The 56,044-nt window shown below is 59.8% G+C and carries 59 protein-coding genes and 1 pseudogene (1 of these 60 running past the window's edge); 27 read left to right on the top strand and 33 right to left on the bottom strand.

Translation table 11 applies throughout. The annotated features are described in order from the left end of the window. Positions 1-14: 14 nt before the first annotated feature. The 10 genes from JJQ51_RS24875 to JJQ51_RS24830 all read right to left on the bottom strand — a co-directional run bounded on the left by JJQ51_RS24875 (position 15) and on the right by JJQ51_RS24830 (position 10,377). Positions 15-1,016 carry an ABC transporter permease gene (locus JJQ51_RS24875; protein ID WP_113353421.1) on the bottom strand — a complete coding sequence of 334 codons (1,002 nt, stop codon included), beginning with the start codon at positions 1,014-1,016 and terminating at the stop codon, positions 15-17. Between the two features lie 2 nt (positions 1,017-1,018). Then, positions 1,019-2,038, bottom strand: coding sequence for an ABC transporter permease (locus JJQ51_RS24870; protein ID WP_269245449.1), 1,020 nt, complete (start codon positions 2,036-2,038; stop codon positions 1,019-1,021). After that, complete coding sequence (locus JJQ51_RS24865) at positions 2,028-3,578, bottom strand: sugar ABC transporter ATP-binding protein (RefSeq protein WP_113353423.1); 1,551 nt, start codon at positions 3,576-3,578, stop codon at positions 2,028-2,030. The genes JJQ51_RS24870 and JJQ51_RS24865 overlap by 11 nt, the downstream gene beginning before the upstream one ends. Before the next feature lie 63 nt (positions 3,579-3,641). After that, on the bottom strand, positions 3,642-4,655 hold the full coding sequence (locus tag JJQ51_RS24860) for a sugar ABC transporter substrate-binding protein (protein ID WP_269245448.1): 1,014 nt from the start codon (positions 4,653-4,655) through the stop codon (positions 3,642-3,644). A 195-nt stretch (positions 4,656-4,850) separates the two neighbouring features. Then, positions 4,851-5,543, bottom strand: a complete 693-nt coding sequence (locus tag JJQ51_RS24855; protein WP_113331713.1) for an amino acid ABC transporter permease — start codon at positions 5,541-5,543, stop codon at positions 4,851-4,853. Between the two features lie 16 nt (positions 5,544-5,559). Further along, on the bottom strand, positions 5,560-6,267 hold the full coding sequence (locus JJQ51_RS24850; protein ID WP_183809975.1) for an amino acid ABC transporter permease: 708 nt from the start codon (positions 6,265-6,267) through the stop codon (positions 5,560-5,562). A gap of 57 nt (positions 6,268-6,324) precedes the next feature. After that, positions 6,325-7,143, bottom strand: coding sequence for an amino acid ABC transporter substrate-binding protein (locus JJQ51_RS24845; protein WP_269245447.1), 819 nt, complete (start codon positions 7,141-7,143; stop codon positions 6,325-6,327). Between the two features lie 14 nt (positions 7,144-7,157). Further along, positions 7,158-7,898, bottom strand: coding sequence for an amino acid ABC transporter ATP-binding protein (locus tag JJQ51_RS24840; protein WP_269245446.1), 741 nt, complete (start codon positions 7,896-7,898; stop codon positions 7,158-7,160). Between the two features lie 8 nt (positions 7,899-7,906). Then, positions 7,907-9,382: an NAD(P)-binding domain-containing protein gene (locus tag JJQ51_RS24835; RefSeq protein ID WP_269245445.1), complete on the bottom strand. Its 1,476-nt coding sequence runs from the start codon at positions 9,380-9,382 to the stop codon at positions 7,907-7,909. Further along, positions 9,379-10,377 (bottom strand): LysR family transcriptional regulator, encoded by a 999-nt coding sequence (locus JJQ51_RS24830; RefSeq protein ID WP_269245444.1) that lies wholly within the window; start codon positions 10,375-10,377, stop codon positions 9,379-9,381. The genes JJQ51_RS24835 and JJQ51_RS24830 overlap by 4 nt, the downstream gene beginning before the upstream one ends. 162 nt (positions 10,378-10,539) lie before the next feature. Between JJQ51_RS24830 and JJQ51_RS24825 the strand changes: the two genes are divergently transcribed. Together JJQ51_RS24825 and JJQ51_RS24820 are read left to right on the top strand one after the other, a co-directional pair. Then, on the top strand, positions 10,540-11,022 hold the full coding sequence (locus JJQ51_RS24825) for a CMD domain-containing protein (RefSeq protein ID WP_183809972.1): 483 nt from the start codon (positions 10,540-10,542) through the stop codon (positions 11,020-11,022). After that, positions 11,019-11,594: a peroxidase-related enzyme gene (locus JJQ51_RS24820; protein WP_183809970.1), complete on the top strand. Its 576-nt coding sequence runs from the start codon at positions 11,019-11,021 to the stop codon at positions 11,592-11,594. Before JJQ51_RS24825 ends, JJQ51_RS24820 begins: the two co-directional genes overlap by 4 nt. A 327-nt stretch (positions 11,595-11,921) precedes the next feature. Here the strand turns inward: JJQ51_RS24820 and JJQ51_RS24815 are convergent, their stop codons facing one another. From JJQ51_RS24815 to JJQ51_RS24795, 5 genes and pseudogenes are all read right to left on the bottom strand, one after another. After that, a complete protein-coding gene (locus tag JJQ51_RS24815) occupies positions 11,922-12,899 on the bottom strand; it encodes an aliphatic sulfonate ABC transporter substrate-binding protein (protein WP_442967347.1) in 978 nt (325 codons plus the stop codon). Positions 12,900-12,917: 18 nt separating this feature from the next. After that, positions 12,918-13,701 (bottom strand): annotated as a pseudogene (locus JJQ51_RS24810) (ABC transporter ATP-binding protein); the annotation flags it as partial. Further along, the gene (locus JJQ51_RS24805; protein ID WP_113353587.1) at positions 13,698-14,432 is read right to left on the bottom strand and encodes an ABC transporter permease; all 735 of its coding nucleotides are present in this window, start codon (positions 14,430-14,432) and stop codon (positions 13,698-13,700) included. The gene JJQ51_RS24805 and the pseudogene JJQ51_RS24810, both read right to left, overlap by 4 nt. 68 nt (positions 14,433-14,500) lie before the next feature. After that, complete coding sequence (locus JJQ51_RS24800) at positions 14,501-15,460, bottom strand: formylglycine-generating enzyme family protein (RefSeq protein WP_145321214.1); 960 nt, start codon at positions 15,458-15,460, stop codon at positions 14,501-14,503. A gap of 53 nt (positions 15,461-15,513) precedes the next feature. Continuing rightward, entirely contained in the window at positions 15,514-16,950 is a 1,437-nt protein-coding gene (locus tag JJQ51_RS24795; RefSeq protein WP_269245443.1) for a sulfatase family protein, read from the bottom strand. Positions 16,951-17,107: 157 nt separating this feature from the next. On the opposite strand from JJQ51_RS24795, the gene JJQ51_RS24790 reads away from it, so the two are divergent. Beyond that, positions 17,108-18,148 (top strand): LacI family DNA-binding transcriptional regulator, encoded by a 1,041-nt coding sequence (locus JJQ51_RS24790; protein WP_113353435.1) that lies wholly within the window; start codon positions 17,108-17,110, stop codon positions 18,146-18,148. Between the two features lies 1 nt (position 18,149). Next, positions 18,150-19,589 (top strand): sulfatase family protein, encoded by a 1,440-nt coding sequence (locus tag JJQ51_RS24785; RefSeq protein ID WP_246661801.1) that lies wholly within the window; start codon positions 18,150-18,152, stop codon positions 19,587-19,589. A gap of 94 nt (positions 19,590-19,683) precedes the next feature. Here JJQ51_RS24785 and JJQ51_RS24780 read toward each other — a convergent pair whose 3' ends face one another. Next, positions 19,684-20,952: a D-tagatose-bisphosphate aldolase, class II, non-catalytic subunit gene (locus JJQ51_RS24780; RefSeq protein WP_183809966.1), complete on the bottom strand. Its 1,269-nt coding sequence runs from the start codon at positions 20,950-20,952 to the stop codon at positions 19,684-19,686. Positions 20,953-21,003: 51 nt separating this feature from the next. Between JJQ51_RS24780 and JJQ51_RS24775 the strand changes: the two genes are divergently transcribed. Together JJQ51_RS24775 and JJQ51_RS24770 are read left to right on the top strand one after the other, a co-directional pair. After that, the gene (locus JJQ51_RS24775; protein WP_183809964.1) at positions 21,004-21,291 is read left to right on the top strand and encodes a hypothetical protein; all 288 of its coding nucleotides are present in this window, start codon (positions 21,004-21,006) and stop codon (positions 21,289-21,291) included. Between the two features lie 111 nt (positions 21,292-21,402). Further along, positions 21,403-22,017, top strand: a complete 615-nt coding sequence (locus JJQ51_RS24770) for an outer membrane protein (RefSeq protein ID WP_183809962.1) — start codon at positions 21,403-21,405, stop codon at positions 22,015-22,017. Between the two features lie 207 nt (positions 22,018-22,224). On the opposite strand, the gene JJQ51_RS24765 is transcribed toward JJQ51_RS24770, so the two are convergent. Next, positions 22,225-22,518 carry a substrate-binding domain-containing protein gene (locus JJQ51_RS24765; RefSeq protein WP_113353440.1) on the bottom strand — a complete coding sequence of 98 codons (294 nt, stop codon included), beginning with the start codon at positions 22,516-22,518 and terminating at the stop codon, positions 22,225-22,227. 470 nt (positions 22,519-22,988) lie between these two features. On the opposite strand from JJQ51_RS24765, the gene JJQ51_RS24760 reads away from it, so the two are divergent. The 6 genes from JJQ51_RS24760 (at position 22,989) to rpsU (ending at position 26,133) form a co-directional block, all read left to right on the top strand. Further along, a complete protein-coding gene (locus JJQ51_RS24760) occupies positions 22,989-23,426 on the top strand; it encodes a curlin (protein ID WP_113353441.1) in 438 nt (145 codons plus the stop codon). Positions 23,427-23,490: 64 nt separating this feature from the next. Beyond that, positions 23,491-23,889 (top strand): curli-like amyloid fiber formation chaperone CsgH, encoded by a 399-nt coding sequence (gene csgH, locus JJQ51_RS24755; protein ID WP_113353442.1) that lies wholly within the window; start codon positions 23,491-23,493, stop codon positions 23,887-23,889. 237 nt (positions 23,890-24,126) lie between these two features. Beyond that, complete coding sequence (locus JJQ51_RS24750) at positions 24,127-24,540, top strand: curlin (protein WP_113353443.1); 414 nt, start codon at positions 24,127-24,129, stop codon at positions 24,538-24,540. 220 nt (positions 24,541-24,760) lie between these two features. Then, complete coding sequence (locus JJQ51_RS24745; protein WP_095438695.1) at positions 24,761-24,910, top strand: hypothetical protein; 150 nt, start codon at positions 24,761-24,763, stop codon at positions 24,908-24,910. A gap of 82 nt (positions 24,911-24,992) precedes the next feature. Further along, positions 24,993-25,490: a BON domain-containing protein gene (locus JJQ51_RS24740; protein ID WP_113388795.1), complete on the top strand. Its 498-nt coding sequence runs from the start codon at positions 24,993-24,995 to the stop codon at positions 25,488-25,490. A gap of 439 nt (positions 25,491-25,929) precedes the next feature. Next, positions 25,930-26,133: a 30S ribosomal protein S21 gene (gene rpsU, locus JJQ51_RS24735; RefSeq protein ID WP_095438691.1), complete on the top strand. Its 204-nt coding sequence runs from the start codon at positions 25,930-25,932 to the stop codon at positions 26,131-26,133. 185 nt (positions 26,134-26,318) lie between these two features. On the opposite strand, the gene JJQ51_RS24730 is transcribed toward rpsU, so the two are convergent. The 5 genes from JJQ51_RS24730 to JJQ51_RS24710 all read right to left on the bottom strand — a co-directional run bounded on the left by JJQ51_RS24730 (position 26,319) and on the right by JJQ51_RS24710 (position 29,683). Continuing rightward, positions 26,319-27,662 (bottom strand): PQQ-dependent sugar dehydrogenase, encoded by a 1,344-nt coding sequence (locus JJQ51_RS24730; protein ID WP_269245442.1) that lies wholly within the window; start codon positions 27,660-27,662, stop codon positions 26,319-26,321. Then, complete coding sequence (locus JJQ51_RS24725; protein ID WP_269245441.1) at positions 27,659-28,108, bottom strand: DUF2231 domain-containing protein; 450 nt, start codon at positions 28,106-28,108, stop codon at positions 27,659-27,661. Before JJQ51_RS24725 ends, JJQ51_RS24730 begins: the two co-directional genes overlap by 4 nt. Before the next feature lie 130 nt (positions 28,109-28,238). Continuing rightward, positions 28,239-28,445, bottom strand: a complete 207-nt coding sequence (locus JJQ51_RS24720) for a hypothetical protein (protein ID WP_269245440.1) — start codon at positions 28,443-28,445, stop codon at positions 28,239-28,241. A gap of 10 nt (positions 28,446-28,455) precedes the next feature. Then, on the bottom strand, positions 28,456-28,638 hold the full coding sequence (locus JJQ51_RS24715) for a hypothetical protein (RefSeq protein ID WP_083258237.1): 183 nt from the start codon (positions 28,636-28,638) through the stop codon (positions 28,456-28,458). Between the two features lie 190 nt (positions 28,639-28,828). Beyond that, positions 28,829-29,683: an SDR family oxidoreductase gene (locus tag JJQ51_RS24710; protein ID WP_173002519.1), complete on the bottom strand. Its 855-nt coding sequence runs from the start codon at positions 29,681-29,683 to the stop codon at positions 28,829-28,831. A 176-nt stretch (positions 29,684-29,859) separates the two neighbouring features. Between JJQ51_RS24710 and JJQ51_RS24705 the strand changes: the two genes are divergently transcribed. From JJQ51_RS24705 to JJQ51_RS24680, 6 genes are all read left to right on the top strand, one after another. Beyond that, positions 29,860-30,624 (top strand): SDR family NAD(P)-dependent oxidoreductase, encoded by a 765-nt coding sequence (locus tag JJQ51_RS24705; protein ID WP_113353450.1) that lies wholly within the window; start codon positions 29,860-29,862, stop codon positions 30,622-30,624. Positions 30,625-30,640: 16 nt separating this feature from the next. Next, entirely contained in the window at positions 30,641-31,078 is a 438-nt protein-coding gene (locus JJQ51_RS24700) for a PPC domain-containing DNA-binding protein (protein ID WP_113353451.1), read from the top strand. A gap of 88 nt (positions 31,079-31,166) precedes the next feature. Next, complete coding sequence (locus JJQ51_RS24695) at positions 31,167-33,260, top strand: catalase (RefSeq protein ID WP_269245439.1); 2,094 nt, start codon at positions 31,167-31,169, stop codon at positions 33,258-33,260. Between the two features lie 170 nt (positions 33,261-33,430). Next, complete coding sequence (locus JJQ51_RS24690) at positions 33,431-33,751, top strand: oxidoreductase (RefSeq protein WP_113353452.1); 321 nt, start codon at positions 33,431-33,433, stop codon at positions 33,749-33,751. A gap of 106 nt (positions 33,752-33,857) precedes the next feature. Next, entirely contained in the window at positions 33,858-34,067 is a 210-nt protein-coding gene (locus JJQ51_RS24685; RefSeq protein WP_113331686.1) for a hypothetical protein, read from the top strand. A gap of 71 nt (positions 34,068-34,138) precedes the next feature. Further along, positions 34,139-35,032, top strand: a complete 894-nt coding sequence (locus JJQ51_RS24680) for a DUF72 domain-containing protein (RefSeq protein ID WP_113353453.1) — start codon at positions 34,139-34,141, stop codon at positions 35,030-35,032. A 25-nt stretch (positions 35,033-35,057) separates the two neighbouring features. Here JJQ51_RS24680 and JJQ51_RS24675 read toward each other — a convergent pair whose 3' ends face one another. The 3 genes from JJQ51_RS24675 to JJQ51_RS24665 form a co-directional block, all read right to left on the bottom strand. Further along, positions 35,058-35,327 (bottom strand): hypothetical protein, encoded by a 270-nt coding sequence (locus tag JJQ51_RS24675; protein WP_069614031.1) that lies wholly within the window; start codon positions 35,325-35,327, stop codon positions 35,058-35,060. Positions 35,328-35,484: 157 nt separating this feature from the next. Continuing rightward, the gene (locus tag JJQ51_RS24670; RefSeq protein ID WP_113353454.1) at positions 35,485-37,278 is read right to left on the bottom strand and encodes a thiamine pyrophosphate-requiring protein; all 1,794 of its coding nucleotides are present in this window, start codon (positions 37,276-37,278) and stop codon (positions 35,485-35,487) included. A 232-nt stretch (positions 37,279-37,510) separates the two neighbouring features. Beyond that, entirely contained in the window at positions 37,511-37,759 is a 249-nt protein-coding gene (locus JJQ51_RS24665; protein WP_269245438.1) for a hypothetical protein, read from the bottom strand. Positions 37,760-38,092: 333 nt separating this feature from the next. On the opposite strand from JJQ51_RS24665, the gene JJQ51_RS24660 reads away from it, so the two are divergent. Beyond that, the gene (locus tag JJQ51_RS24660; RefSeq protein WP_113388799.1) at positions 38,093-40,087 is read left to right on the top strand and encodes an ABC transporter ATP-binding protein/permease; all 1,995 of its coding nucleotides are present in this window, start codon (positions 38,093-38,095) and stop codon (positions 40,085-40,087) included. Between the two features lie 140 nt (positions 40,088-40,227). Here JJQ51_RS24660 and JJQ51_RS24655 read toward each other — a convergent pair whose 3' ends face one another. Together JJQ51_RS24655 and JJQ51_RS24650 are read right to left on the bottom strand one after the other, a co-directional pair. After that, a complete protein-coding gene (locus JJQ51_RS24655; protein WP_113353456.1) occupies positions 40,228-40,482 on the bottom strand; it encodes a DUF982 domain-containing protein in 255 nt (84 codons plus the stop codon). A gap of 235 nt (positions 40,483-40,717) precedes the next feature. After that, on the bottom strand, positions 40,718-41,092 hold the full coding sequence (locus JJQ51_RS24650; RefSeq protein ID WP_112721678.1) for a hypothetical protein: 375 nt from the start codon (positions 41,090-41,092) through the stop codon (positions 40,718-40,720). 310 nt (positions 41,093-41,402) lie between these two features. Between JJQ51_RS24650 and JJQ51_RS24645 the strand changes: the two genes are divergently transcribed. Beyond that, positions 41,403-42,245 (top strand): DUF1236 domain-containing protein, encoded by an 843-nt coding sequence (locus tag JJQ51_RS24645; protein ID WP_269245437.1) that lies wholly within the window; start codon positions 41,403-41,405, stop codon positions 42,243-42,245. A 233-nt stretch (positions 42,246-42,478) separates the two neighbouring features. On the opposite strand, the gene JJQ51_RS24640 is transcribed toward JJQ51_RS24645, so the two are convergent. From JJQ51_RS24640 to JJQ51_RS24620, 5 genes are read right to left on the bottom strand one after another with little or no spacing between them, the layout of a single operon-like run. After that, a complete protein-coding gene (locus tag JJQ51_RS24640) occupies positions 42,479-43,255 on the bottom strand; it encodes an ABC transporter permease (RefSeq protein ID WP_113353459.1) in 777 nt (258 codons plus the stop codon). Positions 43,256-43,257: 2 nt separating this feature from the next. Beyond that, positions 43,258-44,076 (bottom strand): ABC transporter permease, encoded by an 819-nt coding sequence (locus JJQ51_RS24635; RefSeq protein ID WP_269245436.1) that lies wholly within the window; start codon positions 44,074-44,076, stop codon positions 43,258-43,260. A gap of 31 nt (positions 44,077-44,107) precedes the next feature. Next, positions 44,108-45,184, bottom strand: a complete 1,077-nt coding sequence (locus tag JJQ51_RS24630) for an ABC transporter substrate-binding protein (RefSeq protein WP_269245435.1) — start codon at positions 45,182-45,184, stop codon at positions 44,108-44,110. Positions 45,185-45,198: 14 nt separating this feature from the next. Then, positions 45,199-46,029, bottom strand: coding sequence for an ABC transporter ATP-binding protein (locus JJQ51_RS24625; RefSeq protein WP_269245434.1), 831 nt, complete (start codon positions 46,027-46,029; stop codon positions 45,199-45,201). Between the two features lie 6 nt (positions 46,030-46,035). Next, positions 46,036-47,391, bottom strand: a complete 1,356-nt coding sequence (locus tag JJQ51_RS24620) for an LLM class flavin-dependent oxidoreductase (protein WP_269245433.1) — start codon at positions 47,389-47,391, stop codon at positions 46,036-46,038. A 310-nt stretch (positions 47,392-47,701) separates the two neighbouring features. Between JJQ51_RS24620 and JJQ51_RS24615 the strand changes: the two genes are divergently transcribed. The 6 genes from JJQ51_RS24615 to JJQ51_RS24590 are packed head-to-tail and all read left to right on the top strand — an operon-like array spanning position 47,702 to position 54,017. Then, on the top strand, positions 47,702-48,880 hold the full coding sequence (locus JJQ51_RS24615) for an acyl-CoA dehydrogenase family protein (RefSeq protein ID WP_269245432.1): 1,179 nt from the start codon (positions 47,702-47,704) through the stop codon (positions 48,878-48,880). Between the two features lie 11 nt (positions 48,881-48,891). Further along, positions 48,892-50,247, top strand: a complete 1,356-nt coding sequence (locus tag JJQ51_RS24610; protein ID WP_269245431.1) for an LLM class flavin-dependent oxidoreductase — start codon at positions 48,892-48,894, stop codon at positions 50,245-50,247. Positions 50,248-50,258: 11 nt separating this feature from the next. Beyond that, positions 50,259-50,597: a DUF3088 domain-containing protein gene (locus tag JJQ51_RS24605; protein ID WP_269245430.1), complete on the top strand. Its 339-nt coding sequence runs from the start codon at positions 50,259-50,261 to the stop codon at positions 50,595-50,597. A gap of 13 nt (positions 50,598-50,610) precedes the next feature. After that, positions 50,611-51,831 (top strand): acyl-CoA dehydrogenase family protein, encoded by a 1,221-nt coding sequence (locus JJQ51_RS24600; RefSeq protein WP_269245429.1) that lies wholly within the window; start codon positions 50,611-50,613, stop codon positions 51,829-51,831. Next, positions 51,828-53,156, top strand: a complete 1,329-nt coding sequence (locus JJQ51_RS24595) for an LLM class flavin-dependent oxidoreductase (RefSeq protein ID WP_269245428.1) — start codon at positions 51,828-51,830, stop codon at positions 53,154-53,156. Before JJQ51_RS24600 ends, JJQ51_RS24595 begins: the two co-directional genes overlap by 4 nt. A gap of 12 nt (positions 53,157-53,168) precedes the next feature. After that, a complete protein-coding gene (locus JJQ51_RS24590; protein WP_269245427.1) occupies positions 53,169-54,017 on the top strand; it encodes an NADPH-dependent oxidoreductase in 849 nt (282 codons plus the stop codon). 8 nt (positions 54,018-54,025) lie between these two features. Here the strand turns inward: JJQ51_RS24590 and JJQ51_RS24585 are convergent, their stop codons facing one another. After that, on the bottom strand, positions 54,026-55,036 hold the full coding sequence (locus tag JJQ51_RS24585; RefSeq protein ID WP_269245426.1) for a LysR substrate-binding domain-containing protein: 1,011 nt from the start codon (positions 55,034-55,036) through the stop codon (positions 54,026-54,028). Positions 55,037-55,353: 317 nt separating this feature from the next. Between JJQ51_RS24585 and JJQ51_RS24580 the strand changes: the two genes are divergently transcribed. Then, positions 55,354-56,044 carry the 5' portion of an ABC transporter substrate-binding protein gene (locus tag JJQ51_RS24580; RefSeq protein WP_269245425.1) on the top strand. Its footprint extends 926 nt past the window's final position, so the window shows 691 of its 1,617 coding nt (coding positions 1-691); it begins with the start codon at positions 55,354-55,356; its stop codon lies off the right edge, out of view.

Raw genomic sequence — 56,044 nt, 5'->3', positions numbered from 1 at the left:
CTCTGCGGCTTGCCTCACGGGCGGCCAGCCGCTTTCCGGTTCATGAAGCTCAGGGCGAGCACGGTAAAGATCAGTGTTCCCGTACCGACCTGCTGCCAGTAGAAATTCAGATCGGTCAATAAAAGTCCATTGGCCACGATACTGAGCAGCAGCACACCCAGCACGGTACCAGTGACGTTCGGCCGCCCGAGCGGACTGAGCGTCGTGCCGATGAAGGTTGCGCCGATGGCATTCAGCAGGAATGCATTGCCGGAAGACGGGATGTAGACGGTGACGGTCGCGGTCAGAATCAGGCCAGCGACGGCCGCGATCAATCCGACCAATACGAAGGTGGGCGCTATATAGGCGGGAGCCACAATACCGGAATAGCGCACGACACCCGGCTGGATACCGATTGACAGCACGACGCGGCCGAAGCGCGTGCGGGCAAGAATGACCGCGGCGACCGCGATGAGGACGATGGCGATTGCGAGCGGCACAGGGAAACCCCAGATCGTACCGTGGCCAAGGAAACGGAAAGCCTCCGGCACGCCGTTCGGCGGCAGATAGACGGGATTGCCGCCATTGGTCAGCAGTTGCTGGATGCTGCGGCCGATGAACAGCGTGCCGAGCGTCGCAAGGAACGGCGAGACGCCGATCCCCGAGATCAATAGCGCATTAAAGGCGCCCACGAGCGCCCCGGCTCCCAATCCGGCAAACGCCGCAAGTGCCACCGGCTGCCCGGCAAGGACGAGCGAGACGAAGGCAAAGCTCGCGAAATCCATCGCCGTCCCCACCGAAAGATCGATGCCGCCAGAGGCGACCGCGAAGGTCATGGCGATGGAAACGATGGCAAGCAACGTGAAATTGTTAACCAGGATGCTCTGCAGGTTGGCAAGGGTCAGGAATGTCGGTGTGATCAGGGAAAAGACGGCGAAGACCGCAACCAGGGCGAGGATCAGCCCATAGCGCACGAGGCTGGCGGCGATCAGCCGCGTCAAGCCAACCGGGGCGTGTGCGGAACCATGAAGCGACATGTTCAGGCCTCCTGCCGACGCAACAGGGTGGTCGCGGAGACCACGATGAGAATGAGCAGGCCCTGCACGCCGCTGACCAGCGTGCTCGAAATATTGAGCAGCTGGAAACCGTTGGTGAGGAAGCCGACCAGCAGAGCTGAAAGCAACGTTCCAGTCACTGTTGGAACCAGCCTGCGTGAAAAGACCGAACCGAGCAAAGCGGTGACAACGACGGGCAACAGCATCTCGCCGGAACCCGTCGTGCTGCCGCTCAGGTAGGAAACCGAGAGGATGCCGGCGATGCCGCCAGATAGGCCGCTGGCGACGAATGCGCCGGCAAGCAGGCGACGAAGCGGAAGGCCAGCGGCGCGCGCGGCATCCGGAAACTCGCCGACAGCGTAAAGGCGCAGACCAAGCGGCGTATGTTGCACGATCGCCGTCGCAATCGCCGTGAAGCCGATGAGCACATAGGCGAGGATCGGCATGCCGAGGGAGTCCGAAGCAGAAAGCGCCGAGAGGAATGGCGTGGAAGCCGGAAGGACGGTATTTCCCGTCAGCACCAGTTCCAGGCCGGCAACGACGTTCATGACGGCAAGCGTGGCGAGTAGCGGCACGATACCGGCATAGACGACGGCGATAGCATTGACCGCGCCGATCAGTGTACCAGTCAGGATCGATGCCAGGATCGCCGTGACATCACCAAAGCCGAGTTGCGTGAGGCTGGCATAGACGGCGGCGCTGAGGCCCATATTGGCAGCAAGCGACAGGTCGATACCGCCGGTGACGACATTGGAGCCGCCAGCGATGAGGACGATCGTCAGTCCGATCGCGAGCACGCCGGAGATGGCTGATTGGCCGAGCACATTGCCGATATTGCCGATGCTGAGGAAGTAAGGCGCGGTCAGCGAAAAGACGATCAGGATGACCCCAAAGGCGATCAGCGACCCGAAGCGCAATGCCGTGGCCGCTATATTGCCGGCCGGCCGGGCAGGTTCTTCTAAGGTCGAAAATCCGGAAGGCGCGAATTCTACCTCAGCCGACATGGCGCTGTCCTTCCGACGATCCGGTGGCTTCGGCGAGCACGGCATCCGCCGTCGTCTCCGACGATATGAATTCCCGCACCACCCGGCCACGGAAGAGCACAAGGATGCGATCTGTGATGCCAAGGAGTTCCGGCAGGTCGGAAGACAGGACTATGACACCGGCGCCGCGCGCCGCGAGTTCGCCGATCAGCGTATAGATCTCGACCTTGGAGCCGATGTCGACGCCGACCGTCGGCTCGTCGAGGAGGTAGACCTCGGAATGGCGACTGAGCCATTTGGCTATCGCCACCTTCTGCTGATTGCCGCCCGAAAGCGTGCGCAGCAAGGCGTTACGCCCGTTGGTCTTTACCTGCAGGCGTTCAATCAGGGCATCGACTTCCCGCCTTTCGCCCTCGCGGTCGAGAAAGCCGAGGCGCGTGAAGCGATCGAGGCTGGAAAGACTGATATTTTCCGCGACGCTGAGGTCGAGCGCGATGCCATGGCGGCGCCTATCCTCGGGCACCAGGGCGATCCTGTTATCCGTCGCGTGACTGGGATTGGCGAAACGGACAGCCTTGCCGCCGATTTCGATGCGACCGAAGGCCGGCCTATCCAGACCGAAGAGAGAGCGGACCAGCTCCTTTGCCCCGGAACCGAGCAAACCAGTGAGGCCCAGCACCTCGCCGCGCCGAAGGGTGAAGCTGACATCCTCGTATCTTCCGGGCGCCGAAAGCCGTTCGACCTTGAGGATTTCATCGCCGGGCACAACAACCGGCTTCGGAAACATGTCCTTGATGTCGCGCTCGACCATCAGCCGCGCGATCGCCGCGGCCGATGTTTCCCGGATCGGCACCGAAGCGACGTCCAGCCCGTTGCGCAGCACGGTGACATGGTCGCAGAGTTCCTCGATTTCGTTCAGGTAATGCGAGATGTAAATGACGGTCACGCCTTCATCGCGCAGGCGACGGATCAGACGGAAGAGAATATCGGCCTCGCGACGCACCAATGCCGCCGTCGGTTCGTCGAAGACAAGCACCTTAGGCTGGTTGAGAAGCGCGCGGGTGATCTGGACGATCTGCTTTTCGGCCGTCGACAATTCACCGATCAGCGCGCTGTTCGGCAACCGCACACCGAAATAATCCTTGAGGATATCGGATGCACGGCGCTGCATCAGCCGGCGATCGAGAAATGGCGTGCCTGGTATGCGCGGCTCCCGGCCGAGAAACAGGGCTTCGCCGACCGTAAAAGTCGGCACGAGAAGCCGATCCTGATGAATGAAGTGAATGCCCAGCTCTTCCGCGAGATGCGGGGTCAGCCTATCGAAAGCTTGCCCTTCGATCTCGATCCTCCCGTCATCCGGCTGATGAAGACCGGCAAGCAGCTTGATCAATGTCGACTTGCCCGCGCCGTTCTGGCCGACGAGACCGTGGATGGTTCCACGCCTGACGCTCAGCGACGCACCCGCCAGTGCCTGCGCTCCGCCGAAGCGCTTGACGATGCCTTCAAAGCGGATGATGTCGTCTTTTGCCGTCACCGGCTGCTTGAAAGAAATGGCCGTCATCTCGGTCTCCAGCGGACATGTTCCGGGCGATCCAGCCATGGCGGCATCGCCCGGAGCGGACTATCAGCCGATGCCGAGCTTCTTGGTGACCTCGCCGACATTGGCCTTGTTGGCCAGAAGTGCTGGAACGTAGGTCTCGCGCGGCAACGTCTGCCCGGCGAGGAGCTTCGCGACATTGCGGATGGCGGTGCGGCCGATTTCCGCGGGCTGTTGAGCGACGTCGGCGCCAGCGGGCGATTTCGGATCGGCGATGAGCTGCAGCACTTCCGGGCTGCCATCGACGCCGTAGGTGCGGATTTCGGTGCGGCCAGCGGCGGCAAGCGCCTGGGTCGCGCCGAGCTGCGGGATGTCCCATGCCGACCAGATCGCCTTGATCGACCCCTTTTCCGGATATTTGTTCAAAATCGCGGTGATCTGGGTGAAAGCGTCCTGCACGGTATTCGGGATGACGTCGCGCAGTTCCGGCTGGAGGATCTTCACCTTCGGGAAATATTTGACGACATTGACCAGCTGGTCATAGCGGATCGCGCAAGGCGTCACGCCGTAAAAGCCGTTGAAGACGACGATATTGCCTTCGCCGCCGATATCGGAGACGAGCTGCAGCGCCAGGTCCTTGCCGATGCCCCAGTTGTCGGAGGTGGTGTTGTTGATCGAATTGGTCGAGCCGACGTCGACCGTCAGAACCGGAATGCCGGCGTCGCGCGCCTTCTTCAGCCAGGGGTCGATGACGCTCAGAGTGCCGAGGATCTGAACGATGGCATCCGGCTTCTGGGCAATCAGCGTCTGCAATTGCGAGACCAGTTTGGCGTCGTTGCGCCCCGCGTCCACGGCGATCGGCTCGCCCCCGAGGCGTTTGACCTCTTCGATCTGGGCATTATAGGCCTGCAGGTCGAAGAAATGGTCGGTTCCGGTCGCGCTGATGGCGATGCGCTTACCCTTCAGGGACGGCTCTTCCTCGGCCGCGAAGGCGGGCTTTCGCCCGATCAGCGAAGCGCCGGCAACGGCAACTCCAGCCGCCGCGGATAATTTCAGCAGCTCCCGTCTTCCTAGACCGCTGTCGGACTTTTCGATGCTCATTGCCACTCTCTCCAATTTGACTTTAGTCTATAAATTAAGTGGACTAACGAGAATGGGGAGAAATGAATTTCCAAAAAGGCGGCCTGGAGAGGAAAGAGTAGACGGCGCGGGTGCTCGTCCCCGGCCGCGGCTTTCAAGGACGATCAGCCGATGGAGACCGTCTTGTCTTGCCGCGTGGGAAGCGTTGGGTCGAGATCAAGTCCGCACCCTGAGCGCTCGCTCCGTCCTGTCCGCGATCTGGGTTACTGCATAGGCTATCACCATGTAGATCACGACCGCGACCAGGAAGGCCTCGAGATAGTAGAAGTTCAGCGCTGCGGTCAGTTGCGACTGCGCGAAGATGTCGACCACCTCGATGGCGAACCCCAGGGAAAGCGCCTTCATGATGACCATGAAGGAATTGGCAAGATCCGGTATCGCCGCGACGATGACCTGCGGAAGCATGACCCGGCGGAAGAGTTGGCTCTTCTTGTAGCCGAGCGAATAGGCTGCATCGGCCTGGCCGGTGTCGAAAGAATTCAGAGCGCCCTTGACGACTTCCGCCTGGAAAGCGGCGACGCAGGCCGTCAGAGCGACGATGAGCGTGACCCAGTTTGGCGTCGAATGGCCGTTATAGTCCACGCCAATCAGCGATGTCAGGAATTGCAGGGTCGAGGGAAGGCCATAGTAGGCGAGGAAGATCACCACGACCATCGGCACGCCCTTGAACGCGACCTTGTAAGCGACGACAAGCTGCCGCAAGACAGGGATGCGCCGATATTCCACCATGGCAAACAGGCTGCCTATGATCGTCGAGAAGACGAAGATCGCAAGCGCCATCGCGAGCGTGAGGGGTACCGCACCCAGGATATCCCAAAGATCGGGGAGAAGAACGTCGATATCGAACATATAGCAACTCCTTCGATCAGACGCTTGCCATCATCGTGGTTCCGCCGCGCTTCGCGCCTGGAGAAAATCTGGCGGAACGAAGCTCGAAAAAGCGGACGACAGACCAGGCGACCAGGCAAAGCAACGAATAGAGCACCGCCAGCACGAGGTATGTTTCGAACTGGTACTGGTTATAGTCGCGTTCCATGACAAGATGAGCGGTCGCCATGACATCGGCCGCGCCGATATACATGACGAGCGCGACGTTATGGATCAGATAGATGATCGAATTGCCGTAGCCGGGGAGCGCGATGTGAACCGCCTGTGGACCGAGAACGCGCGTGAGCTTCTGGCGGAACGTATAGCCAAGACTGTCCGCGGCATCATGCTGGCCGCGTTCGACGGCGAGATAGGCCGGCCGCATGACTTCGGACAGATAGCCGCCGTGATAGAGGCTCAAGCCCAGCATCGCCGCGATGGTCGGGGACACGAAGTCCGCGACGCCGAACACACCCACAAGCACGGGAAGCCCGTAGAAGGCGACGAACAATTGCAGGACGACGGGCACGCTGCGGGCATAGGATACGTAGAGATCCGCCAATTGGCTGATCACCGGGATCCTGCGAACCCGGAACGTCGTCGCGATCAACGCCAGCACGAAGCCGGCGATCATGGCCGTGAACGTGATCGCAAGCGTCAGCGGCAGGGCCGAGAGCAGCTCTGGGATCATGACGGAAAGGTCCACTTCGGAACACTCCTTCTCTCAGTCTTTGGGCCTGACCACCGGGGTCGGAGCCCGCCATTACTTCATATACGTAGTGATGTCTTCGCCGAACCACTTCTGCGAGAGCTTGGCAAGCGTGCCGTCGGCCTTGAGCTCCTTCAGAGCCTTGTCGATGGCATCGGAGAGGGCCTTGTTCTCCTCGGAGCGATGGATCAGCACGAAGGTCTGATTGATCGCGACCGGCTCGCTCGTCTTGATGTCAAGCTTCTGCTGGTCGATCACGGTCTGCTCGCCAAGGTTGGATGGCAGCACGAGCGCATCGTATTTGCCGTTCTGCACTTCCTTCAGCCGGTCCGGATAGGGAACGCCGGCGCTTGAGGCGGTGATCTCGATCTTGTAGGCCGGGTTTTGCTCCTGCCATGCCGTGGCGAACTTGTAGATGCCGCCGCCTGCGGTGACGGGCACGATCTTCTTGCCGACCAGATCCTTCATCTCGTTGATGCCGCTATCCTTGCGGCTATAGATCTTGATCAAGCTCGCACCGATCGGGGCCTCAGGAATGAGGAACTGCTTTTCACGGGCGGGCGCGCGATAATAGCCGCCCGTCGCGATGTCGTACTTGCCGGTGGCAAGGCCGGTTTCCTGGGCGATGTCGGCCGCACCTTCCATGACGAACTTGTACTGGGGCAGCTTCGCGTTGATCGCCCTCAGCACGTCGGGTTCGTAACCCTGCGGCTCGACGCCGATCGCGCCCCAGGAGAGCGGCTTCGATTCGGCCGCGGTGGCGATCTTGATCGTGCGGACCTCCTCGGCGAACGAGGCGGTTGCGAAGGCGATCGCGACGCCTGCTACGGCAAGACCGAGGCCACGGCGCGAGATTGAACTCATGGAAGTCATTTCAGGCATCCTTTCTACTGGATCGCGCGTTCGGAATTGAGAAACTGAGCGAGGCGCGGGTTGGAGGGTGTATCGAAGATTTCAGCCGGAGTGCCGTCTGCGGCGACGACGCCCCCGTCCATAAAGACGATGCGGTTCGAGATGTTCTTGGCAAACTGCATCTCATGGGTGACGAGGAGCGATGTGATGCCCGAGGACGTCACATCCTTGATCACCTTCAGGACCTCGTTCACCAGTTCGGGGTCAAGCGACGATGTCGGCTCGTCGAACAGCATCACGTCCGGCTTGACCGCCAAGGCGCGGGCGATGCCGGTCCGCTGGAGCTGACCACCTGAGAGCTGGGAGGGATAGTTGTCGAGCTTGTCGGCAAGTCCGACGCGCTCGAGTTCCCGCAGGGCAATCGCGCGGGCCTCTTCCTTCGGCTTGCGCTGAACGACCACCAGCGGGTCCATGACGTTCTGGATGACGGTCATGTTCTTGAAGACGTTGAACTGCTGGAAAACCATCGCCGTGCGAAGACGGATCGCCTGCACCGCGGCCTTGTCGGGGCGAGCGTAATCCATGCGGATGCCATCCAACGCGATCAAGCCGGAGGACGGCTTGGTCAGATGGTTGATGCACTTGAGAAGCGTCGTCTTGCCGGTGCCGCTCGGGCCGATGATCGACACCACGTCGCCCCGTTTCACCGACAGGTCCACACCATTTAGAATTTGCGTGCTTCCGTAAGACAGCTTTAGGTTCTTGATCTCAAGCATTGCGGGTCTCAGGTCCTTTCGGAAGATAGTTCGGAAGGCTCCTTGGTATCGTCATCCGCCCACTCGTCACCGAGGAGTTCCGGCGTGTCGAAAGCCTGGAGGTTTTCAAAGTGTTTCTCGCGGTCGACGACAAAGAGGGCGCGGACAATGCCACGCGCCAGGCGGTCGGCGCCTTCGCTGATCGCGGGGATGTCGCCGGTGAGCTTGCCGTGACTGAGTGTCGCCGGAAAATTGAAGCAGTGAATCCTTGCCAGCGTCGGGCACGAGCCCGGCTCTCTTTCGAGGAATTCGAACGCCTCTCCGAGATCGGGGGATCCCTCGAGCTCGGCGTTGGGCATCTCCGCCGGCACCGGGAAGCGATCGCGCCACAAGCGTATATGTGGGCCGAAGGCGGCAAGCTCCGGTCGATTGCTCAGGTCGATCTTGAAGCCCGTTCCAAAGATCAGAAAGTCGACGGGATAGCCGGCCCTCGGCGTCGTCACGATGACGTGGTCGCCTTCTTGCTCCAGCCTGCTGATAGGGCTCTCAAGATGGAGATGGGCTTGCGGGAAGGAACTGACGCGCAAGACGCTCGGCCGCGGCGGCGGCGTCTGCTGGGCCATGGCATAATTGAGGAAGCGCCACTTCCACTCATCGGGAAGGCCGGCGAATCCGTGCACGACGCCCTGGCTGCCGATGCCGGTGAACTTGTTGATCCGCGGCAGCTCCCTGCGGCGCACGAACATGTCGAGGCGCGCCGCACCGGCTTCGAGAGCGGCCGCTGCATTGTCCATCGCCGAGGCGCCGGCACCAACTACGCCTATCCGCTTGCCGCGCAGCATCGCGAAATCGATGTCGTCAGCGGTATGCGCCCAGAACTTGCCACCGATGCTTTTTGCGATATCTGGCACAAACGGGCCGCCCAGACCATCGCGGCCGGTCGCCAACACCGCATGACGCGCAATGATCGTCTCCTTGAGGCCGTCCTCGATGCAGACAAGATCAAGCATGCCGTCCTCGCGTGGGAGGATCGCATCGACTGTCACGCCGTTGCGGACGGGAAGCTCGAGCACCTTACGGTACCAGATCAGATATTCCATCCACGTCTCACGCGGCGCGCGGTCGAGCGCGACCCACGCCTCCCGGCCAAAGCGCGCTTCGTAGTAGGCGCGAAACGTCAGGGCGGGCAGCCCCATCGCTGGACCGGTGAGCTGCTTGGGAGAGCGTAGCGTTCGCATTCGGGCGAAGGTGACCCAGGGCCCCTCGCGACCCGCGGGTGCCTTGTCGAGCACGACATGGTTGGCGACACCCAGCCTCTTCAGCATCGCGGAGGCGACGAGCCCGGCCATGCCCGCGCCAATGATGACGACATCGACGACAGGCTGACCGTCGATCACGCGCGGCGGCACCCAGGATTTGGCCGGCAGTTCCAGCCAGGCGAGATCCTGCCGCAGCCGCGCCTCAAGAGCATCGAGACCGTCCGGCAAGATGGAAAGGTCGCTCATATCGACGCTCCCTCAGGTCTCGCGGTTTGCCCGTAAATGGTATCGGCCAGCGCTTCCGCGCCGCTCGAGTCGAACAGGCGGCAGCCTGGCATCGTCAAAGCCACCGCGCGCGCCGCCTCGATCACTGCCGTGATCGTCGATGTGAGCGGCAGCGCGGCGGGCGATATCGCACCGAAGAGAAAGGGGATGGTGTGATCGAGCACGCGCATCACGACACCGTCAAGCGGCACGCCGACGACGGTCGCCGGCTCGACGATGCCAACCCCTAGTCCTGCCCGAACCAACGACAGCGCCGTCAGTGAAGCATTGACGTCGATAATCCGGTCCGGCGAGACCCCTGCCCGTTCCAGTGCCTCATCGACTCGATGCCGCAAGCGATATGGATTTGCCAGGGTGATGATGCGGCGATCGGCGAGATCGGCAAGACGCACCACGTCACGGTCGGCGAGCGGATCGTTCGCGGCGATGGCGACGACACATGGCGCCTCCGCGATCCAGTGTATTTCGAGGCCCGGATGTTCGAGCGGCAGGCTTGCGATCCCCAAATCCGCCGAGCGGGCGAGCACTGTCTGGACGACGTTTTCGGCCGCAAGCGCCTGCACATGCAGATGACGCGGGATCAGATCCGAGGCAACGGCCGCGAGTGCCCGCGGCAGAACGCCCGCCGCAAGCGACGGCGTGGCCGCGATCGTCAGCGTGGGTGGTTCATCACGACCGATCGCCTCCGCGCGCTCACGGATATGTGTGAGACTGGCAAGATGGCGCTCGACCTCGGAATGAAACAGCACGCCTCGCGAGGTCGGCGTGATCCGTGGACCGCTTCGATGCAGGAGCGCATAGCCGATATCGGCTTCCAGATCCTGGATGAGCCTGGTGACCGCCGGTTGCGATCGGCCCAGCAAGCGCGCCGCCCCGGTCACGCTACCCGCGGAAATCACCGCCGCGAAGGCTTCAAGTTGACGAATATCGAAAGAGTTAGAATGCATAATTGACATGAAACACTCCTCTTAATGCGAGTAAAGCATATGAATTCTCACTTGACGATCGGAATTAGATAATTATTCCGCATGAAAGTCGCTTAATCATTATCGTTTGACATAATGATGTGTCACGCCTACCTAGATGCTGCCCCCAAAGACGCACCCGAGGAGCCTGTTTTGACACTCATCGAAACCCTAGTCTCCGTGAAGCCTGGCTCCGCGCTCGCCGAAGCCATGGAAAAGCGCGCTGAGATCCTGCGCCTGAGCGAGGCAGCCCATGACGCGGTGCTGCTGCCACACGATCCCGGCGGTCTGTCCCATGGATTTCGGGCGGCGCTTGCCGCCCGCATGGCCCGGCAAAATCACAACGAGGCGCTGGCGCGCCACTATGATGCTCTCGTGGAGCGGGCGGGCGAAACCGCGACTGCCCCGCTCTCCTCACCTGGCACGACCGCGGAGGACCCACGCGCCGCCGAGATCGTTCGTCACGCCGACCGGCTGACCGTCGCACCGAGGGAGGCGACCCGCGCCGACATAGAGGCATTGCGCGCCAGCGGCGTGGCCGATGCCGACATCGTCCGGCTCTCCGAACTGGCAGCCTTCGTGAACTACCAGGTGCGCGTCATCGCGGGATTGGCATTGATCGGAGCAAGACAATGAGCGAAGTCGTCCATGCCTTCACCACCAAAATTCCGCGCTGGCAGCCTTATGTCGTTCCGGTCGACCTCGAGACCGCGACCGAGGAACAGCGCGCGGCCATGCAGGTGACGCCGTCCAACAAAGGCATTTCGCCCTATGTCCTGACGCTCGCGCATGATCCGGAATCGCTGACCGTCCGCTCTCCCCTGTTCAATCTGATCATGTACGGAAAGGATGGGCTTGCTTCGAGCGAGCGCGAACTGGGCGCGACGGCCGCGTCCATCGTCAACCACTGCGTCTACTGCGCCGCGGTTCACGCCTCCCGCTTCATCAGCCAGACCAAAAGAACCGACGTGATCGAAGCAATCTTCACGGACGGCCTGGATGCGGAACTCGACGAGCACCTGCAGGCGATCTTTGATTTTTCCGCACGCCTGTCGCCAACGCCGCCCGAAGCCACGAAAGCAGATGCGCAGGCATTGGCCGATGTGGGCTTGTCTGAATTGGAATCCATCGATCTCGTCTTCTCGTCGGCAATTTTCGGCTGGGCGAACCGCCTGATGCATACGCTCGGCGAGCCGGTGACCGATTAGGTCGGATAGACCGAAATATGGACCATGAGCCCCAGGACCGCATCCGCGGCTCTGGTGATCCGCTTGTCATCACCGTCTGGCGATGCGGCCGCGGAGGTTGCTGGCAAGGCCTCCCATCATTTGACGAGACCAAGCGCCGCCGCCACGTGCCCCCAGCCGTTGTTTGCTTGCCGGACGATCGTAGATTCGGCGCTTGCCCTCATGTGATTGCCCCTCGATCGAATGGACGATGGTGACTATGGGCACGCTCTTCCGGTATGAAAGGCCAATATGTTTGATCGCGGCTGCCGCGCCACACGACAGCCTTGCCGCCATTCAGGCCCGTTTTCAAGCGGAGAGGAACAATGTCGCGTCGAAATATTTTTCCGGTGGCAGCGGATCCTTGATGGTTCCGAAATCGACGAACATCTTGTTGAATTCACCCAACCACTTCGTGACACTGCCGTCCTCGGTGAACTTGTTCAGCTCGCCGCTCGTTAGAAGTTTTCGGCTTTTCGCAACCTTGGCCGTCGCATCGGGAGGCGATTGCGTAAAGGCGACCGTCAACTCAATCGAATGATCGAGATTGGCAACCCTGTAGTCCATGGCCTTCTTGATGACCTTCAGGAAGCTCTTGGCAAGATCGGGATCGCTTTGGATCGTCTCGTTGCGCGCCACGAAGGTGTTGATGAACGAGGTATCGGGATAGAAATCCTTGTTCGAGGCCAGCTCCTTCATATCGGGGACACGTGGTTTGATCGCATCGATCAAGGGATACCAGATGCCCGCCGCATCGATCTGCTTGGAGGAGAATGCAGCCACGATGGTGCTCGGATCCATCGGGACGACCTGCACGTCCTTGATCGTCAGGCCAGCCTTGCCGAGAGCCATGCGCAGGATCATCTCTCCGGATGTGCCTTGTGGGACACCGACCTTCTTGCCCTTGAGATCGGCGATCGAGGTAAATGCCGCCTGGGCGATGACGCGATCGCTGAACCCGATATCGTTGACGCCGAGCACCTTGGCATGGCCGCTGGCCGGAAGCCACAGCGCGCCCGGCCCGATCGTCCCGAAATCGAGGCTCCCCGCACCCATGGCCTGGATCTGAATGGGACCATTGGTGAACACCTTCAGGTCCGGCTCCAGCCCTTCGGCCTGCCAAAGCTTCTGATCGTTGGCAATCGCGAACAGGCTCGAATTGGGAAAGTCGGAGAGATAGCCGATCCGGATCGGCTTTGAGGCCGCGCGAGCCGACCTAGCGATCATAGGCATCGCGGTGGCGGCCGTCAGAGCCGCGGCCGTCGTCAATAAACTGCGTCTCGTCAGCATGATCATGTCCTCCTGTGATTGCTGATCTTCAGTTTGAGGCAGGGTGATAGACGGCCCGCCAGACCTCGTTGCGCAGCTCGGAAAACCGCGGCGAAAGCCGCATCTCCTCCGTCCGGGGAAAGGCAAGGTCCACGGGAATGATCTTGTGGAGCCGACCCGGACGGGCCGCCATCACAATAACCCGGCTTGCCAGATAGACCGCCTCGTCGACATCATGCGTGATGAACATCACTGTACGGCGCTCCTTGCTCCACATGGCAAGAAGCTGGTCCTGCAATTGCACGCGCGTCAGGGCATCGAGCGCGCCGAAAGGTTCATCCATCAGCAATATCTTCGGATTGACCGCATAGGCCCGGGCAATGGCGCAGCGCTGCTTCATGCCGCCTGAAAGCATCTTCGGCAATGCATCGGCGAAGTCCGTTAGGCCGACGAGCTCGATGAAATGGTCGGCGATGCCGCGGCGCTCATCCTTGGGACGGCCGGAGATTTGAAGCCCGAACTCAACATTCTGCCGCACGGTCAGCCACGGAAACAGGGCATATTGCTGGAAGATGACACCGCGTTCCGGCCCCGGCCCTTTCACAGGCATATTGTCGACCAATACCTGCCCCGATGACGGCGGGGTCAATCCCGCGGCGATGTTCATGGCTGTCGACTTGCCGCAGCCGGAAGGGCCGACGACGGTGATGAACTCGCCATCCTCGATATCGAGGTCAAGGTTTTGCAATGCGGTAAAGGCTGCCTGACCCGCAAGATCGAAGCTTTTCGAAACGTTCTGAAACGAAATCTTCGGCGTCATAGCTTTTCCTGCCATGCTGTGAGAATACGGTCGGCCATCATGACGATCCGATCCATGAGCAGGCCGAGAACGCCGATGGCGATCAGGCTCACGAAAATGGTGGGCAGATCATAATAGAGCTGGGCCTGCTGCATGCGGTAGCCCAGGCCGGACTGCGCGGCGATAAGTTCGGCTGCGACGACGGTGGCCCAGGACGAACCGAGGCCAATGCGCACGCCGACCATGATATAAGGCGTTGAGGCCGGAATGATCACGCGGCGGAAAATGGTGAAATCGTCCGCTCCCAATACGCGCGCGGCGTTGATGAGTGTCTTGTCGACGCTAATCACCCCCTGGTAGGTTGCAACGACGCTCGACAGGAAAGCGGCGAGGAAGATGACAAAGATCTTCGGTGTCTCGTCGATGCCCATCGTCACGATCGCAAGCGGAATGATCGCCAGCGGTGGAATGGTGCGGAAGAATTGCACATAGGGCTCGATGATGCCCCGGGCGATGCGATACCACCCCATCAGGAAGCCGACGGGAACAGCGACGATCAGGCCGAGGCAGAAGCCCGTCATGACCCGGCCGAGACTGGCCAGCGCATCGCCGAGCAGGATGCCATTTTTAGCCTCGGCGGCGGCGGCCGCGGCCACCTGGGCAGGCGTTGGCAGACCAACCAGCCCTTCGGCCGTCACCAGCCACCAAAGGCCGATGCCGATGACGACAGCGGCCACATTCAGACCCAGCATCGCGGCAGGCGTCGTCAGCAACGGGCGCCGCGGAGCGCCAGGGCGTATGGTCGCGTTCGTCGCGATGGTCATTGGCGTTCGCTCCCAACTGCACATTGCTCGCCGCGAGACTTGTCAGCCTGACGGCTGACACAACGGAAGCCGATATGGGTCGTGGCGCTGTCGATCATTTCCGGATGCCGGGCCGCCGGCCGATAGCGGCGGCAATAAGTCGGCGCGCAAAGATGCGATCCACCCTTCAACACCTTGCGCGGAATGCGGATCGCCGGCTGACGCGGGTCGTAGCTTTGCTCGGCAATGGCGACTCTCGGATTTTTCGGAACACAGCAAGGCTTCGCTGCATCGTCTGGATGGCGGTCCGTCCAGTAATCGTCCGTCCACTCCCAGACATTGCCGATCATGTCGGAAAGACCATAGCCATTTGCGGGAAAGGCTCCGACCGGCGTGGTGCCGAACTCAGCCTTGCCGGGGAGATTGGCCATCGGAAAATCGCCGTTCCAGATATTCGCCATCCTGCGGCCGTCGGGCTCGAGCTCCTCGCCCCAGGCGAAGGTCGCCCCTTCCACGCCGCCGCGGGCGGCGAACTCCCATTCCGCCTCGCTCGGCAAAGCCTTTCCGGCCCAGCGCGCATAGGCTGTCGCGTCGGCATGGCAGATCTGCACCACCGGATGATCCATCATCGCCTCCGTCAGAGACGAGATGCCATCGGGCCGATGCCAACATGCACCCGCCGCAAAGTGCCACCAATCACCCCAGAAGCGCATATCGCCGGACCTCCGCGGCGCTCGAAAGACCAATGATCCCGGCTGCAGGATAGCCGGATCGGCGCCGGGATAAACCGATGGGTCCGGCGTCTGCTCCGCGACCGTCACATAACCGGTATCGGCGACGAAGCGCGAAAAGTCCCGGTTTGTGACCGGCGTGGCATCCATGAAGAAGCCGTCGACCCGCACGCGATGAACGGGCCCTTCCTCGGGATAAAAATCTTCCGATCCCATCAGGAAGCTGCCACCTTCGATCCATACCATCCCATCCTTTGCGGGCGGGGACGATCTGGTTGCGGTTGCCTCCTGAAAATCTGTCATCGCACACCCGCCATGACATCGCGCGTGCGGTAGTTCGACTCGATGAGCCAGTCCCGCATGACATCGAGAAGTTCGCGCTTTCGCGCCTCGCATGCGGGATCGTCCCAGAGATTTTGCACCTCGCCAGGATCGTTTTTGAGATCGAACAACTGTCCGTCGCTCGACCCTTTGAAATGGACCAACTTCCATCCCTCGCTACGCACGCCGGTCATGAATTCCACGCCGCCGCTCATGGCGACGTCACCGATCTGCTCGCAGAATACGTGGGTACGAGGCGTCCACTCACCCGTCTCCAGCGCCGACTTCAGGCTGCGCGCCTCGAAGCTCTTCGGCGGCGTGATCCCCGCATATTCCAATATGGTCGGACCGAGATCGAAGAGCTGGCAGAGGCCGTTTAGCTCCCTGCCACCCTCGAATCGATTTGCGGTCGACCAGATGATGGTGGGCACCCGTGTGACGACGTCATACATCGACCATTTCTGGATCAGGCCGTGGTCGCCGAGGCACTCGCCATGGTCGGAGGTGAAGATGACGATCGCATCCTTCAGATAGCCGCGCTCCTTCAAGGCTTCCAGCAACTCACCGATCTTTTGGTCGATCAGCGTCACGTTGCCGAGATAGTGAGCCCAGAGCCGCTGCATCTGCTCGGGCGACGGATCAAGGCTCCAGACAACCGAATCGTGATCGACCTCGACGTCGTGCTGTCGCTTCTCCTTCAGTTCCTGATGCAAGGAATCGAGCTCCTGGCGCGACGGCTTGGGCAACGGCAGATCGTTGCGCTTGAGGTAAGGCTCGGAATATCGCGCCGGCGGATCGAACGGCGGATGCGGGCCTGGGAAGCCGACCTGCAGGAAAAGCGGTTCGGTCCGTGGATATGTGTCGATCCACCACTTCGCCATATTGCCGACGAAAGCGTCGGAATGAAGCTCCTCGGGCAATTCCCAATCAAAGGCGCCAAGACGCTCGCGATAATCCTCCCGCCGACGATAGGTCTCGCGCTGCTGCTTGACCAGACCATTCGCGGCGAGCGCCTTGTCCCATTCGTCGAAATACCAGCGCCCCTCCATGTAACGATCCTTGTTTTCGACGACGTAACGCTCGTGGAAACCGGAGTCCGAATTGTAGGGAATGGTGTGCATCTTGCCGACGTTGACGCAACGATAGCCGGCATCCCTCAACTGCTCGACCCATGTCCTCTGCCAGCGCTGACCGTTGGCGAGCACCCCGGTGGTATGTGGATAGTAGCCAGTGAAGAGGCTGGCTCGTGAGGGAACGCAGCTGGGGGCGTTGATATGACAATCAGTCAGCGTCACCCCCTTTTCGACAAGCGCATCAAGATTGGGCGTAACCGCATAGGGAAATCCAAGCGCGGCGATGGAGTCGTATCGCTGCTGGTCGGTCATGATCAGGATGATATTGGGGCGGTCGGCCACGCTTTACGTCCTTCCCTGCTGCCAGAACACAAACTTCAACGGAAAGTCTCGTTGGAAAAATTTTGCGCTCTTGTCTCCTCGTTCGAGAAATGACATAAAGTTAACGGTAACGCAACGCTCACTTGAGCAAATTTTTGCGAGGAGAATGGGGGCGAACGTGGAGGAGCGAGAAAAGGGCGGCGCACCAACACTGGCTTCGATCGCCGTCAGGGTCGGGGTTTCCATCAATACGGTCTCGCGGGCGCTTCGCGCGCCCAACACGGTGAGGCCGGAACTGCGGCGAGAGATCGCCAAGGCCATGGACGAGCTGAATTATGTGCCGAACCGGCTGGCCGGGGGATTGTCGGGGACGAGATCCGACATCGTCGGCGTCGTCGTGACATCGCTCTATTATTCTGAATTTGCCTCCATTATCGATGCCCTGCAATCGGCGCTTCTCAAAGACAATCTTCAGGTCATGCTCGCCAATACGCGCTATGATCCTGACCAGGAGATAACGCTCGTGCGCTCGATCCTCAGTTGGCGCCCAGCCGCGGTTGCCATTATCGGTGTCGACCACCCGACCAAGGTCACTGAGCTGCTGACGTCCTCGGGCGTTCCGGTCGTCGAAATGTGGGATGTCGGCGGCGACATCATCGATTCCGCGGTCGGCATGGATCATCGGGAGGCCGGCGGGGCGCAGGCCGACCACATGATTGCGTGCGGTTACCGGCATCTCGCCTTTCTCGGCAGCATGCGCGAAAACGACATGCGGGCAAGGAAACGCGCCCACGGCTCAGCACGCGCCATTGCCGCGGCCGGATTGCCGGATCTCGTCTATGCTGTTCGACAGGAAGGCGGCCGGCCGGCGCTCGGCGAAGAGCTCGCCCATGAACTGCTCGACAGCAATCCACGGATCGACGGGATCATCTGCAACAGCGACGTCGTCGCCTTCGGTGTCCTGAAGGCGCTGCATGAGCGCGGCAGGAAAGTGCCCGCCGATATCGGCGTCGTCGGCTTCGGCGACAGCGAGGCGGCAAGCTACGTCACCCCTTCGCTCAGCACCATCAAGCCCGACCGTCATCGGATCGGCGAACTCACGGCCGAATTGATCGTCGCGCGGATCAACGGCGAGGACCCGCGAACGAGTGTGGTCGACTGGGAACTGCTTGCACGCGACAGTACCCGCTCGCCCTTTAAATCCCTGAATGGAGATTGACGTGACAGAGGCAAGGAACAGGCCCAACATCGTCTTCGTCATGACCGACCAGCAGCGTTTCGATACGATCGCGGCGGCCGGTTTCGACTACATGATCACGCCGAATCTTGATCGCCTGGTTCGGGACGGCACGTGTTTCAGCCACATGTACGTGACGTCACCGTCCTGCGCGCCCTCGCGGGCAAGCCTGTTCACGGGACTCTATCCGCACACCAACGGCGTCTTCCGCAACGATGAGCGCTGGACGCATAGCTGGGTTCGCCGCCTTGCCGATGCTGGCTATCGCTGTGTCAATGTCGGCAAGATGCACACCTCGCCCTTCGAGGAGTCCTTCGGTTTTCACGAAAGGCATGTTGTCGAAAACAAGGATAGAGCGACCGAGCGGCTGCCGTTTTATCTCGACAACTGGGACAAGGCTTTCTGGAGCCGAGGCATCGAAAAGCCGAGCCGCGTCACATACCGACGGCTCGAAGATTATCGCGAACGTCTTGGCGCCTTTGTCTGGGATCTGCCTGAAGATCTGCATTCGGACAATTTCGTCCCTGAGTTCGCCGCCATGTGGCTTGATCGCTACCGGGGCCAAGAACCATTCTTCCTGCAGATCGGCATTCCAGGTCCGCACCCGCCCTACGATCCGACACAGGACTATCTCGACAAATATAGGGATCGCGATCTGCCAGAAGCGATCCGTGACCATGCGGCAATGGATGGGCAGCCATCGGCACTCAAGAAGCTTAGAGAACAACATATCAGCGTCGATCATGATGCGGTCGTGCATCTTGAAAATCCGACGCCGGAACAATTGCGCCGCCAACGCGAGCATTATTTCGCCAACGTCTCGATGATCGATACGCAGATCGGCAAGCTCATGGAGGCGCTCGAGCGTCGCGGCGTTCTTGAGGATACCATCATCATCTTCACGTCGGATCATGGCGACTGTCTGAACGATCATGGACACAGCCAGAAATGGACGATGTACGAGCCGAGCGTGCGCGTGCCGGCAATCGTCTGGTCGCCGGGCCGTGTCGAGCGTGGCAAGATCGTCGGCGACCTCGTTTCGCTCTTCGATTTCGGGCCGACAATCCTGGAGCTGGCGGGACTTGAAGCGCCAAAATGGATGGAAGCACGTTCCTTGGCTCCTTACCTCACCGGTGCGAACGTCACGCCGCGCGAATTCGTCTTCTCCGAACATGCGGGCGACCGTATCCTGAGCGGCACGGAATTCATGACGATGATCCGCGACAGGCGGTTCAAGCTGGTCCACTTCGTCGAGAGCGACGAAGGCCAGCTTTTCGATCTGTCTGTCGATCCAAATGAAGTCAATGACCTGTGGAGCGACCCCGCCTATCAGGATGTCAAACGCCGCCTGATCGATGAAATCCTGAAATGGCGTATCCGCAGCGACCTGAAGACACAAGGCTGGACGGAGGCGATCCTATAAGCGGGAATGGCAAGAGCCTCGATCGCGAGGCCTTTCGAGCTTTAGGTGGCAATGATGAACGGAATATGCGGCAGGAGAGCCGTTTTCCGATCGGTCAGCCGGCTTGTCGGCACGCACGGGCGTAGGTCTCGAGGACCCCACCGACAAACGTCTTGACGATCCTGTCGACGCTGTCCTTCGCGCCGATCCTGTCTGCCATCCGCCCGAGGAACTGGCTTGCCAGCGTCGGCGGAATTTCGCGGCGATGAAGTGTATCGGTCAGCTTTTGAACGGCGCCAACAGCCTCCGGATAACCCCAGTAATAACGGATGCGGTCACTGTAACTGTAGCGAAGTTGAAGCCGGATAGCCTCTTCGCTGCCATGATAATGTCCCGCCCAGTCGCCCGTATGTTTCAGCATGAGGCGCTCCATGGTGACGGCAAGGTCGCGGTCATAGTCCGGGTCAAGTTCCGTTGCGATCAAGTCGAGCGCCAAGAGGCCTTCTCGCAGCGCGAACGTCAATCCAGGCCCAACCTTCAGAATTGGAAATCCATCGCGTACCAGTGCGGTCAGCGCGCTTTCCGACTGGTAGTCTGTCGAATGCGCTTCGAAAACCAGACCCACTTCATGATCCAGCACGCTGGTTAGTTTCCTAGCGAGCTCAGGTCTGTAGCCAACGACGTTCTCATTGCCAAACTCCACGCCCGGCTGGACGACGAAGGCAATGCATCTGTCGAACGCCTCCGACAACCCTTCCCTCGCAAAAATCTCGCGATGGATCTCGATGGTGGCGGTGGCGGCTTCGGCCTCGGTCGGTTCGACAACATCGAGCGCGTGGTCCGCGCCTCCCGGCACCGGGACTTCCGTCCCCAGCACGTAGAGCGGCTTGGTGCCGACTTCCCGCGCAGCCTGCTCGGAAATTTTGGCAAGCCTTGCCGCCCTTTGAGCCACGATCGCATCGTCGAGGGCGGATGGGTCATCGGCGCATGCCATGGATGCGTCGAGGTGAATTTTCGTGAAGCCCGCTCTCACATATTCAGCAACCATGACCTCGGCCTTGGCCATTGCCGCGGAGGCGGTCTCCCGCCGCCAGGGATTGGGTCCGAGATGGTCGCCACCGAGGATGACGTCGGAAGTCGTTACCCCGTTGGCCGCGGCGAGCGCGAGAACATCTCCGGCAAAATCCGCCGGCGTTTTTCCAGTGTAGCCGCCAAACTGATTAACCTGGTTACAGGTAGCCTCTATCAGGACGGGACCACCCTCCCGCCGAGCCAGCGACATCGTCGCTTCAAGCACGAGCGGGTGCGCCGAGCATACCGACGTAATTCCGACCGGCTTGCCCGCGCGGCGCGCGTCTGCAAGGCTTTTGAGGAAGAGGTTCATGCGGCTCTCCAACCTTATCCGCTTCTGGAATAGCAATGCGGTTCCCATCACATGTACATGCCCGGCGCCTTCGCAATCAAGGTTTCCGCCGGGGGCTCAAGAATTATCAAGCCCGCCGCCGAACGCATGAAGGTTCGAACCTTCATCGACTTCTTCGCTTCGCGGCCAAACCTGTGTTCGGGGCGGCCGAAAAGCGCTGACCGCATGGGCATGGATGTTTCCTGCGAAATCACGCGGCATGGGACGCGCCGGGATGGCCCCGTTTTCAAATCCGACAACCCGCCGACCTTGCATCTTTTGACACTCCCCAGTGTTTTTTCGCCGTCGCAACAAAAATGAACATGAAAGCACACACAGCAATCTTGCGGGACGACATAGTCACCCTATGAGCCGGGCGGATGCGACACGCGAACGCCTTTCCGCTGGTGCAAAACATGAGGCACTGCCATTATGCATATCAAGCTTTTCGTCGTCGGCGCCCTGGCGTCGTTCCTGGCCGTTCCGGCCCTCGCCGCCGACCTCACCTATGAGCGTTCTGCGCCAGCCGCCGAACAGGCTTATTCGGCCTATGACTGGTCCGGCTTCTATCTCGGCGGACAGGGCGGCTATGTCTGGAACAAAGGGACCGTTCTGGGCACCGACCGCAATCTCGACGGTGGCACGGCTGGCGTTCATGCCGGATATAATTTCCAATCCGGCAATATCGTCTACGGTATCGAAAACGACTTCAACTACAATTTCAAGGACAAGAAGGAAGCGGATCTCGAATGGGATGCGTCGGGCCGCGCTCGCGTCGGTTACGCCCTGGACCGGACGCTGCTCTTTGCGACAGCCGGTCTCGCTGCCGCCGGCGGCAAGGTTGATGTCCCCGGCGTTGGGAAAAAAGACGATATCCTGATCGGCTGGACGGCCGGCGGCGGCATCGAGCACGCCTTCACGGATAATGTCATCATTCGCGGCGAATACCGCTATTCCGATTTTGGAAACAAGGATTTCGGGTCGGCGATCGGGGAGTTCGGCGCCACTCAGAACAAGGTGCTTGTTGGCGCGAGCTACAAGTTCTGAAAAAACGAACAGCAAGCCGCGCTGGCCAAAGCCAGTAGACAAACCGGCAATCGGGCGGAGGAAAAAATCCTCGGTCCAATTGCTGGCACCGGCATGTTTCCCGTCTGCCTTTGCAAACAGCGGTTAGCTATCCGGCTGTCCCCATGCCGAGCAGGGGCGGCGGACACGACCGGGTGCGTCTTACTACCTTTTCGTCTGGATCGCGCGTCAAGTGGTGCCGCGCAATTCCACGCGGGGTTCGATCAGCGGATGTCTGGCCTCGCGCCGGCCATCGATCCTGCCGAGCAGCACCTCCACAGTCGTCCGCCCGAGCAGCATCTGGTTTTGATCGACGCTCGTCAGGCCGACGAGCGGCATGGCGGCCATCGGAGAGTTGTCGTAGCCGATGATCGCAAGATCTTCAGGAACCCGAATAGCGCTTGTCCGTGCTGCATTGATCAAGCGGGCGGCATCGAGATCGGGCGCCATATCGAGCGGCTCGGCGCCGACACGGTCGTTCATCTTGATGTCCCCGAACTGATATCACTTGTCGCACGCACCGACGGCGATCGACCGATCCAGATCGGTGAGGCTTTGTTCGCCACGCCGTTGACCGGGAAGGAACACAGATTTTCATAGCACCGAGCCACATTGATCTTGATCCAAGGGAGGCGGCCCGCGGGGCTTCGCATGCACCAAGCCGTTGCATTGTTTTTTTAATGCGACGAGCAGAAGCTCTTTACCTGCGATGTTTCCGACCTTCAGAGCAGACAATCGCCGGCCTATATCCATTTTCATCGTGCGGGTAGTTGCCAGCTCGCTAGAAACCAATGAGCCACCATGTCATTTCTTCGGAACGCTAATTGCGAGAGGCTGGTACCGATCTCCGCGAATGAACCCGGGCTGAATGGTGCTTTCAGCTTCTGTTCCGAAGGCGGCGTCTAAAAGAAAGACGTTCAACCGCGGTCTTATCCGCCTGAGGAGACACAGTCATGATCCGCACGTCTTTCATTGCAACCGCACTCGTCGCTCTCGTCGGCATCACCGCCGCGGCCCCCGCCATGGCCAACGATGTGCGTATCGAACAATATGGCTGGTCGAACTCCGCCGGCGGCGCTCAGGAAGGGTATGCAAACCGCATCAGAACCTACCAGAACGGCGCCTACAACCGGATCGTCGGCCATCAATATGGCCGCCACAACCTTTCGGCTATCGGTCAGGAAGGCAATGACAATTACGGCGCCACCTATCAGAACGGTGACCGCAACATAGCCGGCATCGGCCAGTTTGGCTCCAACCACACGACCATTCTTACCCAGGACGGCAATGGCAACATCGCGGCTGGCGTCCAGGTCGGCCATGGCTGCAGCGCCAATGTCAGCCAGGGCGGCAACGGCAATGTCGCGGCCTTCGTCCAGGCCTGCCCTTAAGCGACCGCGCGATGACGTGAAAGAAGTCACAAACGCGACAGCAGACCATTTGGGGAGATGACCCATGCCAAATAGCGTCAAACATCCACGCCGACTGATGACGATCCTCGCGCTGGTCCTGCTTCCCGTCGGCGCCGTTGCGGCCATGACGACTGCCAACCAATCTGACGATGCGGGGCTTTGCGAAATCAAAGCAACGCCTGGAGCAGGTATGGTGAGACTGGATGCGCTCGTCCACGCCGACACGCATGTCGGCGGGACTTACACGTTTCGCGTCGAAAAATCGGGAGACGGTGGAAGTTCCATGATCAACCAGAGTGGCGATTTCGATGCCACGGCCGGGCATCCGGCAATCCTCAGCTCCGTCTCGCTCGGCTCCAAAGGAACCGCATACAGGGCAACGCTGGATATTGTGATCGGAGATAAGAGTTTCAGCTGCACGAAGCAGGTCGGCGACAACTAATCGGCCTCCAAACTCGGCAAATCCCTTTAAAAAGGGCGCCGGCTCCTGGCGCCCTTTTGCTTTCGATCAGGTTTAGAGCGGTTCAGTTTCTCACGGAGCCTCTGAACCGCTCTGTCTCTTTGGTTTCACGCAATTCCAGACGACTGAACCACAACTGAACGGGCAATTCCGACTGGGTTCAGCTTAAAGATGCGAAGGTTGGTCATCGGCTCAGACAGCCGGCCAATGGAGATCAGGATGACCCGCAGCGTGTTTAAGATCCTTACCATCACTCTTCTTGCCGGGAGCCTGGGACAGGTCGCCTTGTCCGCGCCAGCCTATGCCGGTGGCCGGATCTCGTTCAACCTTGTGCCTGATAATGCCGAGGATGCGGATCTTTTCTCGACCGGACTGCGCGTCTATTCGCTGTACCGCGGCCTGAAAGACGCCGACATCCGGCAGCTGGGCCGGGGGAACGCGGCTGGCATTGCCCAGGCCGGCCGAGGCAATCTCGGCTTCATCCAGCAGCAGGGCAATGGTCATTCCGCAACCTTGCGGCAGAACGGCAACAACAATGCCTATGGCATTTTCCAGTACGGACGAAATACTGAAACCGATGTGGAGCAGGATGGGGATAATGGCAGTGGCGCTACCTTCAGCTACGGCTGGTAGGCAGTTCACGGCAATCCCGAAGGCGATCCCAGGCAAAAGATCTTCGCTTATTTTGGCAGAGAGAGAAAGCGCCGGCGAACGGCGCGCGGAATGATTTCCTCCTCGATACAGGCGAAGGAAAAGCCGGTCTTTCCTTTCGGATGGGCTTTTATCGCGGCTTGGCACGATCGGAACCAGGGCTGCCGACGGGGGTTATATCCATAGCAAAGGAGAAACCGTCATGATCCGCAAACTGAAATCCGGTGAATATCGTCTCTACTCACGCAAGCTCGATCCGAAGACACACAAGCGCAAGAATCTCGGGACGTTCAAGACCCGCGAGGCGGCCGAAAAGCATGAGCGCGAGGTGCAATATTTCAAGCACCACTAACAGATCGGCGGAGCCGGATGGGCGTCCGAGAAGCAAATCGGAGCTTAGCGTGTTTCTTGAGCTGAAGGGAAGGAGATTGGCTATGACACAGTTTCGAAAGAAGAAATCGCTGTCGCGAGAAGAGGACTATCGCGACTATCAGGATCGCGATGCCCGCGAAGGCTGGCCATATTCCGACGAAAGCGCCCTAGGTTCGACCGAACCGGAAAATCGAGAATATGGCACCACTCCAGCGAACTTTGACGAAGATACCCCCTCTGGCCTGATTGGAGATAACGCGGACACGAACGGGCTTGAGGAAGACACAGCCCACACGATTGGGCCATTGCCACCCAGCCGTATCGATAACGATGAACTGGAAGCGGCGATTACCGAACGGTTCATCGAAAGCAAAGAAATCGATGCAGACAGCATCGAGGTTCATGCCGAGGACGGTATCGTAACATTGGAAGGCAGTGTCGAAACGCAGGCGGCTGCCGAACAGGCGGAAGCGCTTGGGCTGTCTACGCCCGGTGTCGTCAAGGTTCGCAACAATCTGAAAACGATCGGTGTCGATTCCCATATTCCCCCCGATGTGTGATACGCGGGCCCCACATGCCCTAGACGTTGGGAAGATGTTGCCCCCTTGCAACATCGGAATTCGATACCCATTTATCGGCTTGAGATATGCGGTTCCGCTCGCCCGTTGCATTGCAATGGCTGGTCCAGGCCTTAATCGCCCGACCCATCATGCGGTCCGTTCCTTGCCCTCCGTCCGATGACGTGACGGGCGCTTCCATCATCCATTGACATGAGCGCTGGCTTAGTGGCCGGCGCAGGAGATTTCATTGAAAAAATCAAAGGCAATCGACGCGCTCGCGGCGGTGAAGCCGCGCGGATGCGATCAACCCATCAACCAGCTCCCCGACAAAAGCTGGAAACCCTATCCCTGTTTGCTCACCCGCGAGGAGCTTCAGAAGCTGATAGCCGAGCAACTCGGCTGACGGCCGCCATTCATCACCAATAGTGAGGAGAACAAAATGCAGGTCCTGGTAAGAGACAACAATATCGAACAAGCAATCCGAGTTCTCAAACGAAAGATGCAGCGTGAAGGCTTGTTCCGGGAAATGAAGGAGCGACGAGCCTACGAGAAACCATCCCAGCGGCGTATTCGGGAAAAAGCGCAGGCCATCAGCAGACATCGCAAAGCCATGCGCAAAAGAATGAAGCGCGATGGCGGCTGATTAGGTCAGCCAGATCCGACATGAAATCGGATGAACACATCATAATGCATGCAAGTTCATTTCGTTCAGGGCGGCTTTGCCATGATGACCGCGACTATGCTGGCGCTTCAAGGCGCCTTTCGATCCGCCGGCATTGCGCGAAACGCGGGCCAAGCACACCGCTTTCTCGACGGCGTCGGTAAAGTTTACGGCGCTGCCGAGCTAACGCGCCAGACCGTATTGCCGACGTCATCGGCGATTAGCAAGGCGCCAGGCTTGTCGACCGCCAAACCTACCGGCCGGCCCCTCGCCTCGTTGTCGCCATTCAAGAAGCCGGTCACGACGTCTTGCGGAAGGCCTTTGGGCCGACCGTCCGCGAATGTGACGAAGACCACCTTGTAGCCGTTGAATTGGTGTCGATTCCAACTCCCGTGCTCGCCGACGAAGGCACCGCCGCGATACGCTTCCGGCAAACTGGTACCGGTATAGAAGACCATCCCAAGGGGCGCCACGTGCGAACTCAGCGCGTAATCCGGAACGATTGCCTTCGCCACAAGGTCTGGTCTTTGCGGCATGACCCTGGGATCGATGTTCTTGCCAAAATAGCTGTACGGCCAACCATAGAAGCCGCCCTCCTTCACCGAAGTCATATAGTCCGGCACGAGATTGGGACCTAGCTCATCGCGCTCGTTGACGACTGCCCAGAGAGCGTGCGTCTGCGGCTCCCAGGAAAGACCATTCGGATTTCTCAATCCATCCGCGAAGATGCGATGGCGCCCCGTTGCTCTATCGACCTCCCAGATGGAGGCGCGGTCCATTTCAGCCTGTATGCCGTTTTCCGTGATATTGCTGTTCGAGCCGACACCGACATAAAGTAGCGTACCATCAGGGCTCGCCACAAGGCTCTTGGTCCAATGGTGATCGATGGGTCCGCCGGGCAAATCGGTAAGTTTCGTTCCCGGATCGGGGATGCTCGTCTCTCCCGTCTTGTATGGATAACGCATGATCTTGTCCGTCTCCGCGACATACAGGTCGCTACCGACAAGAGCGACACCGAAAGGGGAGGCGAGATGATCGAGAAAAACGTTCTTCGTTTCGGCAACTCCATCCCCATCGGCGTCACGCAGCAAGGTTATACGGTTGCTTCCTTCATTGCTGCCGGCAGATGTCGCCATCGACTCGATCCAGCCCATGATCAGATCCTTGGGACGCTTGATCGATGCCGCGGGCGGCGCAACAGATTCCACGGCAAGAACATCGCCATTCGGCAGCACATAAACCGAACGCGGGTGCTTCAGTCCTGTCGCGAACGCCTTTATCTGCAATCCTTCCGCAACCTTTGGCTTGTCGCCGTTTTGCCAGCCGATCACCTTCGCGACATGCATCGGTGGGATGAGATATTGCGTCTGGGCCGGCAATGTCGGATTTGGTCCGACCTGATCCTTCGGATCCTCTTCGTTCTGACCGCAGCCAGACAGGATAAGGATCGTGCCGCAGATAAGCGCGGCAACGGGGGATGGCGCGGTCAACTTACCTACACCGATCTTCATCTCTCGGCTCCCGGATCTCTGCGGAAAATCAATACCCGCCTTATCCAGCCGCTCAAAAGGACGAGAACGACCACCACAGATGAAAGAATAAGCCCGGTCGGAACGACGGAAGTCCATGCATCCCGGCTATGCACGAGCGCGTTAAAGAAGGACAAGACGAGGATAAGAACGCCGCAGATCGAATAAAGCCAGACTGGTCCGCGCATCAAGGAAAGGCGCCTGCCCAGTGCATCGATTATCATGGCGATTATAGCAAGCAAGCCGAACAGCAAGCCAACCGCGAGCAGCCACGCGGAAGCATCCGCCCACATCATCTCGGCGGTTCCCCAATAGGCCAGGTCCGTTGCCAATGTGCCAAGGAAGCAAACCATCGGGATCGGAATGAGGAGCGAGTGAAGGGGGCGGGGCGGAAGAGGGTGTGCAGCGCGAGGGTCCTGTGCGACCATATCGGTGTCTCCAATATTCCTGAGAGCACCCAAACATTTATCGACTTGCTTTGTTCCAGGCGGACAATTGGGGTCTTATGGACTGCATCGGGCCTTCCGCTCGGCTTCTCGACACGAGCGGAATTCGGCCTCAGCTTGCGGAGTGGCCACCTTTCCGGCTGGGATCGTGGCCATGATGGCGATCTCGTTCGCCGCCGCCGCCGGAAACCTTGCTGCGGTCCCGCTTATCGGGCTCGGCCGGCGGCTTTGGAATATTCAAGGGCGCCTTGGCACTTTCATGGGATGCTCCCGGGCCGCCTTGGCGAATACTGGCCGGTGTTTTCGTCGACGTGGACATTGACACCTCCCTATCGATCCTGTTGATGCCCCTGGTGACTGGTATTGATCCGGCTATTTCCCTGCTGACCTTTCTTGTCGGGATCCACCGTCATGTCAGGCTTATGGGGGTCGGATATCGATGGCTTGGCGTGGTCACCAACACCTTTATCGCTTCGATTCTCCTCGGGAACTGGTGGTGGTCTGCTGTTCATCATCTCCTCCTGTCATTGCCTTGCCAGAAGCTGTGGACGATTTATCTTGGCCGTCTTGCTGCATTCGTTGTCATGGCCAAACCACTTCCAGCCCGGAATGTTCCGAGAATGAGCGCCGTTCGCGGACATAAGCACATGATTTCGATCTGAAGAGCGCGGCTCAGCTTCGTGTCGCGCAGATGCACCGAACTCAAAGGAGAGGCTTGCCCCCAGTGACCGCGACGGTCGTGCCGGAAACATAGCTGGAGAGTGGATCGGCAAGCATGACATAGGCCGTTGCCAGTTCAGCCGGCTGACCCGGTCGCTTCATCGGCACTTGCTTTCCGAAATTCTCGACTGCTTCCGACGTCATCGTCGAAGGGATCAATGGCGTCCAAATAGGTCCTGGCGCCACGGCATTGGCGCGAATGCCTTTTTCCGCGAGCAATTGCGCCAGCCCCGCGGTAAAATTCTGGATGGCCCCTTTGGTGGTGGCATAGGCAAGCAATGTGGGGTTTGGAGTGTCCGAGTTGATGGACGCCGTATTGATGATGGCGCTGCCCGGCTTCATGTGCGGTACGGCCGCCTTGGTCAGATAGAACATGGCATGGATATTGACCTTGAAGGTCAATTCCCATTCCTCGTCACTGATATCGCCAATATCTTGAAAGCTCGCCTGATGCGCGGCATTGTTGACAAGAATATCGATCCCTCCCAGTTCGGCGACGGCCTTGTCGATGATATCTCGACAATGTCTGGGATCCTGAATATCGCCGGCCATCAACACCGCCTTGCGGCCGGCCTCCTCGACCCATTTCTTGGTTTCGTGAGCATCGTCGTCTTCGCTCAGATAGGCGATCAAAACATCCGCGCCCTCGCGGGCAAAGGCGATCGCGACAGCGCGGCCAATGCCGCTGTCACCGCCGGTGATGACAGCCCTTTTGCCGGCAAGCTTTCCTGATCCGTGATAGGTCACCTCTCCATGATCGGGTTTCGGATGCATGTCGGCGGTATAGCCGGGCATGGGCTGTTGCTGCGGCGGAAATGGTGGTCGTGGATGTGTCATGACTTTGCTTCCGGAGATGATTGCGTTGTCATTCCAAACCATCCACCTCGCTTTCGGTTCCATCCATGGCACACTATCCGCCCGGTGCATCGGGGAACATTCAAGTCCGGTCCTGGTTCCTATCGAAAGCTATGTTTCGATAGATCCCGTTTCGCCGATTTTGAAAGGACAGCCCGATGCATCGCTTCGAAGGAAAGGTCGTCATCGTAACAGGTGCTGCATCGGGAATGGGAGAGGCGACGGCACGGCGCTTTTCCAAGGAAGGCGCCAATGTCGCTCTCGTCGACCGCCGCGAGGATGCGCTGGAAAAAGTCATCGCGGATTTGCCAGCCGAACGCAGCCTTAAGCAGTTGGTGGATGTATCGGCATCGTCGGCGGTCGCCGCGATGGTAGCGGCGGTGGTGGAACGGTTCGGTCGCCTTGACGTCATCGTGAACAATGCTGGCATTCACGAGGGTGGCGCGCCCGCCGACATTTCCAACGAGCAATGGCGCGATGTCATGGCGACCGATCTGGACGGCGTGTTTTTCGGTTGTCGTGCGGCCATACCGCATCTTGAAAAGACCAAGGGGTCGATCATCAACACTGCCTCCGTCTCCGGCACCGGCGGCGATTGGGGTATGAGCCCCTACAACGCCGCCAAGGGTGCCATCGTCAATCTGACCCGCGCGCTGGCGCTAGATCTCGGCCGAAAGGGAATTCGCGTCAATTCCGTATGCCCGAGCCTCACGCGCACTGGCATGACGGAGGACATGCTCAAGGATGAAGCCCTCGTTGCCAAGTTCAAGGAACGCATTCCACTTGGTCGTGTCTGCGAGCCGGACGAGGTCGCGGCCGTCATCGCCTTTCTGGCAAGCGACGATGCAAGCTTCGTGACCGGCGCCAACATCGCCGTCGATGGTGGCGTGTCGGCTTCCAACGGCCAGCCGGCACAGGATTGAAAGGGAGACGAGCGCGATGAATTTCAAGAAAGTTGACCTGCGGAACGGCCTGAAGACCTATGTCGTCGTGCTCGATGCGAATGAGGAAGCATTCTCCACGCTCGCCCGCTTCGCCACGGATCAGGACCTGAAGGGGGCTTCGATCACCGCGATAGGCGCGTTTGAACGCGCGACTGTCGGCTGGTTCGATTTTAGCGAGCGAAGCTACCGCAAGATCCCGATTACCGAGCAATGCGAGGTGCTGAGCCTGATCGGCGATATCGCGACAGGCGACGATGGCAAGGCGAGCCTCCATCTTCATGCCGTCCTCGGTCTGAAGGATGGCTCCACGCGCGGCGGCCACTTTCTCGACGGTATCGTGCATCCGACCTTGGAAGCGACCATCGTGGAAACACCGGCGGAATTGCAGCGTCGGCATCAAGAGGATCTCGGCATCGCGCTGATCGAACTTTGAGGTCACCAGCCGCCATCTCCGGCCAATCGGAACATTGCCCGTCGAACAAGGTTCGGTCAGCGGTTCCAACGGCAAAAAAGAGGATATCATGGCGAAGGACACGAGCTTCGAAACATCGCGCGGCGAAGGCGGGGAGACGCACCAGCATATTCCCGAAAGCGGTCCCCATGGCGACGCGGAGCATCTGACCACCAATCAGGGTATCCGGGTGTCGGACAATCAGAACAGCCTGAAGTCCGGGGTCCGTGGCCCGACGCTGCTTGAAGATTTCGTCCTGCGTGAAAAGATCTTCCATTTCGACCATGAGCGCATCCCTGAACGGATCGTGCATGCACGAGGTTCGGCCGCACACGGCTTCTTCGAGCTCTATGAATCGCTGTCCGATGTGACCAGCGCCGATCTGTTTCAGCGCAAGGGTGAAAAGACGCCGGTCTTCGTCCGCTTTTCGACCGTTGCCGGCGGTGCCGGCTCGGTGGATACGCCGCGTGACGTGCGCGGCTTCGCCGTGAAATTCTATACCAAGCAGGGTAATTGGGACCTTGTCGGCAACAACATCCCCGTCTTCTTCATTCAGGATGCGATGAAATTCCCCGATCTTGTGCATGCCGTGAAGATGGAGGCCGACCGCGCGTATCCGCAGGCGGCTACCGCCCATGATACGTTCTGGGACTGGGCGTCGCTGATGCCGGAATCCACGCATATGCTGATGTGGGCGATGTCCGATCGAGCTATTCCGCGCTCGCCGCGCATGATGCAAGGCTTCGGCGTCCACACGTTTCGCTTCGTCAACGATGCCGGTAAATCCACATTCGTGAAATTCCACTGGAAGCCGAAGCTCGGCATTCAATCGCTTGTCTGGGACGAGGCATTGAAGCTGCAGGCGGCCGACAATGACTACCATCGCCGCGACCTCTTCGAGGCGATCGCGGCCGGGCATTTTCCTGAATGGGAACTGGGCCTGCAGCTCTTCGACGATGCCTTTGCCGAAAACCTTCCCTACGACGTCCTCGATGCCACGAAGATCATCCCGGAAGAGGTACTGCCGGTAAAGATCGTCGGACGGCTGGTTCTCGATCGCAATCCGGACAATTTCTTCGCGGAAACCGAGCAAGTGGCGTTCTGCCCGGCAAACATCGTCCCAGGCGTCGATTTCACCAACGATCCCCTGCTGCAGGGCCGGCTCTTCAGCTATCTCGACACGCAGAAATCCCGCCTTGGGACCGCGAACTTCCATCAACTGCCGATCAATGCGCCCAAATGCCCCGTCATGAACTTCCAGCGCGACGGGCAGATGCAGATGCAAGTGCCGAAGGGCCGCGCGAACTACGAACCGAATAGCCTTGGCGACAACGGCGAAATCGGCGGTCCGCGCGAATGTCCGGTGACGGGCTTCCGCACCTATGAGCATCAAGCCGGGAAGGAAGAGCAGGGCGATAAGCTGCGCGTGCGCGGTGAACTCTTTGCCGACCATTACAGTCAGGCTCGTCTTTTCTGGAAGTCCCAGACACCGTCGGAACAGGCTCACATCGCATCGGCCTTCGTCTTCGAATTATCGAAGGTTCAGCTTCAGCACGTGCCGCCCCGCATGGTCGGCAACCTCATGAATGTCGATGCGGGGCTTGCCAACAGGGTCGCCGCGGGCCTCGGGCTCGTCAACCCGACCAAGAATTTGCCGGCGCGTGAGCCGATCGATCTCGCCCCCTCCCCCGCTCTTTCCATCCATAAGAACATGAAGGAGACGCTCGAAGGGCGGCAGATCGGCATATTGATCGCCGACGGAAGCGACGCCAAGGCGATCTCCGATCTCGTCGAAGCCCTCAACGACGCCAAGGCGAGGCCTTTCATCGTGGCTTCCAAGGTGGGGGAGACGAAGCTTTCCGACGGAAATACGATCCGTGCCGATGGGCAGCTCCTTGGTTCGCCTTCGCAGCTTTTCGATGCCGTTGCCGTCATCCTCGCGAAGGAAGGCGCCGCTGTGCTCCTCAACGAAGGGGCTGCCGTGCAATGGGTGATGGATGCTTTCGGACACCTAAAGGCGATCGGTCATGACGCTGCCGCCAAGGCGCTTCTCGACAAGGCGGGCATTCAACCCGACGCCGGTGTCGTGGATCTCGCCTCCTTCCTGAGTGCCGCGCCCAAGCGATATTGGGACCGCGAGCCCCGTGTCCGGATGCTCGCCTGATGGGCAAGCTCCCCTCACGTCGCTGCCTGCCTCCGTTGGTGATCAGCGGTGTCCACCGATTATCGCGCCATTCCCTGATCTGACTACCAGCGAGGAAATATCGGAAAATCCGGAAACAACTGCCCGCCATTGGAGTTGGAAGGTGGCAAATCCAAAGAAAGGAAATACCAATGTTGACGAGAATAATCGCAGTCTGTGCTCTTTCGATCGGCATGGCCACGGCAGCCATGGCTCAGCAATCAGGTTCCGGCGGAACAGGCAATTCCGGAAGTGGTAACGGCGCCGGCACCGGTTCGCAGAGCAATGGCACCTCCAACGGAACTGGAGGCGCCAATAGCAATACCACCGGAACCAACGGGACTCCGAATTCCAACGGTCAGTCCCAGGACTGCAATGCCATGAAAACCGGCAAGAACACGACGCAAGGTACGGATACGCAAAACAATAGCCAGTCGAGCGACAGCACGTCCAGCCAGAACTGTCCGCAATAATAATGGTGGAAATCCGAAATGCCTCCCGCATTTCGCACACCTCTTGGCTGTCGGTGTCCGTGACGTGGATCACCGGCAGCGGGAGGGCCAATCAAGGAGACAAATCATGATGAATGGCGCTCAGGAACTTGCCGAGGAATATCTAAGGCTCGGTGGAAAAAGACTTCTGGTAATGGATGACAACATCCTGTCGACCAACAGCTGGGAGGCTGATCCGCTCGAAGCTGAAGCCTTTTGGAAAAGGGAAATCGAGAGTTTGGCACCAAGACAACGCAACGAGGTCATGTCGTTCCTGCCGTCCATCAACGTTACCTGACGGGATCGACGGGCATTGAATTACGACATCGTCTCTTGCACAGGCAAGGTGATCCGGACGCGGTATGAACCATGGTAAAGGCTGGAACGATCCGCATCGGAATTTCCGGGTGGACGTACGCACCCTGGCGCGGCGTTTTCTATCCGAAGGGCGTGACCCAGAAACACGAATTGTCCTACGCCTCCTCGCAATTTCCATCCATTGAAATCAACGGCACATTCTACAGCCTGCAGACACCCGACACCTTCGCAAGATGGCGGGAGGCCACTCCAGACGACTTCGTTTTCGCGGTCAAGGGATCACGCTATATAACCCATCTACGAAGGCTTCGCGATATCGAGGTGCCGCTTGCCAATTTCATGGCCTCCGGCCTCTTGCGGCTGGGAGCAAAGCTGGGACCCATACTTTGGCAGTTTCCTCCCCGGCTGCGGTTCGATCGAGAACTGTTCTCCAATTTCATCCACCTGCTGCCAAAGGACACGGATGAGGCACTTTCCTTGGCCAAGCGGCATGATGAGCGCTTGAACGGCCGAGATTGGTTGATGGCGGACAAAAGGAGACCGATCCGGCATGCATTCGAAATCCGCAACGAGAGCTTCGTGGACGCCGATTTCATTGAACTCTTGCGGAAGCATCGGATCGGGCTCGTTTGCGCCGATACCGTCGAGTGGCCGTTGCTGATGGATGTCACCGCGGACTTTATCTATTGCCGCCTGCATGGCTCGGAAGAACTCTATGTCAGCGGCTACGATGATGAAGCGTTGAGCATGTGGGCGGAGCGCATCGCCGATTGGGCGCACGGGCGCGAGCCGGACAATGCCAACCGTGTCCTGAAGCCATTGAAGCGGTCACGACGGGGTCGCGATGTCTATGTCTATTTCGATAATGACGTGAAGGTGCGGGCGCCGGCCGACGCGCGGCGGCTCAGCCAGTATCTTGGGCTGGTCTGGCAAAAAGGTCCGTAAGGAGGAGCACGCGGCGGCATCATACTTATTCAAGCCGCCCCCAGGCCGGATTCCAGTTCACGCCTTCCGACAGTTCGACATAGATGGGCCGCATAACCTCATTCGACATCTTGTTGCGAGCGGCCCGAAAGGCGTCATCTGGCTCCATTTCCTCACCAGGAAAAACCGTGTCATCCTCTCCTGGCGACATGACCTTGCGCAGGAATCCTCGGATCTGATCGCCGGAATGGTAGAACTTGATGACGATGGAGCCTGGTGGCACGTTGTTCTTACGATACCTATGATAGGTTTCCACCTTACACCTCCTGACGTTGTCGCCTGTTGCCGCGTCCAGAGCACTTCGCCGTCTCGCGCTATGCTCTTTCATTCAGCCAAGGCTTAGTCGATTGACATCGGTCCAAACCACCCTTCCCAGCATTGGTTCCCGCAGCGCAGCCGACATTTGCCCGTCGTCACCTGTTGGCGCGACTAGGAAGGATGGCACTCAGCGCCTGTCTTAGCGTTCCCTTGATCACACCGCTTTCTTCAGGATCCCCTTTCAGCAGGGCGGTGGTCAGGTTGCGCATCTGCTCGAAAGTCAGGTGCGGCGGTATCGGCGGCACTTCGGGATCTGTCTTGACCTCGAGAACAACGGGACGATCGGCGGTAAGCGCTTCATCCCAGGCGGCGCCAAGCGCCTCCGGTCGATCGACGAAAATCCCCTGAAGGCCAATCATGTCGGCGAAGCGATGATAGGGGACATCGGGGATCCGCTGCGAGGCATCAAATTTTGGGTCTCCTTCCATGACGCGTTGCTCCCAAGTCACCTGGTTGAGATCCTCGTTGTTGAAGACGCAGACGACCATGCGTGGGTCGGACCATTCGCGCCAGTATTTCGTCACGGTGATCAACTCCGCCATGTTGTTCATCTGCATGGCGCCATCACCGACCAGGGCGACGATTGGCCGATCCGGATGCGCGACCTTCGCGGCGATCGCATAGGGCACCGCCGCCCCCATGGACGCGAGACCGCCGGACAAGGAGGCCATCATGCCGCGGCGCATGCGCAAATCGCGCGCGTACCAATTGGCGCATGAACCGGAATCGCTCGTGACGATGACGCCGTCTGGCAGGCGTGGCGAAAGCTCCCAGACGACACGCTGCGGGTTGACCGGATTGGCCTCCACGTGCGCCCTCGCCTCCAGCGTTCGCCACCACTTTCCGACACTCGTCTCGATCTCCTTGCGCCAGGAAAGATCCTGCTTCTGCTTGAGAAGCGGCAGCAATGCCTGCAAGGTCTCCCGGGCGTCGCCGACAAGATTGACCTCCATGGGATAACGCAAGGAGAGCATGTCAGGCCGGATATCGATCTGAACCCCTTTTGCATCGCCTTCTTCGGGCAGGAACTCCGAATAAGGAAAACCGGATCCGACGACCAACAGGGTATCGCAGTCTCGCATCAGGTCCCAGGATGGTTCGGTACCCAGAAGGCCGATGGAGCCGGTGACCCACGCCAGATCATCCGGTAGGGCGGCCTTGCCGAGCAAGGCTTTCGCCGCTCCTGCTCCCAGCCGGTCCGCGACCGCGATCAGCTCGTCGCTCGCGCCCAACGCGCCGGCACCGACGAGCATCGCGACCCTCTTTCCGGCATTCAGGACGGACGCGGCGCGCTTCAGATCGATCTCGTGCGGCACCGTTCTCGGTGCCACATAGCCGACGCCCGACATGACCGAGCCATGCTTGCGTGGCGGCGTCTCATAGGGCATCTCCTGCAGGTCGTTCGGCAGGATGACGGCAGTGACCGTCTTGTTCGCCAGCGCGATGCGCGCGGCCCGATCGACCAGATGGCGTACTTGCGCGGGAGCTGAGGCCTGATGGACGAAGTTGCCGGCAACATCCTTGAAGAGCGATGCGAGATCGACTTCCTGTTGATAGTGACCGCCCAGCGCCCGACGGGCCTGCTGGCCGACAAGGGCCAAGACAGGTTGATGATCCAACCGCGCATCATAGAGCCCGGTCACCAAATGCGTGGCACCCGGTCCAGAGGTGGCGACGCAAACGCCAAGCTCGCCTGAGAATTTGGCATAAGCCGACGCCATGAAAGCGGCCATCTCCTCGTGACGAGCCTGAACGAATTCAATTTTTCCATCGGCCCGGTTCAAAGCCCCGAAGAGGCCGTTGATGCCATCTCCGGGATAGCCGAAGATGCGTCGCACGCCCCAATCGTAGAGGCGCTGCACGATAAAGTCGCCAACCGTCTTTGCCATGATCCATCTCCACTTGTCGCGCGCCATCAAAGCGCGTGGGGTCCAACAAGCAGAGGCTCTTTATGTTCCCGCTATCGGAAGAGGCAGTCATTGGAAAAGCCGGGCATGCGAAGCCTTCGTCGCCGTCCATCGGACGCATCGATCATCGTTCGACACGTCTCTCTGCTAATCCATGAAAAGCCCTCGCATTGCACAATGAACACGTGCGAGATCATCGCTCGCCATTGTGTGGCTACGACCGGATCTTTTGACCATCAAGGTAACCGTGCTCGTAGGCTTTGGCCAGTTCGCTATTGTCAGGATAAGGGTTCTTTTTATTCTCGGCTTCACATTTTCCCGCCTTGACTCCCTCTTCATACGCTTCCTTTTCACTTTCTGAAGCGGGAAGACGAGGCGATTGCTCGGGGTAATATTGTATCGGATTCGGCAGCCCAAGCGCGGGTGCGAAAAGCGAAGCTATGATTGGCTTTTGCGGGCACATGATGAATTCCTCCTGATATTGAAACGCCATTTGCGATGGACGAGTTCCCTGGAGCCGTCTCATCATTGGCGCGCTGCCATCCGCGCGATAGCGCCGGCCAACACAAGCCAAGGGCGCGTGGTCCGCCCATGGGGTGCATTCTTCCTTGACCGAGGTGCACCTTCGTTCCTAGGGATAAGATACAGTAATCAACCGACTTACGCTTTTACATGAACCTTCCGTTACATGCCGAGGGTTCGCGCGACGACTGCCTCATTGTCCCGACACATGGCCGCCACCATCGACGACATTCCTATTGTGAAACTTTTTGAATTTTAGTCCGTTGTCGTGCTTATGACCGACGCTAAATCCAATCCGAAATCGGTCGACGGCGCCAAGTCGCCTGGGCGTGAGAGGTCGCGCCGGGAGAAAGCTCCGACTATTGATGTCGAGCCACCAGCAAATATCATTGAATCCGATCCGGACATGACGCCCGAGGAGGCCGAACGGGCACGCAAAGGGTACTTGCTTGCACGTTTCTGGATCAGCGCGCGTGGCTACTGGAGTCGCCGCGGAGATGGCTTCGCGTGGCCGTGCACGATCGGACTACTTGCGCTGATCGGCCTGAACGTCTGCTTCCAGTATGGCATTAACATCTGGAACCGCGCGATTTTTGACGCCATTGAGCAACGCAACGCCCACACCGTTTATGTCCTGAGCGCGGTGTTTCTGCCGCTGGTGCTCGGAAGTGTCGCCCTTGTCACGGTACAAGTCTACATTCGCATGATGATCCAGAGACGATGGCGCTCCTGGCTGACGACCGGGCTCATCGCTCGCTGGCTCGCGAACGGCCGTTATTATCAGCTGAACCTGATCGGCGGCGAAGGCCACAAGAACCCCGAGGCGCGTCTCTCCGAGGATTTGCGCATCGCCACGGAGTCCCCGGTCGATTTCCTGGCCGGCGTCATTTCCGCGTTCTTGTCGGCATCGACCTTCATCGTCGTCCTGTGGACGATCGGCGGAGCCCTGACGTTCCAGATCGCTGGTTCAGTCATCACAATTCCCGGCTTTCTTGTCGTCACCGCGGTTCTCTATGCCGTGGTCACGTCCACCTCGATGGCAGTTATCGGCCGGCACTTCGTCGAGATTTCCGAGGTCAAGAACCAGGTGGAAGCGGAATTTCGCTATACGCTGACACATGTGCGCGAAAACGGCGAGAGCATCGCATTGCTCGGCGGCGAAGAGGAGGAGCGTAATGACCTCGAACGAACTTTTGGCAATGTGCTGAGGCAATGGGCGCGGTTGGCGCATCAATACATGCGCACGACGCTTATCTCGCAAGGGTCGATGCTGATCGCGCCCGTCGTGCCGGTCCTGCTTTGCGCACCGAAATTCCTCGAAGGCAGCATGACGCTCGGTCAAGTGATGCAGTCTGCCTCTGCCTTCGCCATCGTCCAGAGTGCGTTCGGATGGCTGGTGGACAACTATCCGCGGCTTGCCGACTGGAATGCCTCCGCACATCGCGTCGCATCGCTCATGACGTCACTCGACGGATTGGAGCGTGCCGAAAAGAGCGATTCCCTCGGACGCATCAAGCAGGGTGAAACAGAAGGCAAGGTGATGCTGTGCTTAAATAATCTTTCCGTGACGCTCGACGATGGCACCTCCGTGGTCAGGGAGACGGAGGTCGAGATCGAGCCGGGCGAACGCGTGTTGGTCGCCGGAGAATCCGGCACGGGAAAAAGCACGCTCGTACGGGCCATTTCCGGTCTTTGGCCTTGGGGTCATGGCAGCGTCAATTTTCATCCCGGTAGCCGATTGTTCATGCTGCCCCAGCGACCCTATATCCCATCGGGCACACTTCGCCGGTCCGTGGCCTATCCGCGAGCGGCCGAGGACTGGACGCTGGATGAGATCAAAGCGGCCCTTGAGAAGGTCGGGCTTGACTATCTCAACGACAGAATTGAGGAAGATGCGCCTTGGGACCAGACGCTCTCGGGCGGCGAGAAACAGAGGCTCGCATTCGCGCGTCTTCTGCTACACGATCCCGATATCATCGTCCTGGATGAGGCCACATCAGCGCTCGATGAAAAAAGCCAGGACAAGATGATGGAGATGGTGATCCGCGAACTGCCGAAGGTCACCATTATCAGCGTCGGGCACAGAGCCGAGCTGGAGGCCTTCCATAGCCGCAAGATCACCCTTGAGCGACGTGAGGGTGGCGCGATGCTTGTCAGCGACATTGATCTCGCCCAGCGCGGGAAAAGACGGAACCTGCTTTTGCGCCTCTTGGATGACCAAAGGCCCGCAGCAAGAGGCAACTTGGCTCACGGGAAACAGCGCCGTTAGGAAAGACTGACATTTGCCTCATCATCAGTCCGGTGGCACCGAGGGCAACACATGATCTTTCGTGTAGTCTGATAGAGCACATGGCCGCTAGGAATATGGCTGTCATTACAAAGTCGGATCGAGCGCGTCGTGCTCGCCCATCACGCTTCAAATATTTGGATACCGCTTTCTTTAAGCGCGGCGAGGAACGCGGCTCTTGCTACCAGGGCCTCCACGTGACCTTGGTGCGCACTGATCAACGTTCGCTTCGCATTCTTGAAGGCGATCCCGTGCGACTTTGCGGGCCAGTTCCGCAGCAGGTAATAGGTGGCGGTCTCCGTGTTGGCGATCGTCAGGCGCTGACCGGGTTTGCGCGTCTCGACGGTGATTGGCTTGTTCCACAATTGTTGTGTCATGATTGTCCTCTTGCGGCGAAACGGCACCGCGATCCGAATGTTCCGCCGAGGTTGTCACCAAAGCCGCAAGCCAAAGCCACCCAAGCTCGAGCTTTCACCTGAGCGAACTCGGCGGAGCCTTTCCCCGCCACATGGACCGTGATCATTCCGACCGAACGGTCGCTCTGACCGACAGGCAAATCCTTGGCTTCAAAGGCGGGCACCAAATCTAACATTCCTTCACCACTCACAGCGGCTATTTTTCCGCTCGTTGCAAGAGAACGCGCATCTCCTCGAATCGTCGCTTGCGGTCCGCATCGCTCTCATTCGCCGTATAACAAGTGGTTGATACGCAAAACTTAGCGAGATTATGGGGTTTGTCGGGCTTGTCGAATTCACATTCGAAGGTGTCGGTCATTTCCGCGGGAGATGTTCCCTGACGGGTGGAATAGGCCATGCGCACACCGGGCGGTTTCAGTTCCGGAAAGGATTGGATAGCGCCGATCGCGAGGCTATCCGACAGGAAGAAGTTCTTGGCTACGATCTTGCAGGTTGCCTCAAGATCGGCCGACTGCGCGAAAGCCGCTGCCGGCATCAGCGCGAGGCCGAATAGAATCAAAGGTTTGATCACGGTAAGCTCCTTCAGCGACGTTTCCGCTGTTTCAGAACGCAAACAACAAAGAAGGGAATGCCGATCGCGTTGCAAAGTTCCTTTAAAGAGCCCGCTCGGAGTAATCAAAGTTGCGCCATGCCGACACAGTCCGACAAGGCTTACCCACCGCAAAAAATAGCTGCGGCATGTTGGAAGCTCACGGCCGAGCCTTCAGTCGGATGCCCGTGCGACTGAAGTCCAATGCCGGAACATGGGGGCTGTCACCTTGTTCGTCCTATAGCGGCGGATAAACGCCGTTATGTATTCAACAGCGAGAAAAGAGAAAATCATGAAGACGACGAACAGACTTGCCGTTCTGATGACGGCGCTTTCAATCGGTGTTTCCTTCGCAGCCATCACACCCGCAAGCGCGCAGGATACCCAGGTCATCCCCAAAAGCGGCACGACGCGCGACAGCAAGCCGTCGACGGGCGAGCAACAGCCACAGTCCGGAACATCCACCAAGGACTTGAAGGGAAATTCAGATAATTCCCCCGGCCAGGCACCGGCCCAATCCACTCAAGGCAATCAGGATTCGAAGTCGAATGGCAGTCAGAACAACAGCTCGACAAGCACCGGAGCAACAGGCCAGACAGGAAGCCAATCCGGAGATCAAACTCAACAAGGCAATGATACCAAGGGAGGATCCAACAACAAATCAGCGTCTCCCCAGTCCCGCGGCACCAACAGCTCGAACGATGAGCAAGGGACCGGTCAAGGTGGTACAGACACCAACAAAGCGGGCTCCGCGGGAAACTCCGGCAGCAATATGAAAGCCCCTAGCGGCACCAAGCAGGATCAACAGACGGACACGACCGGAGGTGAGACGGGAAGCAAAACAACGACAAAAACAAATACGCAGGGCGGCGCGCAAGTCCAGGTCTCCGTTGAGCAACAAACACAGATCCGGCAGGTGGTTAAAGAAGTCCATGTCACCCCCGTTCGCGAGACGGATTTCTCGGTATCGGTAGGTGCTGCCATTCCCCGGAAGATCGTGCTGGAGCCGCTGCCGCCGCGCATCGTCCAGATCGTTCCGCAATATAAGGCGTATCGATTCTTCGTCCTCGCAGACGGGCGGATCGTCATCGTCGATCCCTCGACATTCACGATCGTCTATATCATCGATGCCTAGTTCTGGATGTTTGCGGGCGCCAGAGTTTTCATGGCGTCCGCAAACATATGTCTTGCCCGATGCCGTCAGGCAGGCAAGGCAGAAGTTGCAGGAATTTCGATCCGGCCGCTCATTGCATCAACAGTGGGCGATTGAACGTGTCCGCGGGGCCAAGATCGAGAACGGTCTCGAGAACAGCAGCCGAGGAACCGGGTTTAGCTGCTTGATACATTGAAGCGCATGATGTTCGCAGCCTATACGGTCTGCTTAGGCCGCCAGCGCAACAAATAAGCTTCAAGCGCGGAGGCAAGGCGATTTAGTGTAAAGCCGACGAAGCCGAGCACCAGGACGCCGACCATGACGAGCGCCATGTCGAACCGCTCCCGACCGGCGATGACCAGGCCGCCGATGCCCGGACCGACGGCCAGGAAATATTCCGCGCCGACCGTTGCCAGCCAGGCATAGATCAAGCCGAGATGCACGCCGGTGGCGATCGACGGCATCGCCGCCGGAATATAGATCCGCAATGCCTTCTGCCGCGCATTGAACCTTAGCGCCGTTGCGACCTCAAGCAGTTCGGCCGGCGCCTCACGCATGCCATCATAGGTATTGAGAACGATAGGAATGAAGGCGGCGAGCGCGACGAAGACGATCTTCGCCTGTTCGCCAAAGCCGAACCAGACCGAGATCAGCGGTATCCAGGCCAGAAGGGAGATCTGCTTCAGTCCATTGAAGGTCGGCATGATCAGGCGGTCGGCAATCCGGGAGAGCGCCAGCAGGCTCGCAAAAGCGATGCCGAGCACGCATCCAATCAGGAAGCCGGCAATATTGCGCATCAGGCTGAAACCCAGTTCGCCGATAAGATCATTGTCGATCAGCTCACGCTTGGCCGTGCCGACGACATCCTCTAGCGACGGCAGAAAGCGCGCGTCCACGAGACCCGTCCGGCTTGAAACCTCCCAGGCCACGAGGAGGAGGATCGGCAACGTCATGCCGCGCCGGAAACGTACGAAACGGCTTGCTCTTGCCATTGTCAAAGCTCCCGCCGCTTCCACCGCTGGATCAGCAGTTCGGTGCGATCCAGCCCCTTGTCCATGACGAAGCCGACAAGTCCGATGGCAATCATCGCGACGATGACGGTATCGAGCCAGAACATCTGCCGCCCCCAGACCAACAGGTAGCCGAGCCCTTCGGACGAGGCGAGCAACTCGACACCGACAAGCGATGTCCAGGAATGGGTAAGGCCATAACGGATACCGGTGAATATCGAGGGAACGGCTGCCGGCAGCACGATCAAGCGCAGCGTTTGCCAGCGGCTGAAGCGAAGCGCTCTGCCGACCTCGAGATATTTCGGCGGGACGCCGCGGACCCCGGCGAGCGTGTTCATCGTCATCGGCACGATGGCGCCCTTGGCGATGATGATGATCTTCAAGCTCTCCTCGATGCCGACAAGCAGCATCAAAAGCGGGATCCATCCGAGCGTCGGGATCTGCGCGAAGGCGAGGAAGAGCGGCTTCACATAGTCCTCGACCCTTTCGGAAAGCCCCATGGCAATGCCGAGCAACAGGCCGAGCCCGGCGCCGATGGTAAAGCCAACGACGACACGGCCGAGACTGACCCCGGTGTGATAGAGAAGCTCGCCGCTCAGGATCATGTCGCGGCCGGTCTGGTAGACATAGGCTGGCGGCGGCAGGATCTGCTCCGGCAGCCAGCCCCTGGCGGAGGCAACCCACCAGAGGCCAAACAGGCCAAGCGGAAAGATCAGGCCTGTCACGAAAAGGACAAGGCGCTGGAGCCTTGCTGGCGATAGCGGCAAGCCGGCCCGACCGGTAGTCTCGACAACAGCGCTCACGCCAATCTCCTAATCTTGATCGCGTCTCCGATCAGGAGGCGACCGGCTTTCCGTCGGCGCCATAGGGCTGCCAGAATTTCGTCAGCCCGAGCTTTTCCAGCGCATTGTTGAGATATTTCGGTTCGAACCAGCCGTTAAGGTCGACATCGCGGCGGATCAGGCCATATTCCTTGCTCTTGATCGCCTGCTCCTTGTACTGCGAGACCAGGAGATCGTCGATCAGCGGCGAGTTGCGATAGGTAAGCGTATCGTTGCGGAAATATTCCTCCAGGATCGGAACGGGCGTGCCGGACTTGTGCCAGAGTTCGAAGAGGGCCGCACGGTTCTGCTCTTCCGACGACCACTGCGCCGCCTTGACGAACGCGTCGATGACACGCTGCGTGATCTCCGGATGGGCGTCGATGAAGGCCTCGCGGCCGATGATGCCGGCATTGCGCCCGAAACGCGGATCGTCACCCTTCGTCGTGTAGATGACATCGGCGCTGTCCTTCGCCGCGAGATTGATGAGCTGCGTGTCGCCAAAAGCCGCATCTATGTCCCTGCTGGTCAGGGCCGCGACCGTGCCGGCGGTATCCAGATTGACGACCTGGATGTCACGCTCGGTCAATCCGTGTGCCTGCAAGATCTTGATTGCGGAGAGGTGGCCGTTGGTACCGCGCTGCAGCGCGACCTTGCGGCCCTTCAGATCCTCGATCGTCTTGATGCCGGATCCCTTGGCGACGGCAAGATAAAGCGGCTTGCGCGCGCCGCTCGCCAGCAGAAACTTCGTCTTCAGGCCGGTTGCCCGCCCGATCAGCGCGGGAAGATCGCCCTGATAGGCAAAGTCGAGCTGGTCGTTGGCGAAGCCCTCGTTGACCGCCGGGCCAGCGCCCTTGAAGAAGGTCCATTCGATCTTGACGTTCGGATCGTTGGCGAATTCCTTTTCCAGAAATTCGCCGGCGCGCGCCGTCGCAGCCGACGTTCCCTCCGCATAGGGTTTGTTGTCGACGCCGATCGCGGCGTAGCCAACGTGAATGACGAGGGGATCCTGCGCCCAGGCCGAGGCGGATAACAGGCTCAGGGCGACCGCCGCACCGGCGACCAAGCGGGAAATAATGGACAGTTTCATTTGTTGCTCCGTGATTATTCTGCGGCGACGACCGCGGGCCGGGTTTCAACCGCCGGACTTGTGATGCTCGATGACGGGCGAGGCGTTGACGTCGTGGCGTTGAGGCTCTCAAGAACCCGATTGCGGATTTCGACCAGCTGGGGGGAGGTGCGATCGCGTGGGCGCGGCAAGTCCACCGGAACGATGTCACGGATACGACCCGGCCGGGGTGACATGACGACGACGCGATCGCCGAGATAGACGGCCTCCTCGACATCATGCGTCACCAGAACCATGGTGATGCGTTCCTTCGCCCAGATCGTCTGCAACTCGTCCTGCAGCCTTGCCTTGGTGATGGCGTCGAGTGCGCCAAAGGGTTCATCGAGAAATAAAGCATTCGGACGGTTGACCAATCCGCGCGCGATGCCGGCGCGCTGCGCCATCCCGCCGGAAAGCTGGTGCGGATAGGCCTTGGCAAAGCCGGAAAGCCCGACAAGTTCGAGGTGGGATTCGACGAGCCTGTTCTTCTCTGCCTTGGGCAGCCCGGAATTCTCCAGCCCGAGCGCAATATTGCGGGCGACGGTCAGCCAGGGGAAAAGCCTCGGCTCCTGAAAGACGATGCCACGATCGAGGCTCGGCTCCTTGACGGGCCGCCCCGCGTGACCAACGAATCCTGATGTCGGAAGATCAAGGCCGGCACCGAGGCGCAAAAGCGTCGACTTTCCGCAGCCGCTCGCTCCGACAATGGTGACAAACTCGCCCTCGGCGATATCGAGGCTGACATCGTCGAGCGCGGTCAACGTCTCGCCATTGACCTTGAACTGGCGGGTGACATGGCTGATCTGGAGATGCAGGGAATTGCCCATGGCCGATTACTCCGCAGCAACGGCATGCCGCGCCGGATGCAGAGGCACTCTCAATCCGAGATTTTGGCGCAGTGTCGAACCTTCGTAATCGCTGCGGAAAAGGCCGCGGCGGCGTAGTTCCGGCAGCACATGTTCGACGAAATCATAAAGACCGGTCGGCAGCTGCGGCGGCATGACGTTGAAGCCGTCGGCAGCATCCGTCTTGAACCATTCCTCCATCTGATCGGCGATCTCAGTCGGCGTTCCCACGATCTGCCAATGACCGCGCGCGCCGGCGATGCGCAGATAAAGTTCCCGGATCGTCAGGTTTTCGCGCTTGGCGAGATCGAGCAGCAATTTCTGGCGGCTCTTGCTGCCATTGGTCTCAGGCAGATCCGGAATGGGGCCGTCGAGCGGATATTGGGAGAGATCGACACCGCTTGCCATGCCATTCAGCATTGAAAGGCCGACCACCGGATGGACGAGATCCTGCAGTTCGGCGAATTTTTGCTGCGCTTCCTCGCGCGTTCTGCCGACGACCGGGAAGATGCCGGGCATGATCTTGAGGTCATCCCGGTCCCGGCCGTATTTCGCAAGGCGACCCTTGATATCCGCGTAGAAGGCTCTCGCATCCTCGATGGTCTGATGGGCGGTAAAGACGACTTCCGCTGTACGCGCGGCAAGCTCCCTTCCCGGCTCGGAGGAGCCGGCCTGGACCAGAACCGGGTGGCCCTGCGGCGTGCGCGCCACGTTGAGAGGCCCCCGCACCTTGAAGTGCTTACCCTTGTGATTGAGGATGTGCTGCTTTTGCGGATCGTAATAGATGCCGCTTTGCTTGTTGCGGGGGAAAGCGTCCTCCTCCCAGGTGTCCCAAAGGCCAAGAACGACATCCGCGAATTCTTCGGCCCGTTCGTAGCGTTCGGCGTGAGCGTAATGTTCATCCCTGCCAAAATTGTGCGCTTCATGATCGCTGGAGGACGTGACAAGGTTCCAACCGGCGCGGCCGGCGCTGATATGGTCGAGGGAGGCGAATTTGCGGGCGATATGATAGGGCTCGTTGAAGGACGTCGAGGCGGTCGCCACGAAGCCGATATTCTTCGTCACCGCCGCCAGCGCCGAGAGCAATGTAATCGGCTCGAACTGCGCGACATAACGCTGCGCCGTACGCTGCAACGCCTCAGTGTCATCTCCGCGGGTACCAACACCATCGGCCAGGAAGATCAGATCGAATTTGGCCGCTTCGGCGATTTGCGCCAGCTCGACATAATGGGCGAAGTTGGAACCGGCATCGGCCTGCGTCAACGGATGCCGCCAGGCGGCAATGTGGTGCCCGGTCGGATAAAGGAAAGCCCCGAGCTTCAGCTGCCTTTGTCTGCCCGTCATCGTCTTCTCCATCATCGCTGCGGAAGAAGGCTAAACGTTAAAGATTATAATCTATAGAAATTATATTCTATTTACCGCCGCCACTTCGGATTTGTTCGTCACGCGACATGCCGAACCGGCGGAGATCGTTTCGCGGCAACTGCTCGTAACGGCTGGAAATTGCGGTCGCCTAAGTTTTTCCGATAAGCGGGGAGAAGAATTTCTTCCCGACGGATCAAATAGATATTGCTGGACTTGGGTCTCCAATCACCGAACCCTTCATGCCTCAAAGCGGCGATGCGCCGTTCAAGTCCATGGTCGTGGAGCAGACATGTCTTTCCCATCAGACACATCCGATCCCCTCGTCGCAAAAGCCGTCGAGCTCCGGCGGGCATTCGACCGGGACGCGGTCGAGCGCGACAAATTGGGGGGCAGGCCGACCGAACAGATCCGTCTGCTGAAGGAGAGCGGATTGCCTTCGGCGCAGATTCCGACCCGATATGGCGGTCGCGGCGCTTCCTGGCTCTCCATCCTGCGGGTCGTGCGCGAATTCGCCCGTACCGACGGCTCGCTCGCGCATCTCTTCGGCTACCACCATCTCCCCTTGAACCTCGTGCTCTTTCGAGGGTCCGACGTGCAGAGGGAACGGCTGCTGAGGGCCTCCGCGGCGGGCAATTTCGTCTGGGGCAATTCCGGCAACGCGATGTCGAAAACATCATCGGGACGGCGCATCGACAATGGCTGGCTGATCAACGGCAAGCGCCCCTTTTCCTCAGGTTCTCACATTGCCGACTACATTCAGATCTCCTTCGAAAATGCCGAGGGCGAGCGCCTGACGGCGGCGGTGCCAGCCGGCCGCCAGGGTATCGTCATCGAAGACGATTGGGATGGGATAGGCCAGCGCCAGACCGGCAGCGGCACGGTCAGCTTTCACGACCTCGAGATTGGGGATGACGAACTCATCAGTTCCCCGGCGGTCCCGCTGACACCCTATACGTCGCTGACCTCCCTGCTGCAGCAAAGCGTGCTGCTCAACGTCTTCGTCGGCAGCGCCCAGGGCGCGCTGGAAGAAGGCCGGGCTTACACGACGACATCGTCTCGGCCATGGATCTATTCCGGCGTCGACAAACACACCGACGACCCCTGGATCAAGCGGCAATATGGCGATCTCTACATCCGCACGCTCGCTGCCATCGAGCTCGCCGACAAGGCGGCGCTGAGCCTTGATAAGGCCTTTAACCAGGGACCGGGCCTGACGCATGAAGATCGTGGCGCCGCCGCCATCCATATAGCCACGGCCAATGTCTATGCCGGCGAAGTCGGGCTTGCCGTCTCCAGCGAGATCTTCGAGGTCATGGGCGCGCGATCGGCAACGACGGCAAACGGTTTCGACCGCTTCTGGCGCAACGTGCGGACCCATACGCTGCACAATCCCGCCGAGTACAAGAAGCGCACGCTTGGCACATGGCTGCTGACGGGCGAGTTCCCCGTTCCGGCGATGTATCGCTGAAAGGACATTCCATGGCTAGACGCAAGGATCAGATCAAGCTCGGCGCCTTCCTGCTCTTCACCGGCCACCATGTCGCCGCCTGGCGGCATCCGGAAGCATCGGTGGGTACCGACTTCGAGAACTATCTCGAGCTCGCCAAGCTCGCCGAAGCCGCCAAGTTCGACACCATCTTCTTTGCCGACGGTGTTGCCGCTCGTCTGAGGGACCTGGATGCGGCAAGCCGGAAGGCGCATAGCGGCATCTATCCGTTCGAACCGATCACGCTGCTCTCGGCGCTTGCCAGCGTCACCCGCAATATCGGCCTGATCGCAACCGCCTCAACAAGTTTTTCCGATCCCTTCAACCTCGCGCGCCAGTTCGGTTCACTCGACCGCCTAAGCGGCGGCCGCGCCGGCTGGAACCTCGTGACCTCCTCCGATCCGGACGCCGCCTTGAACTTCGGCCATGACGCGCAGGTTCTGCATGCCGACCGCTACGACCGAGCCGAAGAATTCGCCGATGTCGTGCTGGGCCTCTGGGACAGCTTCGAGGACGATGCCTTCATCCGCGATCGTGAGAGCGGCCGGTATTTCGATCCCGGCAAACTGCATAGGCTCGACCATAAGGGGCGCCACTTCAAGGTGCGCGGGCCGCTGAACATTCCACGTTCGCCGCAGGGGCGGCCGGTTGTCGTGCAGGCCGGAGCCTCCGAGCCCGGCAAGGAACTGGCCGCGCGCACCGCCGAGGCGATCTTCGCCGCGCAGATCACGCTTGGCGAAGCAAAAGCCTTCTATGCCGACGTCAAGGGCCGCCTCGGCAAATATGGCCGTTCGCCCGACGACTTGAAGATCCTGCCGGGAATCTTTCCTGTCGTCGGGCGAAGCGAAGCGGAAGCCGAAGACAAATTCCAGGCCCTGCAGAACCTCATCCAGCCGGAAGTCGGTCTTAATCTCCTCTCGCAATTGACCGGCGTCGACTTGAGTTCCTATCCGCTTGACGGTCCCGTGCCCCCCGAGCCGCCTGTCACCAATGCCGGCAAGAGCCGCCAGGAACTGGTGCTCGATCTCGCGCGCCGCGAAAACCTGACCATCCGCCAGCTCTACCTGCGCATTGCGGGCGCACGCGGCCATTGGCAGGTTGTTGGGACGCCCGCACAGATCGCCGATGTCATGGAAGAACGCTTCGAAAACTTTGGCGCCGACGGCTTCAACATCATGGCGCCCATCATGCCCGGAGGCCTTGCCGATTTCATCACGCTTGTCGTGCCGGAACTGCGCCGCCGCGGCCTGTTCCGCAGCGACTATGAAGGCGCGACGCTGCGCGAAAATCTCGGGCTCAGGCGTCCGGCCAATCGTTTTTCCGCAGGCAATGCGGTCGCGGCGCAATAGGAGAAGATCAAGTGGCTCGTGACAAATTGTTCCTCATTTCCCCCGGCTTTGCCGATCCGAAACATCCGGGCGTCAGCTTCGTCTGCCCCTATTGCAACGCGATCGAGGGACTGCTCGCCTCATTCCCGGATCTTGCTTCGGCGATCGATGTCGAAAGGGTCGCGTTCCCGCGACCACGGCAAAAGGTGATCGAGGTTGCCGGCGAGGAAAACCAGTCGCTGCCGCTTCTCATTCTCGCGGAGAACCCGCCTGATGACGCCTGCGACTGGAACGGAACGCGCTTCATCAATTCGACCGATCGTATCCTCGAGCTGCTTGCCGAACGGCACGGCTTTCCGCGCCTACATTAGGGACGAGGCCATCATGACCATAAAACCAGATGGCTTCGAGCCGCCCTATCCTCCACCCTCCCTTTTCGAGGCGGATCAATCGAATCCCCATCTCGCCAAAGCCGTGGAGCTTAGGGATATATTTGCCCTCGATGCCATCGAGAGGGATCAGTCAGGTGGCAGGCCCGCCGAGCAGATCAGGCTCCTGAAGGAGAGCGGCCTCGTCAACCTTGTCATCCCGAAGGAATTCGGCGGCGGCGGCGAACCCTACTCCACCGCCATGCGTATCGTGCGCGAATTCGCCAAGGTGGACGGCTCGCTCGGTCATCTCTATGGCTATCATTTCAGTCCATTGCAGAATGCTGTCACCACGGCCCAGGATAAGCGGTCGCAAGACATTCTGCGCCGCTCGGCCTCGGGACGCTGGTTCTGGGGCAATACGACGAACAGCTTTTCCAAGAGCCTTTTCGGGCGGCAGGAAAATGGGAAGGTCACCCTCAACGGCTTCAGGCCGTTCGCGTCAGGTTCGCATGTCGCCGACTATCTGATGGTCGCATGGGAAGACGAGGACACCAACAAGCGGAGCTTTGCCTATATACCGGCCGACCGCAACGGTATCACCATCACCGACGATTGGGACGGGATCGGCCAACGACAGACGGGAAGCGGCCGCGTTCTCTACAAGGATGTCGAGATTGAGGAGAGCGAGATCCTGCCGGAGCGCCCGAAGGATCCAATCGCTCTATTGGCACCATTGCAGCAGCAGAGCGTATTGCTCAATATCTTTGTTGGCTCCGCACAAGGAGCGTTGGCGGCAGCCCGGGACTATACAGTCACGAAATCGCGCCCGTGGATCTATTCCGGCGTCGAACGGCATTCCGACGACCCTTGGATCAAGAGACAGTATGGCGAGCTGTGGATCAAGGTGCAGGCGGCAACGGCGCTTGCCGACCGGGCGCTCTCGGCCATCGATGCCGTCTATGCGAAAGGGCACGATTTGACAGCAGAGGAGCGCGGCGAGGCGGCAATCGCGGTCGCCTCCGCCAACGTGCTTGCCGGCCGGGTCGCCCTTGAAGTCACCAGCGAGATTTTCGAGGCCATGGGTGCACGGTCCGCCGTCAGGCCGCTCGGGTTCGACCGCTTCTGGCGCAATGTGCGCATTCACACGCTTCACAATCCCGCCGAATACAAGACCCGCAATGTCGGGACATGGTTCCTCGACGGCGAGTTTCCTGAACCGGGGATATTCCAGTGAGCCGGACACGCGAACTCCATCTCAACATCAACATATTGCACTCCGGATTTTCGCCGGCAGCCTGGCGCATGCAGGGAAGCGATCCGCGCGCGTCCTTCGATATCAACCACTATATCAATGTCGCCCGCATCGCCGAGCGCGGCACCTTCGACGCGGTCTTTCTGGCCGATCAGGCAGCCATATCCGATCGCGTCGATTTCCGCCCGCTGACATCTCTCGAGCCGACCATCGTGCTGGCCTCGGTTGCGGCCCATACCGAACATATCGGCCTGATCGCTACGGCTTCCACCACCTATAACGAGCCCTATAATATCGCTCGCCGCTTCGCGACCCTCGATCACGCCAGCGGCGGCCGCGTCGGCTGGAACGTCGTCACCAGCGCCGATCTCTCGCAAAGCAGGAATTTCGGCCTGGAAAAGCCGGTTGCGCATCAGAGCCGCTATGAGCGCGCTGAGGAATTTACATCGGTCGTCAAGGCCCTGTGGGACAGCTGGGAGGAAGACGCTTTCATCGGCGATGTCGAAAGCGGTCGGTTCGTCGATACCAGCAAGGTCCATGCCATCGCCCATCGCGGCAAGCATTTTTCCGTACACGGCCCGCACAACGTCCCACGCCCGCCGCAAGGACACCCCGTCATCGTGCAGGCCGGCGGCTCGGATGATGGGCGGGAGTTGGCAGCCAGGCACGCCGAGGCGGTGTTCTCAGCCTCGCAATCCCTGGAGGAGTCGCTCGATTACGCGCGCGACCTCCGAACAAGAGCCGCCCGCCATGGCCGCGCCCCCGACAGCCTGCTGGTGCTTGCCGGCCTTGCCACCATCATCGGCAGTACCGAGGCGGAAGCCAGGCGGCGGCAGGAAGAACTGCGCGAACGCATTCCGCTGGAATACAGTCTTGCGCGCCTCTCGGGCGTGTTGCAGGTCAATCCCGATAGGCTGGAGCTCGACCAACCCCTGCCGGATGACATTCCCCTGCCCCCCGATGGCGGCCACACCTTCTTTCGCGCCACCCTCGCCCTCGCGCAGCGCGAGAAATTGACCGTGCGCGGCCTCATCCGCGCCTTGAATGGCGGGACCGGACACCGCACCATTGTCGGCACGCCCGACGCAATCGCCGACGATATCGAAAAATGGTTCGAGGCAGGCGCAGCAGATGGCTTCAACCTGATGCCTGATGTGCTGCCGCATGGCCTGGAGGTCTTCGTGGACGAGGTGGTGCCCATCCTGCGCCGCCGAGGCCTGTTCAGGAAAGTATATACGGGCCATACCCTACGGAACCATCTCGGCCTTTCCAGGCCGGCTAACCCATATGCCATCGCCGCCGAATAAAGGAGAAACAACATGACGTCAGCCACGACCGCAAGGCTTCCGGAGGATGACAGGCTCGCCGCTCTCGTAAGCGAGCGCTACCGCAACAGCCATCATATCGGCGCCGACTGGAATGAGACGATCGAGACGTTGCTGTCCCACCGTAGCGTGCGCGACTATCTGCCAAAGCCGGTTCCGGATGACATCCTCCACCTCGCGATCGCCGCGGCCCAATCGGCGCCGAGCTCGTCCAACCTGCAGGCCTGGAGCGTCATTGCCGTCAGGGACGATACGCGCAAGGAAAAGCTGAACGCCGTTGCCGGAACACAGAGGCAGATCACGCAGGCGCCGTTGCTGCTGATCTGGCTTGCGGATCTTTCGCGGCCACGCCGCATCGCGGCGGATCAAGGCTCAGCCGCCGATGGCCTCGACTATGTCGAAAGCTTCCTGCTCGGCGTCATCGACGCTGCCCTCGCCGCGCAGAATGCCGTCGTCTCCCTGGAATCGCAGGGCCTCGGCACCTGCTATATCGGCGCCATCCGCAACGACCCGGAGACCGTGGCCCGCGAGCTGGAATTGCCGGAGGGTGTCTTTCCAGTCTTCGGCCTGACGGTCGGCTATCCCGATCCGGCCATACAGGCCGCCGTCAAGCCGCGGCTGCCGCAAACGAGCGTGCTCCATGACGAACGCTACGATCATCGCCGGCGGTCGGAGGACCTGCGGCATTACAACACCGTCCTGCAGGACTTTCAGACCGAACAGCGCATGCCACGCATTGACTGGACGGTGCAGGTGAAAAACAGGATAGGATCCGTCGAAGCCCTGAAGGGACGACACCTTCTCGGCGTGGCGGCCCGCCGCCTCGGCTTCAGACTGAAATAATCAGCCGGCTATTCGGCGGCGGCAATGTCGAGCCTGCGCAACATATTACGCGACAGGATGTCGCCGATCGTCCACACGACCTTGACCTCCGCCCGCAGCCAGTTGCGGAACAGTTCGACGCGCATGAGACGTTCCTTGGCGGGCGCCGTGACGAAGAAATAGGAAAAGCTCACGGCTTGCGAGCCGCCGAAGGGCGTCACCAGACGTCCCGCCTTCAGCTCGGCCTCCGCCAGGCGGATTTTTCCGAGACCAAGTCCCTGACCTGCCAGTGCGGCATCGATGACGAGCGATGATTGACTGAGGCGGAAGCCGCCCTGTGGCAAACGCAGGGATAGTCCTTCGGCACGCAGCCAGCCGTTCCAATCCGGACAGGAATGATCATGCTCCGCGCCATCCTCGTGCAGCAGAGGCACGCCTTCGATCGCCTGCGGGCCGTTCCACAGCCAATGCCGCTCGGCAAATTCGGGGCTGCAGATCGGCACGACAGCCTCGGAGAAAAGGTGATCGACGACAAGCCCGGGATAAACGCCGCTGCCATACCGGATGGCGCAATCCGTGTCGCCTGTATTCAAATCGGTCAAATGCGTCGAGGCATCGACCAGAATCTCCAAACCGGGGGCCGCTTGCCTCAGACCATCCAATCTCGGGATCAGCCATTTGCTGGCAAAGGATGGCGCGACCGATACGCGGATCGGAAGATCGTGATCGCTGGCGATGAATTGCGTCATCGTCGCCAGAACCACATCGAACGCGTTTGTCAGTCCCGGTACCAGCGCCAGGCCGGCAGCCGTCAACTGGAGTTGACCACGGACCCTGCGAAACAGCGACTGCCCCAGATAATCCTCCAGAAGCCGGATCTGCTGGCCGACGGCGGCCGAGGTGACGTGCAATTCCTCCGCAGCACCAAGGAAACTCAGGTGCCGCGCTGTCGCCACGAAGGCGCGCAACGAGGTCAATGGCGGTAGCCGCGCCAAGGTCGGCTGGATGGATTTTCTCCGAGTGTCGGCAATCGTGTTCATGAACCGATTGCACCACAATCAGCCATCTGAAGACGAGAACGCGCTTTGCGTTTACGGGCAAGCGGACGGATATTTTCTTCCATGCCCGGACGGCATGGGGGAAGCAAAAACTAAAAATGCAAAATAGTCTATATTTTTAATAGACAAAAGATTTGACCGGCCCATTTCGGACGCATCCGGCAAAGCTTTTCTTTCTCGGGCGATCAGAAAAACATTCTTTCGTTTTGCAGGCCGGGCACCCGAAGATGCGCCGATCGCGGACATCTCCGCCAGCGGTTCACCGAAGGACCGATCCGTTCAACCGGCAAGGAAAGCGAATGACCATCAACCGCCGCCGTTTCAACCAACTGCTTCTGCTCTCGACCGTAGCAACCCTTCTGCCAACCGCTGCGATCCGCGCGGCCGAAACACCGCCGCGCGGCGGCACGCTTAATTTCATCGTCGAACCCGAGCCGCCAACCATCCTGGCACTCGCCCATACCGCCGGCGGCACGCAGAAGATCAGCCCGAAGATCACCGAGGGGCTGCTTACCTACGATTTCGGTCTCGTGCCGAAACCACAGCTTGCGACCGAATGGGCGGTGGCAGCCGACGGTCTCACGTATACGTTCAAGCTCAGACCCAACGTCAAATGGCACGACGGCAAGCCATTCACCTCGGCCGATGTCGCCTATTCGATCGAACTCTTGAAACAGGTTCATCCGCGTGGACGAGGCACGTTCGCCAATGTCATCGCGGTCGACACGCCAGACCCCCTGACGGCGATATTCCGTCTCTCCAAGCCAGCGCCCTACCTTTTGAAAGCGCTCTACGCGGCCGAATCTCCGATCGTGCCGAAACACATCTACGAAGGCGTCAAGATCGCCGATGTTCCGACCAATCCGAACGGTGGCGCCCCTATCGGCACCGGCCCCTTTGTTTTCCGGGAGTGGGTGCGCGGCTCGCATATCATCCTGGAGCGCAATCCCGATTATTGGGATGCCGGCAAACCCTATCTCGACCAGGTTG

This window comes from Rhizobium sp. AG207R (assembly GCF_027109195.1).
In the GTDB taxonomy this organism is placed as follows: domain Bacteria; phylum Pseudomonadota; class Alphaproteobacteria; order Rhizobiales; family Rhizobiaceae; genus Rhizobium; species Rhizobium dioscoreae.
This window is presented reverse-complemented; position numbering and strand designations above follow the sequence as displayed.

Excerpts from the sequence above, each read along its gene's own strand:
- JJQ51_RS24745 (WP_095438695.1), top strand. The coding sequence starts at position 24,761 with ATGATCCGCAAACTGAAATCCGGTGAATATCGTCTCTACTCACGCAAG.
- JJQ51_RS24640 (WP_113353459.1), bottom strand. The coding sequence starts at position 43,255 with ATGGCAAGAGCAAGCCGTTTCGTACGTTTCCGGCGCGGCATGACGTTG.
- JJQ51_RS24725 (WP_269245441.1), bottom strand. The coding sequence starts at position 28,108 with ATGGTCGCACAGGACCCTCGCGCTGCACACCCTCTTCCGCCCCGCCCC.
- JJQ51_RS24630 (WP_269245435.1), bottom strand. The coding sequence starts at position 45,184 with ATGAAACTGTCCATTATTTCCCGCTTGGTCGCCGGTGCGGCGGTCGCC.
- JJQ51_RS24705 (WP_113353450.1), top strand. The coding sequence starts at position 29,860 with ATGCATCGCTTCGAAGGAAAGGTCGTCATCGTAACAGGTGCTGCATCG.
- JJQ51_RS24680 (WP_113353453.1), top strand. The coding sequence starts at position 34,139 with ATGGTAAAGGCTGGAACGATCCGCATCGGAATTTCCGGGTGGACGTAC.
- JJQ51_RS24625 (WP_269245434.1), bottom strand. The coding sequence starts at position 46,029 with ATGGGCAATTCCCTGCATCTCCAGATCAGCCATGTCACCCGCCAGTTC.
- JJQ51_RS24740 (WP_113388795.1), top strand. The coding sequence starts at position 24,993 with ATGACACAGTTTCGAAAGAAGAAATCGCTGTCGCGAGAAGAGGACTAT.
- JJQ51_RS24875 (WP_113353421.1), bottom strand. The coding sequence starts at position 1,016 with ATGTCGCTTCATGGTTCCGCACACGCCCCGGTTGGCTTGACGCGGCTG.
- JJQ51_RS24620 (WP_269245433.1), bottom strand. The coding sequence starts at position 47,391 with ATGACGGGCAGACAAAGGCAGCTGAAGCTCGGGGCTTTCCTTTATCCG.
- JJQ51_RS24685 (WP_113331686.1), top strand. The coding sequence starts at position 33,858 with ATGATGAATGGCGCTCAGGAACTTGCCGAGGAATATCTAAGGCTCGGT.
- JJQ51_RS24655 (WP_113353456.1), bottom strand. The coding sequence starts at position 40,482 with ATGACACAACAATTGTGGAACAAGCCAATCACCGTCGAGACGCGCAAA.
- JJQ51_RS24765 (WP_113353440.1), bottom strand. The coding sequence starts at position 22,518 with ATGAACGACCGTGTCGGCGCCGAGCCGCTCGATATGGCGCCCGATCTC.
- JJQ51_RS24615 (WP_269245432.1), top strand. The coding sequence starts at position 47,702 with ATGTCTTTCCCATCAGACACATCCGATCCCCTCGTCGCAAAAGCCGTC.
- JJQ51_RS24820 (WP_183809970.1), top strand. The coding sequence starts at position 11,019 with ATGAGCGAAGTCGTCCATGCCTTCACCACCAAAATTCCGCGCTGGCAG.
- csgH (WP_113353442.1), top strand. The coding sequence starts at position 23,491 with ATGCCAAATAGCGTCAAACATCCACGCCGACTGATGACGATCCTCGCG.
- JJQ51_RS24770 (WP_183809962.1), top strand. The coding sequence starts at position 21,403 with ATGCATATCAAGCTTTTCGTCGTCGGCGCCCTGGCGTCGTTCCTGGCC.
- JJQ51_RS24600 (WP_269245429.1), top strand. The coding sequence starts at position 50,611 with ATGACCATAAAACCAGATGGCTTCGAGCCGCCCTATCCTCCACCCTCC.
- JJQ51_RS24800 (WP_145321214.1), bottom strand. The coding sequence starts at position 15,460 with ATGGTATGGATCGAAGGTGGCAGCTTCCTGATGGGATCGGAAGATTTT.
- JJQ51_RS24840 (WP_269245446.1), bottom strand. The coding sequence starts at position 7,898 with ATGCTTGAGATCAAGAACCTAAAGCTGTCTTACGGAAGCACGCAAATT.
- JJQ51_RS24670 (WP_113353454.1), bottom strand. The coding sequence starts at position 37,278 with ATGGCAAAGACGGTTGGCGACTTTATCGTGCAGCGCCTCTACGATTGG.
- JJQ51_RS24855 (WP_113331713.1), bottom strand. The coding sequence starts at position 5,543 with ATGTTCGATATCGACGTTCTTCTCCCCGATCTTTGGGATATCCTGGGT.
- JJQ51_RS24750 (WP_113353443.1), top strand. The coding sequence starts at position 24,127 with ATGACCCGCAGCGTGTTTAAGATCCTTACCATCACTCTTCTTGCCGGG.
- JJQ51_RS24835 (WP_269245445.1), bottom strand. The coding sequence starts at position 9,382 with ATGAGCGACCTTTCCATCTTGCCGGACGGTCTCGATGCTCTTGAGGCG.
- JJQ51_RS24700 (WP_113353451.1), top strand. The coding sequence starts at position 30,641 with ATGAATTTCAAGAAAGTTGACCTGCGGAACGGCCTGAAGACCTATGTC.
- JJQ51_RS24710 (WP_173002519.1), bottom strand. The coding sequence starts at position 29,683 with ATGACACATCCACGACCACCATTTCCGCCGCAGCAACAGCCCATGCCC.
- JJQ51_RS24730 (WP_269245442.1), bottom strand. The coding sequence starts at position 27,662 with ATGAAGATCGGTGTAGGTAAGTTGACCGCGCCATCCCCCGTTGCCGCG.
- JJQ51_RS24775 (WP_183809964.1), top strand. The coding sequence starts at position 21,004 with ATGTACATGCCCGGCGCCTTCGCAATCAAGGTTTCCGCCGGGGGCTCA.
- JJQ51_RS24610 (WP_269245431.1), top strand. The coding sequence starts at position 48,892 with ATGGCTAGACGCAAGGATCAGATCAAGCTCGGCGCCTTCCTGCTCTTC.
- JJQ51_RS24665 (WP_269245438.1), bottom strand. The coding sequence starts at position 37,759 with ATGTGCCCGCAAAAGCCAATCATAGCTTCGCTTTTCGCACCCGCGCTT.
- JJQ51_RS24585 (WP_269245426.1), bottom strand. The coding sequence starts at position 55,036 with ATGAACACGATTGCCGACACTCGGAGAAAATCCATCCAGCCGACCTTG.
- JJQ51_RS24865 (WP_113353423.1), bottom strand. The coding sequence starts at position 3,578 with ATGACGGCCATTTCTTTCAAGCAGCCGGTGACGGCAAAAGACGACATC.
- JJQ51_RS24695 (WP_269245439.1), top strand. The coding sequence starts at position 31,167 with ATGGCGAAGGACACGAGCTTCGAAACATCGCGCGGCGAAGGCGGGGAG.
- JJQ51_RS24590 (WP_269245427.1), top strand. The coding sequence starts at position 53,169 with ATGACGTCAGCCACGACCGCAAGGCTTCCGGAGGATGACAGGCTCGCC.
- JJQ51_RS24715 (WP_083258237.1), bottom strand. The coding sequence starts at position 28,638 with ATGAACAGCAGACCACCACCAGTTCCCGAGGAGAATCGAAGCGATAAA.
- JJQ51_RS24805 (WP_113353587.1), bottom strand. The coding sequence starts at position 14,432 with ATGCTGGGTCTGAATGTGGCCGCTGTCGTCATCGGCATCGGCCTTTGG.
- JJQ51_RS24830 (WP_269245444.1), bottom strand. The coding sequence starts at position 10,377 with ATGTCAATTATGCATTCTAACTCTTTCGATATTCGTCAACTTGAAGCC.
- JJQ51_RS24780 (WP_183809966.1), bottom strand. The coding sequence starts at position 20,952 with ATGAACCTCTTCCTCAAAAGCCTTGCAGACGCGCGCCGCGCGGGCAAG.
- JJQ51_RS24845 (WP_269245447.1), bottom strand. The coding sequence starts at position 7,143 with ATGACTTCCATGAGTTCAATCTCGCGCCGTGGCCTCGGTCTTGCCGTA.
- JJQ51_RS24660 (WP_113388799.1), top strand. The coding sequence starts at position 38,093 with ATGACCGACGCTAAATCCAATCCGAAATCGGTCGACGGCGCCAAGTCG.
- JJQ51_RS24860 (WP_269245448.1), bottom strand. The coding sequence starts at position 4,655 with ATGAGCATCGAAAAGTCCGACAGCGGTCTAGGAAGACGGGAGCTGCTG.
- rpsU (WP_095438691.1), top strand. The coding sequence starts at position 25,930 with ATGCAGGTCCTGGTAAGAGACAACAATATCGAACAAGCAATCCGAGTT.
- JJQ51_RS24690 (WP_113353452.1), top strand. The coding sequence starts at position 33,431 with ATGTTGACGAGAATAATCGCAGTCTGTGCTCTTTCGATCGGCATGGCC.
- JJQ51_RS24870 (WP_269245449.1), bottom strand. The coding sequence starts at position 2,038 with ATGTCGGCTGAGGTAGAATTCGCGCCTTCCGGATTTTCGACCTTAGAA.
- JJQ51_RS24720 (WP_269245440.1), bottom strand. The coding sequence starts at position 28,445 with ATGTCCACGTCGACGAAAACACCGGCCAGTATTCGCCAAGGCGGCCCG.
- JJQ51_RS24645 (WP_269245437.1), top strand. The coding sequence starts at position 41,403 with ATGAAGACGACGAACAGACTTGCCGTTCTGATGACGGCGCTTTCAATC.
- JJQ51_RS24760 (WP_113353441.1), top strand. The coding sequence starts at position 22,989 with ATGATCCGCACGTCTTTCATTGCAACCGCACTCGTCGCTCTCGTCGGC.